48 protein-coding genes (2 of these 48 cut by a window edge) are annotated in these 57,671 nt (G+C 67.6%); 24 read left to right on the top strand and 24 right to left on the bottom strand.

Annotated features, from left to right (window positions below; genetic code table 11):
* The 13 genes from EDC22_RS13430 to EDC22_RS13370 form a co-directional block, all read left to right on the top strand.
* Positions 1-601, top strand: partial view of a branched-chain amino acid ABC transporter permease gene (locus EDC22_RS13430; protein ID WP_132807188.1) — the 3' portion only. It extends 443 nt beyond the left edge of the window; 601 of the gene's 1,044 nt are visible here — the last part of the coding sequence; its start codon lies beyond the left edge, outside the window; the stop codon is at positions 599-601.
* A gap of 35 nt (positions 602-636) precedes the next feature.
* Positions 637-1,818 (top strand): ABC transporter substrate-binding protein, encoded by a 1,182-nt coding sequence (locus EDC22_RS13425; RefSeq protein WP_132807187.1) that lies wholly within the window; start codon positions 637-639, stop codon positions 1,816-1,818.
* Between the two features lie 4 nt (positions 1,819-1,822).
* Entirely contained in the window at positions 1,823-2,632 is an 810-nt protein-coding gene (locus tag EDC22_RS13420) for an ABC transporter ATP-binding protein (RefSeq protein ID WP_132807186.1), read from the top strand.
* An 11-nt stretch (positions 2,633-2,643) separates the two neighbouring features.
* Positions 2,644-4,458 (top strand): AMP-dependent synthetase/ligase, encoded by a 1,815-nt coding sequence (locus tag EDC22_RS13415; protein WP_132807185.1) that lies wholly within the window; start codon positions 2,644-2,646, stop codon positions 4,456-4,458.
* A gap of 40 nt (positions 4,459-4,498) precedes the next feature.
* Entirely contained in the window at positions 4,499-5,452 is a 954-nt protein-coding gene (locus EDC22_RS13410) for an NAD(P)H-dependent flavin oxidoreductase (RefSeq protein WP_132807184.1), read from the top strand.
* A 264-nt stretch (positions 5,453-5,716) separates the two neighbouring features.
* The gene (locus EDC22_RS13405) at positions 5,717-6,490 is read left to right on the top strand and encodes a FadR/GntR family transcriptional regulator (protein ID WP_132807183.1); all 774 of its coding nucleotides are present in this window, start codon (positions 5,717-5,719) and stop codon (positions 6,488-6,490) included.
* Positions 6,487-7,512 (top strand): phosphotransferase family protein, encoded by a 1,026-nt coding sequence (locus tag EDC22_RS13400; protein ID WP_132807182.1) that lies wholly within the window; start codon positions 6,487-6,489, stop codon positions 7,510-7,512. The genes EDC22_RS13405 and EDC22_RS13400 overlap by 4 nt, the downstream gene beginning before the upstream one ends.
* Positions 7,513-7,528: 16 nt before the next feature.
* On the top strand, positions 7,529-8,779 hold the full coding sequence (locus EDC22_RS13395; RefSeq protein ID WP_132807181.1) for an acyl-CoA dehydrogenase family protein: 1,251 nt from the start codon (positions 7,529-7,531) through the stop codon (positions 8,777-8,779).
* A gap of 8 nt (positions 8,780-8,787) precedes the next feature.
* Entirely contained in the window at positions 8,788-10,386 is a 1,599-nt protein-coding gene (locus EDC22_RS13390; RefSeq protein WP_132807180.1) for a class I adenylate-forming enzyme family protein, read from the top strand.
* Between the two features lie 76 nt (positions 10,387-10,462).
* Positions 10,463-11,563: a type 2 periplasmic-binding domain-containing protein gene (locus tag EDC22_RS13385; RefSeq protein ID WP_132807179.1), complete on the top strand. Its 1,101-nt coding sequence runs from the start codon at positions 10,463-10,465 to the stop codon at positions 11,561-11,563.
* Positions 11,564-11,759: 196 nt separating this feature from the next.
* On the top strand, positions 11,760-13,055 hold the full coding sequence (locus tag EDC22_RS13380; RefSeq protein WP_132807178.1) for a TRAP transporter large permease: 1,296 nt from the start codon (positions 11,760-11,762) through the stop codon (positions 13,053-13,055).
* Position 13,056: 1 nt separating this feature from the next.
* Complete coding sequence (locus EDC22_RS13375; protein WP_132807177.1) at positions 13,057-13,563, top strand: TRAP transporter small permease; 507 nt, start codon at positions 13,057-13,059, stop codon at positions 13,561-13,563.
* Positions 13,564-13,576: 13 nt separating this feature from the next.
* Positions 13,577-13,969, top strand: a complete 393-nt coding sequence (locus EDC22_RS13370) for an enoyl-CoA hydratase/isomerase family protein (protein WP_132807176.1) — start codon at positions 13,577-13,579, stop codon at positions 13,967-13,969.
* A gap of 1 nt (position 13,970) precedes the next feature.
* On the opposite strand, the gene EDC22_RS13365 is transcribed toward EDC22_RS13370, so the two are convergent.
* The 13 genes from EDC22_RS13365 to EDC22_RS13305 all read right to left on the bottom strand — a co-directional run bounded on the left by EDC22_RS13365 (position 13,971) and on the right by EDC22_RS13305 (position 29,199).
* On the bottom strand, positions 13,971-15,410 hold the full coding sequence (locus EDC22_RS13365) for an aldehyde dehydrogenase family protein (RefSeq protein WP_132807175.1): 1,440 nt from the start codon (positions 15,408-15,410) through the stop codon (positions 13,971-13,973).
* A gap of 90 nt (positions 15,411-15,500) precedes the next feature.
* Complete coding sequence (locus EDC22_RS13360; RefSeq protein ID WP_132807174.1) at positions 15,501-16,268, bottom strand: enoyl-CoA hydratase/isomerase family protein; 768 nt, start codon at positions 16,266-16,268, stop codon at positions 15,501-15,503.
* 76 nt (positions 16,269-16,344) lie between these two features.
* Positions 16,345-17,502 (bottom strand): extracellular solute-binding protein, encoded by a 1,158-nt coding sequence (locus tag EDC22_RS13355; RefSeq protein ID WP_132807173.1) that lies wholly within the window; start codon positions 17,500-17,502, stop codon positions 16,345-16,347.
* On the bottom strand, positions 17,499-18,692 hold the full coding sequence (locus tag EDC22_RS13350) for a CaiB/BaiF CoA transferase family protein (protein ID WP_132807172.1): 1,194 nt from the start codon (positions 18,690-18,692) through the stop codon (positions 17,499-17,501). The genes EDC22_RS13355 and EDC22_RS13350 overlap by 4 nt, the downstream gene beginning before the upstream one ends.
* A gap of 276 nt (positions 18,693-18,968) precedes the next feature.
* Positions 18,969-19,766, bottom strand: a complete 798-nt coding sequence (locus EDC22_RS13345; RefSeq protein ID WP_207903781.1) for an SDR family NAD(P)-dependent oxidoreductase — start codon at positions 19,764-19,766, stop codon at positions 18,969-18,971.
* The gene (locus tag EDC22_RS13340; RefSeq protein ID WP_132807171.1) at positions 19,763-20,950 is read right to left on the bottom strand and encodes an aldose 1-epimerase family protein; all 1,188 of its coding nucleotides are present in this window, start codon (positions 20,948-20,950) and stop codon (positions 19,763-19,765) included. The genes EDC22_RS13345 and EDC22_RS13340 overlap by 4 nt, the downstream gene beginning before the upstream one ends.
* 269 nt (positions 20,951-21,219) lie before the next feature.
* Positions 21,220-22,134: a sugar phosphate isomerase/epimerase family protein gene (locus EDC22_RS13335; protein WP_132807170.1), complete on the bottom strand. Its 915-nt coding sequence runs from the start codon at positions 22,132-22,134 to the stop codon at positions 21,220-21,222.
* Between the two features lie 51 nt (positions 22,135-22,185).
* Positions 22,186-23,274: a Gfo/Idh/MocA family protein gene (locus EDC22_RS13330; RefSeq protein ID WP_132807169.1), complete on the bottom strand. Its 1,089-nt coding sequence runs from the start codon at positions 23,272-23,274 to the stop codon at positions 22,186-22,188.
* Positions 23,275-23,446: 172 nt separating this feature from the next.
* Entirely contained in the window at positions 23,447-24,529 is a 1,083-nt protein-coding gene (locus tag EDC22_RS13325; protein WP_132807168.1) for an ABC transporter ATP-binding protein, read from the bottom strand.
* Between the two features lie 5 nt (positions 24,530-24,534).
* Positions 24,535-25,614, bottom strand: a complete 1,080-nt coding sequence (locus EDC22_RS13320) for an ABC transporter ATP-binding protein (RefSeq protein WP_132807167.1) — start codon at positions 25,612-25,614, stop codon at positions 24,535-24,537.
* 3 nt (positions 25,615-25,617) lie between these two features.
* On the bottom strand, positions 25,618-26,523 hold the full coding sequence (locus EDC22_RS13315) for a carbohydrate ABC transporter permease (protein ID WP_132807246.1): 906 nt from the start codon (positions 26,521-26,523) through the stop codon (positions 25,618-25,620).
* Positions 26,524-26,582: 59 nt separating this feature from the next.
* The gene (locus EDC22_RS13310) at positions 26,583-27,443 is read right to left on the bottom strand and encodes a carbohydrate ABC transporter permease (protein ID WP_132807166.1); all 861 of its coding nucleotides are present in this window, start codon (positions 27,441-27,443) and stop codon (positions 26,583-26,585) included.
* A gap of 136 nt (positions 27,444-27,579) precedes the next feature.
* A complete protein-coding gene (locus EDC22_RS13305) occupies positions 27,580-29,199 on the bottom strand; it encodes an extracellular solute-binding protein (RefSeq protein ID WP_132807165.1) in 1,620 nt (539 codons plus the stop codon).
* A 506-nt stretch (positions 29,200-29,705) separates the two neighbouring features.
* Here EDC22_RS13305 and EDC22_RS13300 point away from each other — a divergent pair.
* Positions 29,706-30,734, top strand: coding sequence for a LacI family DNA-binding transcriptional regulator (locus EDC22_RS13300; protein ID WP_132807164.1), 1,029 nt, complete (start codon positions 29,706-29,708; stop codon positions 30,732-30,734).
* A gap of 96 nt (positions 30,735-30,830) precedes the next feature.
* The gene (locus EDC22_RS13295; protein WP_132807163.1) at positions 30,831-32,006 is read left to right on the top strand and encodes a fumarylacetoacetate hydrolase family protein; all 1,176 of its coding nucleotides are present in this window, start codon (positions 30,831-30,833) and stop codon (positions 32,004-32,006) included.
* 83 nt (positions 32,007-32,089) lie between these two features.
* Here the strand turns inward: EDC22_RS13295 and EDC22_RS13290 are convergent, their stop codons facing one another.
* Genes EDC22_RS13290 through otsB form a run of 3 tightly spaced genes read right to left on the bottom strand, consistent with a single transcriptional unit; the run spans position 32,090 to position 36,011 of the window.
* Positions 32,090-33,460 carry an alpha,alpha-trehalose-phosphate synthase (UDP-forming) gene (locus EDC22_RS13290; protein ID WP_132807162.1) on the bottom strand — a complete coding sequence of 457 codons (1,371 nt, stop codon included), beginning with the start codon at positions 33,458-33,460 and terminating at the stop codon, positions 32,090-32,092.
* Entirely contained in the window at positions 33,457-35,244 is a 1,788-nt protein-coding gene (locus EDC22_RS13285) for a glycoside hydrolase family 15 protein (protein ID WP_132807161.1), read from the bottom strand. Before EDC22_RS13285 ends, EDC22_RS13290 begins: the two co-directional genes overlap by 4 nt.
* Positions 35,241-36,011, bottom strand: a complete 771-nt coding sequence (gene otsB / locus EDC22_RS13280) for a trehalose-phosphatase (RefSeq protein ID WP_132807160.1) — start codon at positions 36,009-36,011, stop codon at positions 35,241-35,243. Before otsB ends, EDC22_RS13285 begins: the two co-directional genes overlap by 4 nt.
* 263 nt (positions 36,012-36,274) lie before the next feature.
* Between otsB and EDC22_RS13275 the strand changes: the two genes are divergently transcribed.
* Positions 36,275-36,847 (top strand): L,D-transpeptidase, encoded by a 573-nt coding sequence (locus EDC22_RS13275; RefSeq protein ID WP_132807159.1) that lies wholly within the window; start codon positions 36,275-36,277, stop codon positions 36,845-36,847.
* An 89-nt stretch (positions 36,848-36,936) separates the two neighbouring features.
* Here EDC22_RS13275 and EDC22_RS13270 read toward each other — a convergent pair whose 3' ends face one another.
* Positions 36,937-37,302 (bottom strand): gamma-butyrobetaine hydroxylase family protein, encoded by a 366-nt coding sequence (locus tag EDC22_RS13270; protein WP_132807158.1) that lies wholly within the window; start codon positions 37,300-37,302, stop codon positions 36,937-36,939.
* A 191-nt stretch (positions 37,303-37,493) separates the two neighbouring features.
* On the opposite strand from EDC22_RS13270, the gene moaA reads away from it, so the two are divergent.
* From moaA to EDC22_RS13245, 5 genes are all read left to right on the top strand, one after another.
* Positions 37,494-38,552, top strand: a complete 1,059-nt coding sequence (moaA, locus tag EDC22_RS13265; protein WP_132807157.1) for a GTP 3',8-cyclase MoaA — start codon at positions 37,494-37,496, stop codon at positions 38,550-38,552.
* A 199-nt stretch (positions 38,553-38,751) separates the two neighbouring features.
* Positions 38,752-39,684 (top strand): DMT family transporter, encoded by a 933-nt coding sequence (locus EDC22_RS13260; protein WP_132807156.1) that lies wholly within the window; start codon positions 38,752-38,754, stop codon positions 39,682-39,684.
* Complete coding sequence (locus EDC22_RS13255) at positions 39,681-40,916, top strand: multidrug effflux MFS transporter (RefSeq protein ID WP_132807155.1); 1,236 nt, start codon at positions 39,681-39,683, stop codon at positions 40,914-40,916. Before EDC22_RS13260 ends, EDC22_RS13255 begins: the two co-directional genes overlap by 4 nt.
* 42 nt (positions 40,917-40,958) lie before the next feature.
* Entirely contained in the window at positions 40,959-42,521 is a 1,563-nt protein-coding gene (locus EDC22_RS13250) for an MBOAT family O-acyltransferase (RefSeq protein ID WP_132807154.1), read from the top strand.
* Positions 42,493-43,899 carry a hypothetical protein gene (locus EDC22_RS13245; protein ID WP_132807153.1) on the top strand — a complete coding sequence of 469 codons (1,407 nt, stop codon included), beginning with the start codon at positions 42,493-42,495 and terminating at the stop codon, positions 43,897-43,899. Before EDC22_RS13250 ends, EDC22_RS13245 begins: the two co-directional genes overlap by 29 nt.
* Positions 43,900-43,985: 86 nt before the next feature.
* On the opposite strand, the gene EDC22_RS13240 is transcribed toward EDC22_RS13245, so the two are convergent.
* The 4 genes from EDC22_RS13240 to EDC22_RS13225 form a co-directional block, all read right to left on the bottom strand.
* Positions 43,986-45,287, bottom strand: a complete 1,302-nt coding sequence (locus EDC22_RS13240; RefSeq protein ID WP_132807152.1) for an NAD(P)/FAD-dependent oxidoreductase — start codon at positions 45,285-45,287, stop codon at positions 43,986-43,988.
* A 257-nt stretch (positions 45,288-45,544) separates the two neighbouring features.
* Entirely contained in the window at positions 45,545-46,654 is a 1,110-nt protein-coding gene (locus EDC22_RS13235) for a mandelate racemase/muconate lactonizing enzyme family protein (protein ID WP_132807151.1), read from the bottom strand.
* Positions 46,651-47,814: an iron-containing alcohol dehydrogenase gene (locus tag EDC22_RS13230; RefSeq protein WP_132807150.1), complete on the bottom strand. Its 1,164-nt coding sequence runs from the start codon at positions 47,812-47,814 to the stop codon at positions 46,651-46,653. The genes EDC22_RS13235 and EDC22_RS13230 overlap by 4 nt, the downstream gene beginning before the upstream one ends.
* A 118-nt stretch (positions 47,815-47,932) precedes the next feature.
* The gene (locus EDC22_RS13225; RefSeq protein ID WP_132807149.1) at positions 47,933-48,634 is read right to left on the bottom strand and encodes a corrinoid protein; all 702 of its coding nucleotides are present in this window, start codon (positions 48,632-48,634) and stop codon (positions 47,933-47,935) included.
* A 381-nt stretch (positions 48,635-49,015) separates the two neighbouring features.
* On the opposite strand from EDC22_RS13225, the gene EDC22_RS13220 reads away from it, so the two are divergent.
* Together EDC22_RS13220 and EDC22_RS13215 are read left to right on the top strand one after the other, a co-directional pair.
* On the top strand, positions 49,016-50,566 hold the full coding sequence (locus EDC22_RS13220; protein ID WP_132807148.1) for a trimethylamine methyltransferase family protein: 1,551 nt from the start codon (positions 49,016-49,018) through the stop codon (positions 50,564-50,566).
* Between the two features lie 83 nt (positions 50,567-50,649).
* Positions 50,650-51,327: a hypothetical protein gene (locus tag EDC22_RS13215; RefSeq protein ID WP_132807147.1), complete on the top strand. Its 678-nt coding sequence runs from the start codon at positions 50,650-50,652 to the stop codon at positions 51,325-51,327.
* A gap of 157 nt (positions 51,328-51,484) precedes the next feature.
* On the opposite strand, the gene bmt is transcribed toward EDC22_RS13215, so the two are convergent.
* The 3 genes from bmt to EDC22_RS13200 form a co-directional block, all read right to left on the bottom strand.
* The gene (gene bmt / locus EDC22_RS13210; protein WP_245499758.1) at positions 51,485-52,483 is read right to left on the bottom strand and encodes a betaine--homocysteine S-methyltransferase; all 999 of its coding nucleotides are present in this window, start codon (positions 52,481-52,483) and stop codon (positions 51,485-51,487) included.
* A 127-nt stretch (positions 52,484-52,610) separates the two neighbouring features.
* Positions 52,611-55,055: a GcvT family protein gene (locus tag EDC22_RS13205; protein ID WP_132807146.1), complete on the bottom strand. Its 2,445-nt coding sequence runs from the start codon at positions 55,053-55,055 to the stop codon at positions 52,611-52,613.
* Positions 55,056-55,093: 38 nt separating this feature from the next.
* Positions 55,094-56,659 carry a trimethylamine methyltransferase family protein gene (locus EDC22_RS13200; RefSeq protein ID WP_132807145.1) on the bottom strand — a complete coding sequence of 522 codons (1,566 nt, stop codon included), beginning with the start codon at positions 56,657-56,659 and terminating at the stop codon, positions 55,094-55,096.
* Between the two features lie 361 nt (positions 56,660-57,020).
* Between EDC22_RS13200 and EDC22_RS13195 the strand changes: the two genes are divergently transcribed.
* On the top strand, positions 57,021-57,671 hold the 5' portion of the coding sequence (locus EDC22_RS13195) for an ABC transporter substrate-binding protein (RefSeq protein ID WP_132807144.1). The gene runs 1,038 nt beyond the window's last position; the window shows 651 of its 1,689 coding nt (coding positions 1-651); its start codon is at positions 57,021-57,023; its stop codon lies beyond the right edge, outside the window.

Below are 57,671 nucleotides of genomic sequence, written 5' to 3'. Positions count from 1 at the left end.
GACCAACGGCAACAGCGGCCTCAGCCTGCCGCCGGCCTCGTTCATGGGCACGCCTTTGACCAGCTACTTCCAGCTCTACTGGGTATTCGTGCCGATCACAGCGCTGATGGTGCTGGGCGCCGCCAACCTGTTCCGCACGCGCGTCGGGCGCGCCTTCATCGCGATCCGCGACCGCGACATCTCGGCTGAGGTGCTGGGCATCTCGCTGCTGCATTACAAGCTGACCAGCTTCGCCGTGTCGTCCTTCTATGCGGGCGTCGCCGGCGGCATGTGGGCCTACTTCTTCCGCGTCGTCACGCCGGAGAGCTTCCCGTTCATCTATTCGATCTTCTTCCTGGCCGCGATCATCGTCGGCGGGATGGGTACCATCCTTGGCGGCATCCTCGGCGCCGTCTTCATGACGATGGTACCGGAACTGCTCCGTTTCGTGGTGGACTGGCTGGCCCCGGTCATCCCGAACGCGGCGACGCTTCTGTCGCCGGTACGCACCATCGTCTTCGGGGCGCTGATCATCGGCTTCCTGCTGTTCGAGCCGAAGGGGCTCGCCGAGATCGTCCACCGCATACGCCGCTTCTTCCACCTCTGGCCGTTCCGCAAGTGAGCGGACCAACCGCAAGCACCTGGGAGGACAACACCATGCTTGGCCTGAAAACCGGACTGACGAGACGAACGCTGGTCGCCATGTCGGCGGCAGGACTGCTGACGGCGGCACTGCCTGTTCAGGCCAGTGACGACATCGTCATCGGCGGCTCGATCCCGCTCACCGGCGTCTTCGCCTTCGCCGGGGTCGGCATCGAGGCGGGAATCCAGGACTATCTGAAGATCCTCAACGAGGCCGGCGGCATCGACGGCCGCAAGGTGCGGCTCGAGTTCGAGGACACCGGCTACAAGGTGGACGCCTCGGTCGCCGCCTTCAACAAGATCACCAGCCAGCACGACGTCCACCTCTACTACGGGGACTCGACGGGCTTTGCGAAGACCATCAATCCCGAGCTCAACCGGATGGGCACGATCCTGATGGCGGGTGCCTCGTTTGCCACCGAGCTCAACAATCCCGATGCCTTCCCCAACCAGTTCATGGCGGGGCCGGACTATTCGGAGATGATCGCGATCCTGCTCGAATACATCGCCCAGGAGAAGCCGGGGGCGAAGATCGTGCTGGTCAATTCCGACACCGAGTTCGGCCGCGATCCGATCCCGGCCACCCGCGAGAAGGCCAAGGCGCTGGGGCTCGAGATCGTCGAGGAGATCATCACGCCGCCGACCGCCGTCGACGTCTCGACCGAGGTGCTGAAACTGCGCCGGGCGCGTCCCGATTACACGATCTTCCACGGCTATATCCTGGCGCCACTGCCTGAGTTCATGACGCAGGCCAAGCAGCTCGGCCTGGAGACGAAGTTCATGGGCACGTTCTGGTCGATGGACTCCTCGATCTGGGCACAGGTCGGCGAGGCGGCGGACGGCTTCATGGGCGTGATGCCCTACCGGTACTACTATGACGATGCCGCCGACGCGCCGATGCTGGCGAAGATCCGCGAGATGCGTCCAGAGTACCAGCCGACGCCCTACATCCAGGGCTTCCTTACCGCGATGCTGTTCACCGAGGCGGCGAAGCGGACGCTCGAGGCCGGCAAGGAGCTGAACGGGCCGAACCTCAAGGCGGCGCTGAACTCGATCGAGAATTTCGATACCGGCGGCATCATCGGCACGCCGATCTCGATCCCCGGCAACTCGATCCCGGTCGGCCGCATCTATCGCTACGACGCAACCGCCAAGCAGATGGTGCCGGCGTCCGACTGGATCAATCTCAAGGAATGACGCGATGGCTGCGGAGCGCATCCTCGAGATCAACAACATCGAGGTCGTCTACAACAAGACGGTCCAGGTGCTCCGCGGCCTCTCGCTCGCCGTCGAGCGCGGCAAGATCGTCACGCTGCTCGGCTCGAACGGGGCCGGCAAATCGACGACGCTGAAGGCGGTCTCGAACCTGCTGTTCCTGGAAAACGGTGCCGTCACCGCCGGTTCGATCCGCTTCGACGGCGCTAACATCACCTCGACCACGCCGGACGGCCTCGTCCGGCGCGGCCTGTTCCACGTCATGGAGGGCCGCCGCATCTTCGAGGACCTGACGGTGGAGGAAAACCTGACGGCGGCGACCTTCGCGCTGTCGGGGCGCGGGCTCAAACCCACCCCGTTCGACCTCGTCTATCAGTATTTCCCGAGGCTCTACGAACGCCGGCAGGGACGCGCGGGATACCTGTCGGGCGGCGAGCAGCAGATGCTGGCGATCGGTCGCGCGCTGATCGCGCAGCCCTCGCTGATCCTGCTCGACGAACCCTCGCTGGGATTGTCGCCGATCCTGGTCGAGGAAATCTTCACGATCATCGCCTCGATCAACCGAGACACTGGCGTCTCGATGCTGCTGGTCGAGCAGAACGCCGCCGTCGCCTTCGCGGTGGCGCATTACGGCTACATCATGGAGACCGGCAAGATCGTCCTCGACGGGCCGACCGAGCGGCTGGTCAGGGATCAGGACGTGCGGGAATTCTATCTCGGCATGGCCGGCGGCGAGGGCCATCGCAGCTACCGGGACGTCAAGCACTACAAGCGTCGCAAGCGCTGGCTGTCGTGAGGGACGCGATTATGGCGCACCACTTCCCCGAGCTGACCCTGCCGCAGATGCTGCGCCAGCACGCGCGCGCAACGCCGGGACGGATCGCGATCCTGCAGAAGGATTTCGGCATCTGGAACCCGGTCAGCTGGCGCGACTACTACGAGCGGGCCTGCGATAGCGGGCACGGCTTCGTCGCGCTCGGTCTGGGGCCGAAGGGCCATGTGGCGGTGCTTTCCGAGAACCGCGTCGAATGGGTGCTGGCGCAGCTCGGCGCCGGCATCGTCGGGGCGGTGACGATCGGCGTCTATCCGACCAGCCCGGCCAACGAGGTCGCCTATGTGCTTGAACATTCCGACAGCGAGATCGTCGTCTGCGAGGACCAGGAGCAGCTCGACAAGGTGATCGAGGTGCGCGAGCGGCTGCCGAAGCTCAGACGCATCGTCGTGATCGAAACCAAGGGCCTGCGCAAATACCCGGCCGATCTGGTGATTTCCTATCAGGGGCTGGAGGAGCTCGGCCGCGCACACCGGCGCGAGCATCCGGGCCTTGCGGAGGAGCGCCTCGCCGCCCAGACGCTCGCCGACATCGCGCTGATGATCTACACCTCCGGCTCCACCGGAAAGCCGAAGGGGGCGATGCTGAGCTACGGCAACATCCGCGCCCAGGCGATCGCCTTCGCCGACCGGCTCGGCCTCGATGCCGCGACGACGCATCTGTCCTACCTGCCGCTCTGCCATGTCGCGGAGCAGATGACGACAACGATGGGGCCGATCTATCTCGGCTCGCAGATCGCCTTCGGGGAGTCGATCAGCACCGTGCAGGAGGACCTGCGCGAGGTGGCGCCCAGCATGTTCCTCGGCGTGCCGCGCATCTGGGAGAAGCTGCACTCCTCGATCTACATCCGGATGCTGGAGGCCGGCGGCTGGCGGCGCGGCCTGTTCGACTGGGCGTGCCGGGTCTGCGAGCCGTTCGCCGAGACGCCGCGGGCGAAGCGGACGATCGGCCAGCGGCTGACCTTCGGTCTGTGCTACCTTCTCGTCTTCCGCGCGCTGCAGAATTATGTCGGCCTGCGCCGGGCCCGCATCGCCATGACCGGGGCGGCGCCGATCTCGCCAAAGATCGTCCGCTTCTTCCGCACCATCGGCATTCCGCTCATCGAGGTCTACGGTGCGACCGAGTCGAGCGGCATTGCGCTCGGCCAGACGCGCGAACGCCTGGTTCCCGGCTCGGTCGGCTCACCGGTAAAGGGGGTCGAGGCACGAATCGGCGACCAGGGCGAGCTGTTGCTCAGGGGCGATACGGTATTCGCGGGCTACTACAAGAACGCCGAGGCGACGGCCGCGGCGCTGCGCGAGGGCTGGCTGCATACCGGCGATGTGGTGGAGATGGACGAGGTCGGCGAGTTCCGCATCGTCGACCGGCTGAAGGACATCATGATCACCGCCGGCGGCAAGAATCTGAGCCCTTCGGAGATCGAGAACACCGTCAAGAGCAGTCCCTACATCAAGGAGTGCATCGTCATCGGCGAGGGCCGGAAATATGTCTCGGCGCTGATCCAGATCGACTTCGAGACCGTCGCCAAATGGGCGGAGGAGCATGGCATCGCCTATACCAACTTCCGGAATCTCGCCGAGAACCCGGCTGTCCGTGACCTCATCGACGCCGAGATCCGGACGGCGAACGGACAGCTCGCCAAGGTCGCCAACATCCGCCGCTTCCACCTCCTCACCAAGGAACTCGATCACGACGACGACGAGGTGACGGCGACGATGAAGGTCCGGCGCGCGAACATCCACCAGAAGTATGCGGCCGAGATCGAAGAGCTCTACGCGCCGGCGCGCTAGGCTGTCCCGAAGGCTGCTTGAGACGAGAGGAAATCCGACCATGGCCCTGCCTGCGACCCTGGCAAACCGGCTGCGCCTGCCCGCAATCGCCGCGCCGATGTTCCTCGTCTCCGGCCCGGATCTGGTGGTCGAGACGTGCCGGGCCGGCGTGCTGGGGACCTTTCCCGCGCTCAATCAGCGCACCAGCGACGGCTTCCGCAGCTGGCTCGACGAGATCCGCGCGAGGCTCGCCGACACGCCAGACGCCGCGCCCTACGGGGTCAACCTGGTCGTTCACCGAACCAATCCACGGCTCGCCGCCGATCTCGAGATCGCGGTCGCCGAGAAGGTGCCATTGATCATCACCTCTCTCGGCGCGGTGCGCGACGTGGTTGACGCGGTGCATTCCTATGGCGGACTGGTGTTCCACGATGTCATCAACCGCCGACACGCCGAGAAGGCAGCGGAAGCGGGCGTCGATGGCATCATCGCGGTCAGCGCCGGTGCAGGAGGGCATGCGGGCACGCTGAGCCCCTTCGCGCTGATCGGCGAGATCGCGTCCTTCTTCTCCGGAACGATCATCCTGTCCGGCGCGATGAGCAACGGCGCGCAGATCGCCGCGGCCCGGATGATGGGCGCCGACCTCGCCTATCTCGGCACACGCTTCATCGCCACGCGGGAATCGCTTGCTCCCGAGGGTTTCAAGCAGATGATCGTCGACTGCACGGCAGCGGACATCGTCTACACCCCGAACATCTCCGGCGTGCACGCCAACTTCATGCGCCCGAGCCTCGTTGCCGCCGGCCTCGATCCCGACAACATTCCCAGCCACGGCGCGCTTGACATGCACAACGAGGCGAAGGCCTGGCGCGACTTCTGGTCGGCTGGCCAGGGGGTCGGCACGATCCACGACGTTCCGGCGGCAGCCGAGCTGTGCCACCGGCTGATCGGAGAATACCGGGCGGCCATGGCCGCAGCAGCGCACGACCCCTTCGCGCAAAAGGCCCCCGCCTGACGCCGGCCTGAGTCCGGCCCAAGTCCGGTCCGACCGACGGCCGCACGGCCGAAGGTCGGCTCGCCTGCCACGCGCGCCCGCTTCACCGTTCGGCGCGGACGATCCTTCCCTTCTCATGCCTTCTCGGGCGGTCGGCTCCCGGCGCCGCCGCATGGCCAACACCGCGCCATTGACAGCGCAGATACGATACCCTTTAGTGTCCGACAAACCGACACTAAATGGCCACTCGACGGCCGTGCGGCGCGAGCGGCGACGATGGCCGCGATGCCAGGGAGGACTGCGGCGGTGGCGCTCAGGCGCAAGCAACTGCATGTAGAGCACGCCTATCGACAGGTCTCGGCCGAGCTGGAGGCCCAGATCCTCGACGGGACGCTGCGACCGGGCGACCAGCTGCCCGGCGAGGTCGAGATGGCAGCCATGTTCGGCGTGAACCGTTCGACCGTGCGGGAGGGTATCCGCCGGCTCGAGAGCGAGGGGCTGGTACGCCGCGTCTCGCCGCGCAGACTGGAGGTCAGTCTGCCGCGCGCCAAGGATCTGGCCTCGCGTCACACCCGTGCGCTCAGGCTGATGGAAATCACCTTCCTGGAACTGTGGAACGTCGCCATCGCCACCGAGCCGCTCGCAGCCGAGCTCGCCGCACGCGCGGCGTCGGAGGCAAACATCGCCGCACTTCTGGAGAACCAGCAGCGGATGATCGCGGTCGTCGACGCCGGCGCCAGCCCGGTCGAACTCGACACCGCCTTCCATACCCTGGTCGCCGACTGCACCGGCAACCGGGCGCTGACGCTGGCGCGCGAGCCGATTGCCGTGCTGCTGTTCTCCGGTCTGGAGGTGCTTGTTCCACACCTGCCGCAGGCGCCGCACCGCCAGATCGTCGCGCATCAGAAGGTGATCGACGCCATCCGGGCCGGCGATCCCGACACCGCGCGCGACTGGATGCGTCGGCATCTGGAGGATTTCCGGCGGGGCTTCGAGCTGGCGAAGCTGCCGCTCGATGCGCCGATCATGCCGCTCGCGCAGAGGCAGGTCGAGCAATGAGCCGCTATCGGGACAAGGTCGGGCACACGATCGACTTCGATCCGCAGCGCCTCGCCGCACGCCTCGGCGGCGGCGAGATCGCGGTCTGCCGCATCGCGGGGGGCCAGTCGAATCCGACCTACTTCGTCGAACACGGCGGCCGCCGGATGGTGCTGCGCAAGCCGCCGTCGGGGGACACCCTGCCGTCCGCCCATGCGGTCGATCGGGAATACCGGATCATGGCAGCGCTCAGGCCGACCGGGTTTCCGGTGCCCGAGATGATCCTTCTCGAACAGGACCCCGAGCCGATCGGCACACCGTTCTATCTGATGGAACGGCTCGAGGGCCGGGTGTTCCATGACAGCGCCCTGCCCGGCCTCTCTGCCGCCGATCGTCGCGCCATGTGGCGCACCACCGCCCGCACGCTAGCCCGGCTGCATACGACCGACTGGCAGGCCATCGGTCTCGGCGACTTCGGACGCACCGGCGGCTATTTCGCGCGCCAGGTCGCGCGCTGGACCAGGCAATGGCAGCTGTCCCAGACACGCGAGGACGCCAACATCGAGGCCCTGAGCGCGTGGCTCGCCGCCAACATTCCGCCGGACGAGCACACGAGCATCGTCCACGGTGATTTCCGCATCGGCAACATCATGTTCGCCCCCGATACCGCGGAGATCGCCGGCGTCCTCGACTGGGAGCTGTCGACGCTCGGCCATCCGCTCGCCGACGTCGCCCATCTCGGCACGTTCTGGGATTTCGCGCCGGACGAGCTCGGCGGCATTGCCGGCCTCGATCACGCGGCCATGGGGCTGCCCGAGCGCGAGGCGTTCTTCGACGACTATCGGGCCGCCGGCGGCTTCGAGGCGCCGGTCACGGCGTTCCACCGCGCCTTCGCACTGTTCCGCTTCGCGGTGATCTTCGAGGGCATCGCCGCGCGCCACCGGTCCGGCATCGCGGCGAGCCCCGATGCGATGCGCGTCGGCCGGCTGTCGGCAGCCTGCGCGGCGCGGGCAATCGGCATCCTGTCGCGCGACGGGATCTGAACCGGAGACAACGGCCATGGACTTCGACTACAGCCCCAGGACGCGCGAGATGATCGACCGGCTGGACGGCTTCATGCGCACGCACGTCCTGCCCGCCAACCAGGCGTTTCACGAGACGGCTGCGCGTGGCGAATATCCGCTGGCGATCCTGGAACCGCTGAAGGCGAAGGCCTATGCGGAGGGCCTGTGGAACCTGTTCCTGCCGGATCTCGAGGAGACCGATCCCGGCACGCGTCTGTCAAATCTCGAATACGCCCCGCTTGCCGAGATCATGGGCCGGGTGCCGTGGTCGTCGGAGGTGTTCAACTGTTCGGCGCCGGACACCGGCAACATGGAGATCCTGAAGCGCTTCGCCACGCCGGAGCAGAAGCAGAAGTGGCTCGATCCGCTGCTGCGCGGCGAAATCCGCTCGGTCGTCGGCCTGACCGAGCCGGACACCGCGTCCTCGGATCTGACCAATCTGACCACCACCATCCGCCGCGACGGTGATCACTACGTCATCAACGGGCGCAAGTGGTTCTCGACCGGGGCCAGGCATCCCAACGCGAAGATCTGCCTGCTGTTCGGCGTTTCGGACCCAAGTCCCGACGCCCCCCGCCACCGCAGGCATTCCTTCGTCATCGTGCCGCTGGACGCGCCCGGCGTCGAAGTGGTGCGCGATGTGCCGATCATGCATCACCACGCGCCAGAGGGACATTGTGAGGTGGTCTATCGCAATGTCCGTGTGCCGGTGGAGAACCTCCTCGGCAAGGAGGGCGATGGGTTCCTGCTCGCCCAGGAACGGCTCGGCCCCGGGCGAATCCACCACTGCATGCGCACCATCGGCCAGTGCGAGCTGGCGCTGGAGTTGATGTGCGACCGGGCGCTGCAGCGCTCGACCTTCGGAAAGACGCTGGCCGAACGGTCCAACATCCAGGACTGGATCGCCCAGTCCCGCTTCGAGATCGACCAGGCGCGGCTGCTGGTGCTGCGCACCGCCTGGAAGATGGACCGCGAGGGCACCAAGGCCGCACGTGTCGACGTGTCGGCGATCAAGGTCGTGGCCGCCCGTCTGCAGACCAATGTCGTCGACCGGGCGATGCAGGTGTTCGGCGCCGCCGGCATCACGCCCGACACCCCGCTCAGCTACCTGTGGAGCTGGGGCCGGGCGTTGCGCTACATCGACGGGCCGGACGAGGTGCACCTGATGGTGATCGCGCGCGAGGAACTCGCCAAGGCAAAGGCAGCGACCGGCCGCAACGCTGCGCACTTCGTGCGGCCGCATTGAGGTCGGACATGGCGCACCCGACGGACTTGCGGCGCGAACTGCATTTCGGCGACCGGGTCATCCTGTGCGCCGTCGACCGGCCGGCGAACGTCCATGCGATGTTCGCCGCGGCTGTGGCCTCGCGGCCGCAGGGCGAGGCGCTGATCTGCGGCAGCCGGCGAATGCGCTATGCCGACCTCGACGCGGAGGTGGCGCGCATTGCCGGCGGCCTCGCGGCGCACGGGATCGGGCGCGGCGACCGGGTGGCGCTGCTGATGGGCAATGGCATCGCGTTTGTCGTCCTCACCTATGCGGTCGCCCGGCTGGGTGCGATCCTCGTACCGCTGTCGATCCGCGACCAGATGCCAGGCATCCGCCATGCGCTTACCGATTCCGGCGCCAGGATGATCGTCGCCGAGGCGGGTGTCGCCGGGATCGTGCCGCCGGCGGCGGAGACGCCGGATCTCGTGCACCGTGTCGCCATCGGTGCCGCCGATGGCTTCGCCGACTACGAGTCGCTGCGCGCCCATCCGCCGGTCGGCGAGGCCGTTGACCTTGGCGAGGAGGAGATCGCCGCAATCCTCTACACGTCCGGCACCACCGGCCGCCCCAAGGGCGCCATGCTGACCGGCCTCGGCATCGTCCATTCGGCCTCGAATTACTGCACTGCGATGGCGCTGGGGCCGGAAGATCGCACAATCATCGTCGTGCCGATGAGCCATGTGACCGGTCTGGTCGCCGGCATTCACGCTGCGGTACGGGCCGGAGGCACGATCATCGTCGAACGCGAGTTCGACGCGGTGCGCTTCCTCGAGCTGGCGGCGCGCGAGCGGATGAGTTTCACCGTCTTGGTTCCCGCGATGTACAATCTCTGCCTGCACCGGGCCAACCTCGCCGCCTACGATCTGTCGGCCTGGCGGGTCGGCGGCTATGGCGGCGCGCCGATGCCGGAACCGACCATTGCGCGGCTGGCCAGGGAGTTGCCCGGGCTCGGGCTGATGAACTGCTACGGCGCGACCGAGACGACATCGCCGGTCACCATCATGCCGGCCGCCCACACTGCCACCCACCGGCTCAGCGTCGGCCTGCCGGTCCCCGGCGCCGAAATCCTGGTGATGGACGAGGACGGACGCGAACTACCCCCCGGCCAGCCGGGCGAATTGTGGCACCGAGGGCCGATGGTCGTTCCCGGCTACTGGCGCAACGCGGAGGCGACCGCACGCGAGTTCGTCTGCGGCTTCTGGCGATCCGGCGACATCGGTTCGAAGGATGCCGACGGCTTCGTCTACGTCCACGACCGCAAGAAGGACATGATCAACCGCGGCGGCTACAAGATCTTCACCGCGCAGGTGGAGAGTGTGCTGCTGGCGGCGCCCGGCGTGCGCGAGGCCGCCGTCATTGCCAAACCCTGTCCGATCCTCGGCGAGCGCGTGCACGCAGTGGTGACGCTCGCCGGCGACGTGACGCCCGACGAGGCAGCGCTGGCCGCCCACTGCGCGGCCGAACTCGCCGACTACCAGTGTCCCGAGAGCTTCACCTTCCGGGTCGATCCGCTGCCGCGCAATGCCAACGGCAAGGTGATGAAGCGACTGCTGCGCAGCGAACTCGGATTCGTCAGCGATGGCTGACCAACAACGACCCGGCGCCGAACCGGCGCGGGGCCTGAACGTCGTCAAACGAAACAACCAAAGGGAGACCACGCCTATGACCGCCACCACCCGAAAGGGACTCGCCGCCCTCGCTGCCATAGCGACCCTCGCCACCAGCACCGTCGCTCCCGGAGCTTCCGCCGTGGAGCTGACGATCTCCTCCTCGCTGCCGCAGGTGCACTTCTGGACGGGCCAGTTCCTCGATCCGTTCGCCGATGCGATGGAGGCCGAGACGGACGTCACCTTCACCCGCTTCTATGCCGGCGAGCTGGTCGGCATCGGCCGCGACCTCGATGCGCTGCAGGGGGGAACGGTGGACGTCGCCTCGCCGCTGCTGGCGCCCTATCATCCGGGCATATTCCCGCTGTCGGACATCACCCAGCTGCCGGTCTACAACACCGACTCTCCGGCAGTCACCCGGGCCTTCCAGAACCTGCTCGACAGTGACGTTGAACTGAAGGACGGCAAGACGTTCTATGACTACGAGATCGGCGACAAGGGCATCGTCGCCTGGGCACTGGGTGCGACCGGGGCCTATGCGATCTCGACCTCGGGCAAGGAGATCCGGACGCCGGCCGACTTCCAGGGTCTGCCGATGCGGGCCGGCGCCGCGCTGCAGACGATGACGCTGGAGCGGCTCGGCGTCACCCCGGTGACGATGCCGGCTGCGCAGGCCTACGAGGCGCTGTCGCGCAAGACCATCGAGGGCATCCTGCTGTCGGTCGCCGACTGGAAGTCCTACTCGCTCACCGACACGCTGAAGTTCACCATCGACGGCGTGGCGCTCGGCCACTGGGAATCCTACCACGCGATCTCGCAGCAGGCCTGGGACCGGCTGACCGACGCGCAGAAGCAGGCCTTCGACCGCATCGCCCGCGAGACCGCGCTAAAGAATGCCGAGTTCATCGAGGCGCAGGCCGACGAGGTGCGGGCCGAGGCAGAGGGCAAGGGCGCGGTGTTCCTGATGGTGGAAGACCTGTCGCCCGAGCTCCAGGCGCACATCGCCACCGCCGCGCGCGACACCTGGGCGCAGTGGATCGAGCAGACCGAGGCCAATGGCCATCCCGCTCGCGCCGCCGCGAAGCTCTGGGCGGAGCTGATCCAGGCCGAGGGCGGTGTCCTGCCCGAAGGCGTCAAGGAACTGCTGGCCGACTGACGGCAAGGCCCACCATCGCAGTGATCCCGGACGCCGCGTCCGCAGCGGTCCGGGATCGCGGCGCTATCGCTTCCGAGGGATGGCCGCACCGATCCCCGTCTCAAAACGCTGCCGCGCCCGGCCGGCATGAGCGAGGATGGGTCGGCCATGGTACGCGCGGGTGGCAACGCCCCCGCCGGATTTGGAGAGGTCCTGCATGCCGACGCACGAGGCCCTGCTGTTCGCGACCGCCTGGTTCGGTGTGTTCCTGGTGCTCGGTCAGAATGTCGCGACCGTACTGCTCGGCACCGGCATCCTCGGCATGTGGCTGATGCGCGGAACGCGGCTGTTCGACGGGCTGCTTGCGCCCGACATCATCGCGACCGCCTCCTCGTACTCGCTGTCGATCATTCCGCTCTATCTGCTGATGGCGCAGTTCCTGCTGCGCGGGCGGGTGGTGGAGGACCTGTTCCGGGTGGGCTACCGCCTCGCCGGCCGACGGCGCTTCCCGCTCGGCGCGGCCACCATCATCTCGGGCGGGCTGCTCGGCGCGGTGTCGGGGTCCGGCGCCGCCACTGCGGCGGCGCTCGCCACCATGGCGGCGCCGCAGCTGCAGGCGGTCGGCTACACGCGACGGTTCTCGATCGCGCTATCCGCCGTCGCCGGCTCGCTGTCGGCGATCATCCCGCCCTCGATCATCATGATCCTCTACGGCTCGCTGACGCTGGTGCCGGTCGGACACCTGTTCATCGGGGCGATGCTGCCCGGCGTGCTGTGCATCCTCGTCTATATCGCCTGCCTCTATCTGTTCGGCGAAACCGACCGTGATGCCTCGCCGACGATGGAGGCGACCGCCGTCTCGCCGCAAAGCCTCGCCGCCTTCGTGTTCGTGCTGGCGCTGATGACGGTGGTGTTCGGCGGCATCTATGGCGGGATCATCACCGCGGCCGAAGCCGGCGCGGTCGGCGCCTTCGTCGCCCTGATCGGCATGCTGGCGATGCGTCGGATCGGCCTGCGCGACATCGCCGCTGCGTTGGTCGATTCGGTGAAGGTCACGTCGATGCTGATGATCATCGTCATCGGCGCCCAGATCTTCGGGCGGTTCCTGTCGCTCTCGCGGGCGCCGCGCGAGCTGCTCGCACTGTTGGAGCCTCTGCTGGCAAGCCCGAGCCTGCTGGTGACGCTCCTGCTCCTCGCCTTCTTCGTGTTCGGGCTGTTCCTGGAATCGGCGGCTGTCATGGTGCTGCTGATCCCGATCATCATGCCGGTGCTGGCCGCAGCCCAGGTCGACCTGCTGTGGTTCGGCGTCATGGCCTGCTTCATGATCTCGCTCGGCCTGCTCACGCCCCCGGTCGGCCTGTCCACCTATGCCGCCTGCGCCGCCGCACGTCATCCGGTGGCGCCGATCTTCAACCGAACCGGGCTGTTCGCCCTGGTCGCGGCGATCGTCGTGTCGGCCGTGATGATCGAGTTCCCGGCCGTGGTGACCTGGCTGCCGAGCAGGATCCAGTAAGATGCGGGGACTGTTGCGCGCCTTCGAGCACATCCAGTGGTCGCTCGCCGCCATCGGCGGCGGTCTGTGCCTGTTCGCCATCCTGATCCTGACGGTCGTCACCGTCTATGGCCGCTACGTGCTCGGTGCCGATCTCGTGCCCGGCGGCTACAACATGATCGAGGCGGCGTTGTTTCCGCTGATGGTGTTCTGGGGCCTGCCGCTGGCGCACCGCGAGGGCGCCTTTCCGCGTCTCGAGGTGCTGTCGAGCCTGGCGCCGGGACCGCTCGGCAAGGCGATCTCGGCCTTCGTGCTCCTTGTCGAGGCGGCCGTCTATGCGATCGTGCTCTGGTATGCGGGCAAGTTCACGCTGGTGGCGATCGACAGCGGCCGGCAGTTGCAGATCGGCACCGGCTACTGGCCGGCCTGGCCGGTGGTGATGATGGCGCCGATTTCGTTCGGGCTGATGCTGATCGAGATCGTGCGGCTGATGCTGCGCGAGCTGCGCTCGGTCCTGGCCGCCGACTGAGAGGACATCACCGGTGACACGACCCGATCCGCGTGGCGATGCGGTGTTCGAGCGCGCCACCGACCGCATGGCCATGCTGCGCCACGACCGCCCGCAACGGCTGACCGCGATGACCCGGGCCGGGATGCGGCATCTCGCGACGCTGTTGCAGGAAATCGGCGAGGATCCGACCGTCGGCGTGGCGATCCTCTCCGGCTCGGGTCGCGGCGTCTGCGCCGGGCTCGACATCTCCGGCGGCGAGCTCGATGTGCAGGGGGCGGCGCGGGACATCGCGGAATGCTCCGCCCTGCAGGAGACCTGCGCCGGCGCGATCCCCATCCGCACGAGGCCCCGGCGCGATGACGCCGATGATGATACCGGCCGTGCGGACCGGGCCGGTCTACCCGGCCCGATCCAGCCGGCCTGATCTACCCGGCCAGCGTGTAGGCGGTCTTGACCGTGGTGTAGAACTCGCGCGCATAGGCGCCCTGTTCGCGCGGTCCGTGCGAGGAGCCTTTCCGGCCGCCGAAGGGAACATGATAGTCGACGCCCGCCGTCGGCAGATTGACCATGACCATGCCGGCCTCTGCGTTGCGCTTGAAGTGCGAGGCGTATTTCAGCGAGGTGGTGCAGATGCCCGCGGACAGCCCGAAGTCGGTATCGTTCGCGACCGCGAGGGCCTCGTCGTAATCACCGACCTTGATGACGCTGGCGACGGGGCCGAAGATCTCCTCGCGGCTGGTGCGCATCCGGTTGTTGGCGCCGACCAGGAGCGCGGGCGCAAGATAGTAGCCTTCGGTCTCGCGGTTGAGCCGCTCGCCGCCGATCACCTCGCAGCCCTCCTCACGGGCCAGCGCGATGTAGCGCAGATCCTGCTCGAGCTGCTTCTCGTCGACGACCGGTCCGATGTCCGTGCCCTGCTTGAGCGCGTTGTCGATCCTCAGGGTCTTGAGCTTCGCCGTCATCGCCTCGACGAAGCGGTCGTGAATCTTCTCGGTGACGATCAGCCGCGAGGAGGCGGTGCAACGCTGGCCGGTGGAGAAGAAGGCACCGTTGACGGCAGCGCCGACCGCGACATCGAGGTCGGCGTCGTCGAGGACGACCAGCGGGTTCTTGCCGCCCATCTCCATCTGCAGCTTCTTGCCGCTCTCGGCGCAGGCAAGCGCAATGCGCTTGCCGGTCTGGACGGAGCCAGTGAAGCTGATCGCGTTGACGTCGGGCGAGCCGATGATCGCCTCGCCGACGACCGATCCACGCCCCATCACCAGATTGAGCACGCCGGCAGGCAGGCCGGCATCGACCAGGATCTCCACCAGCGCATGGGCCGATCCGGGTACGAGGTCGGCCGGCTTCAGCACCACCGTGTTGCCCCAGGCAAGCGCCGGCGCGATCTTCCAGGCGGGGATGGCGATCGGGAAGTTCCAGGGCGTGATCAGGCCGACCACGCCAACTGCCTCGCGGGTGATCTCGATGCCGACACCGGGCCTGACGGAGGTGATCGCCTCGCCGCCCGAGCGCAGCGCCTCGCCGGCGAAGAACTTGAAGATCTGACCGGCACGGGCCGCCTCTCCGATACCTTCGGCCAGGGTCTTGCCCTCCTCGCGCGACAGCAGCCGGCCGAGCCGCTCCTTCTCGGCGAGGATGCGGGTGCCGGCGGCGTCGAGCAGGTCGAAGCGCTGCTGCGGGGTGGAGCGCGACCAGGCGTGCAGCGCATCCTTCGCCGCCGCGATCGCGGCATGGGTGTCAGCAGCAGTGGCGCGCGCGTACTCGCCGACGATGTCGCTCAGGTCGGACGGATTGACATTCGGCGCGTATTCGCTGCCCTGAACCCACTTGCCACCGATCAGGTTGTCGTGTCTCGCCGTCACTTCGGTCTCCTTGGTGATGGAATGCGGCGGTCGCCGATGCGCGGCGACCGTTCCGTTCGCGCGGCAAGAGACCGCGCGAGGGCGCTTTCGTCAACGCCTGCGGAATACCGGCGGTCGCTTTTCCTTGAAGGCACGCCGGCCCTCGGCCGCGTCCTCGGTGGCGAAGCACACGGTCTGAAGGTCGCGCTCGTACTGGATGGCGTTTTCGAGCGGCATGGCGAAGGCGGCCTTGAGGTTGAGCTTGGCAGTCTCCGCCGCGATCGGGGCGCGGCTGGCGATGGTGGCGGCAATCTCGCGGGCCCGTCCGATCAGCATGTCGGGCTCGACGATCTCGCTGATGAGCCCCCAGGACAGAGCCCGCTCGGCAGCGATCGGATCGCCGGTCATCACCATCAGTGCGGCATTCGACGGACCGATCGAATGGGCGAGCAGCGCGGTCATGCCGCCGCCGCCGATCCAACCGAGCTTGATCTCGGGAGCAGCGAAGCGGGCATTGGCCGAGGCGATGCGGATGTCGCAGGACAGCGCCATCTCCAGCCCGCCGCCGAACGCGTAGCCATTGACCGCGGCGATCGACGGCTTGGTCAGGCTGCGCACCGCATCGCAATAGTCCGGCCGGCCGCGGAACGACCAGGCCGTCGGATAGGCATCGAGTTCGCGAATGTCGCTGCCGGCGCAGAACGCCTTCTGCCCCGCTCCGGTCAGCACCACCGCGCGGACGTCATCGTCACCGTTGACCGCCGCGACATGTCGGCGCAGGGCGTCGGTCATCTCCGGCGTCATGGCGTTGAGCTTGTCGGCCCGATTCAGGGTGATGACGGCGACATGGCCGTCGACGTCGAGGGTTACGGTGTCCATGTGTCTGTCTCCTGCATCAGCGCCAAGATGCCGTCACAGGCTGGCGCCGGGACGAGGAAAGCCGTGGTCGTGCTCCTCATATTTCCGCTCCGTCCGGTCGGGCGGCGGCATAGGCGTCCTGAAGCCTTGCCAGCGTCGCAGCTGCGGGTGTGCGAGCGCTCAGCGCCTCGCGCAGGATGGCCGAGGCCCGCGTCTGGAACGGGATGTATCCGTGGAAGCGCGGCCGCACCCAGGCCGCCTCCAGCGTCGCGGCGGTGTCGCGGTAGAACCCGCCCCAGCGGGCGTTGACCGCGGCGTCGGCCCAGGCGTCGCGCCGGCTCGGCTGGCCGTCATGGGCAGGGATGAACGCCGTCTGGGTCTCGCTCGACATCAGCCAGCGCAGATGGTCGAGCAGCGCCGGCGTTACCTCGGCCCGGCGGCTGACGGCGATGCCGGTACCGCCGAGCGTCGAGCCGGGTCGCCCGACCCCCGCGACCACCGGGGCGTCGGCGAAGCGGACGGCAAGACGGGCGGGATCGGCCGGCGCAGCATAGTTGACATAGCCGTAGACCAGCGGCACGAGCGCCAGATCCGCGTCCTGTGCCATGGCCTCGAGCAGACCGATCGGGTTGAGCGGCTTCGTCCAGTCCGGCGTCGTCGCGGCGAGGGCTGCCATGATCTCGAGGGCGGCCGTGCCCGTTTCCGCCGACACGAAGCGTCCCGGATCACGGCTCGCCGGCGGCTCGCCCAGCGCCACGCACAGGCTCATGAACGAGAGGATCGCATGGGGCCCCGCGAGCGACAGGGCGACCGGTCTGCGCCTGGCGACGGTGACCACCTCGTCCCAGGTCCGCGGCAAGGCTTCGTCAAGCCGCTCAGGCCGGCAGGCCATGACCTGTGTCGCGGCATCGAGCGGCAGCGCCCAGTGGCGTCCGGCATAGCGGTAGCTCAACAGGCAGGGGCCGATGGTGGCGGTGGACCAGCCGGCGATCTCCGCCGCTGCGAACAGATCCTCGAGCGCGAAGAAGCAGTCCTTGGCGACTGCCTCGCCGACATGGGGGTGATCGATCACCACGATGTCGAATCGGGCCGCGAGATCATCGATGGGGTGGGATTCGAAACCCTCGAGCGGCTGCCTCGACCAGGCGATGGACAGTCCGTCGCGAACCGGATCGAGGGCCGCCGCGGCGGCGGCCAGCGCGTTGTAGCCGCGCGGATGATCCCAGGTCAGTCCGAGATAGTGCGGCGCGCTCACGGTCTTTCCTCGGCGACGACCGTCTCGGCCAACAGCGAGTCGATGCGGGCCTCGTCGTAACCGATCTCCCGCAGGATCTGCCGCGTATCCTCGCCGACGACCGGCGCACCGCGATAGACGCGGGCGGGCGTCTTCGACATGCGGAACGGGAAGCCCGGCATCTTCACCCGGCCCTCTGTCGGGTGATCGTACTCGACGAAGGTGCCGTTGTGGCGGATCTGCGGGTCGTCGACCAGCTCGGCATAGCCATAGACCGGGCCCGCCCAGATGTCGGCCTCGGCGAACAGCTTCAGCCAGTCCGCGCTGGAGCGCTCCTTCAGCTTCTCGCGGGTCTTGGCAAAAATCTCGTCGCGCCGCGTCCAGCCGTCGGTCTCGTCATTCATCGTCAGGAAGGATGGCTCGCCGATCACCTCGCCGAGTTTCCGCAACGGCGGGAAGGCGACGATGATGTAGCCGTCGCTGGTGGCGAAGGCGCCATAGGGCGCGCGGATATAGACGTGGGCGTGCGGCTCGGCCGAACGGGTCTGCGGCTTGCCGGCGATGGTGAACACCGACAGTTCCTGCATCTGCAGGGTGGTGATGGCATCGAGCATGTTGACATCGACGCGCTGCCCTTCTCCGGTGCGCTCGCGGTGCAACAGCGCGGCGAGCGCCGCCTCGAAGGCCGTATAGGCGGTAACGGCATCGACCAGGAACTGCCCGGCCGGCGTCGGTGGCTCCCCCTCGCGGCCCGCCGACAGCATCGCGCCGCTCATGCCCTGCAGGATCAGGTCCTGACCCGGCCTGTCGCGGTAGGGTCCATCCTCACCATAGCCCGACATGGATACGTAGACGAGGCGCGGATTGATCGCCGACAGCGTCCCGTAGTCGACGCCGAGGCGCTCGGCGACGCCGGGACGGTAATTCTGCAGGAAGACGTCGGCGGTCTTCACCAGGTCGAGCAGGATCTGCCTGCCTTCCGGACGCTTGAGGTCAACCGCGAGGCTGCGCTTGTTTCGGTTCAGCGACAGGAACGAGACGTTGATGCGATTGCCGCGCGCGCCGCCCGCCGCCGTGTGGCGCTGCCACTCGCCGGTGACGGGCTCGACCTTGATGACGTCAGCGCCCAGATCGCCCATGCGCTGCGCCGCGAACGGACCGGCCATGGCGATCGAGCAGTCCAGAACCCGGTAGCCGGAAAGTACGCCCATTTCATTCATCCTCGAAACCTGACGTGACGAGCGGCGAGGCGCCCCAAACTTGCTGTCGTACGGCTCGCGGCCGCTCACGCCGACCGTTCGGGCCAACCCCCTCCTGCAGGGGGAGAGGGTATCGTGCGAGCCCGGACACGGTGCCGCGTCTTCCCATGGGGGTCGGGTTGCATGGCCGGTGCATCGCCACGGATACCCTCTCCCCTCGCGGGAACCGGTGGCCCGTGCCGCGCGCGGGTCGGGCATGGAGCCATCCGACCGGCACTCCGCCCCATGTCACTTCATCACCCAGCCGCCGTCGACATTGAGGGTCTGGCCGGTGATGAAGGCCGAGTAGTCGGAGGCGAGGAACATCATCGTGCCGGCGATGTCGCGCGGCGACCCGCGGCGCTTCAGCGACTGATGCTCCAGCACGAAGCGGGCATATCCCTCGGGATCGGGGTGGATCTTCTCCGCGTCGGTGGGGAAGGCGCCCGGCGCGATCGCATTGACAGTGATGCCGAAGGGGCCGAGTTCGCGCGCCCAGGCGCGGGTCAGTCCCACCAGCGCCCCCTTCGAGGCGACATAGGGGAACAGCTTGTCCCAGCCGCCATAGAAGGTGATCGAGGCGACATTGATGATGCGCCCCCAGCCGCGCGCCCGCATGCCTGGCGCCAGCGACAGCATGCACTGCACATGGGCATCGACATTGACCGCCTGGACGGCGCGGTAGTCCTCGACCGTGTACTCATCGAACGGCCTCGCCGGATAGATCGCGGCGTTGTTGATCAGGATGTCGACCGGGCCATGCGCCGAGACAATGCGGTCGAGTTCGCCCGGCAGCGCGTCGAGCTGCGAGAGATCGACATGCTCGTAGAGCACCTCGCCGGTCGTGCCGACGGCGCGGGAGAGGAGATCGGCGCCGCGATCGTCGCGGATGTCGAGGGCAATCACCCTCGCGCCCGCATCGGCAAAGGCAAGCGCGATGTCGATGCCGAGCCCGCCGGCGCCGCCGGTCAGAAGGACGGTCCTGCCCGAAAAATCCATGCTCGCCTCCCAGACCGGAGCATCGCCGGTCACCGCGTTGACGTTCATCGGCCGATTGCCTCCCATTCGCCGGTCGGCACCGGGTAATCCTCGTCGGGCTGACCGGCTATGGCTCGGATCCGCGCCTCGGCGGCAGCGATCTCGTCCGCGCCGTCGAGCACGGCGAAGCGGGTCGTGTAGCGCCGCTCCTCGCCGTGGGAGAGACGGATCAGCTCGCCGCGCTCGCGTGCGAACGGCTTGCCGAGCACATGGTTGGTGGAGGGTTCGATGCCGAGGGCATACTGCCCCTCCTGAAGGTTCTGCCACTCGAAATGGGCCGGGAACTCGGCCTTGGCGGTCTCGACAAGGAAGCCGAGGCCGCGGCCGCCGTCGAAGCTGTCGTTGACCAGCGCGACAGGCACCTTGCCGTCGGCGTCCGCGGACATCTCGTGCTCCCAGACCTGCTCGTGGAAATTCGACCGGGGGGCGGGCAGCGTCCGATAGCCGACGCCCTGCCGGCGGTAGTTGTCGCCGGCATGGGCCGCCCACACGGTCTTGCGGATCGGCGCCAGATATCGGCTGCCTTCCGCCAGCACCGGATGGCCGACATTGATGTGGTAGAGGAACATGTGCGGGGTGTCGTAGAAGCCGTGATTGACCACCCGGTCCTTCAGGACGAACTCGTTCGCCCCGACCTTCGCCTCGATCCGGCGGATCAGGTGCAGGTCCTCGCCGAACACGGTGGATTGCTGGACGATGCCCTCGCACCAGAGCGTGCAGTCATCGCCGTCCCAGCTCTCGCCATAGCCGGTGAGCCGGCCCGGGATCGTGCCGATCCGTCCGTGCAGGGAACTGTCGACGCTCTTGCGCGGGCCGTAGACGTAATGGTCGGCCGGATCGGAATCCATGAACAGCGTGTGATCGAGCCCGCAGGTGACCATCAGCCCGGAGAACGACCGCAACCAGGCAAGGCCGCCCTCGCCCTCGTACTCGTGCAGGGCGGGATGGCGGAATCCCGCCGGCGAATGCCAGCCGATCGCCGCCCCCCGAAACTCGCAGTCGGCAACGTCGAGCGCCCGGTCGACCAGCACCGTGAACCGCAAGCCGGTACCGGTCCGGAATTCCAGCATGCGGATGCCGCGCTCCACGCCGTCGCCCAGCGTCATCAGACGGACGCCTGCAAACTGGGACAGCATTCCTGCGTGGCGGGCGACGTCGCGCCGCGACATCGCACGCCCATAAAGCTTCACCATGTCGACGTCTCCAGTACTCGTTACGCCTCGCCGCGGCCCCCCTCGCCCTCGACAATCCCGGCAGCTGTCACGTCCTCAGCGGCCCCGCGGACCGAGGCCGGGGCTGACGGGTCGCGGGACGCCAGCGCCGCGAACGCGAAACCTGCGTCATCCCGGCCGCAACGAGGCGAGGAGCCATGCTCGGGATTGCGCGCCCTGTCGGGCATCCCGCTCCCGGATCGGCCTGCGGCCGCCCGGGATGACGCGCGGATCGATCTGCCCGTTGGTCCTCAAAGCCCGTTCGCCCTCAGCTTGCCGTCGAGGAACTTCTTGGCGCGCGGCACGTCGGCCTCGTCGAGATGCTCGATGATCACGGAGATGTTCGGATGCTTCTCGGAGAGGCGCTTCAGGTAGAGGTCGTAGTTGAGCGAACCGAGACCCGGTGCCGGCAGCTCGATCTCGCCGACGCCGCGGAAGGTGTGCGACTCGAGTGCATCGTCGTCGCCGATGTCGGCGTGCTTCTCCGACTTGTCGTCGCCCGAGCGCTTGACGTCCTTGGCATGGGCGATCTTGATCTTGTCGGACAGCGTGTCGAAGACCTGGTTCAGGACCTTGTCCATGTTGTCGATGTTGTGGGTCTCGAAGTAGTTGGTCGGATCCATCAGCAGGCCGAGACCGGGATGATCGACCTGCGCGAACATCCGCACCGTCTCCTCGACGGATCCGACGACGTTGTTGACATAGGTCTCGAGCAGGAACACCGCGCCGTGGTCATAGGCGTGCTGGGCGAGATCGGCGATGACCTTGCGGCACTCCTCGAACCCTTCCTCGGTCTTGTTCTTCGGGTGGTGAACCCAGTCGCTCTCGGTGTTGAAGGTGCCCGTCTCGGAAATGACATAGGGCGTGCCGAGCAGGCGGGCGTGGCGGATGATCTCCTTCAGATAGCCGACCCGCTTCTCGCGCTCCGCCTTGTCCGGGTGGACGATGTTCGTGTAGCCGGAGATGCAGCAGATCGGCAGGTCGTGATCACGGAAGGTCTCGCGGATCCGCACGCACTTTTCCTTGGTGATCTGTCCGGCCGAGACGTCGATATCCTTGAAATGCATGTCGAGCTGGACGGTGTTGAAGCCGAGCGCGCGGATCCGCTTCGCGGTCTCCTCGAGGCCGTAGGGGAAGTATCCGGTGAAAATGCCCACCTGCATCATGGCGTCAGGTCTCCCTTGGTGTGTCGGTGTGTTCGGTGTGAGTGGTCCGATTCAGACCGGGATCTCGGAAAGCTTCACTGGCCGGTTCTCGGCCATCGAGCGGTAGCCGGCCTCGATCAGCGCCACGGTCTTGACGTTGTCCGCGACGGTGAGGGCCGGCGGCGTCCCGGTCTTCACGGCGTGCTGAAGCTGCTCCATCACGCCGATGAAGGCGTGCGGGAACCACATGGTGTCCCAGCTCGGCGTCACCCATTCGCCGCCGGTCGTCCTGGTCGAGGCATAGGTGAGCGTCGAGGCGGTACCGGTCGGCCAGCCGATCGTACCCTTGGCGACGCCGTCGGTACCCTCGACACGCCAGCCGATGTACTGGTCGTCGCGGTAGCCCTCCTGGCGAGGGCCGGACCAGACATCCTCGAGCGACAGCGCCAACAGGCCGGAGGGAAACTTCAGCGTCGAGAGGGTGATGCCGTCGGTATGCTCGAAGCGGGTGCGCGGATCCTTGCGGGTGGTCGTGAAGATCTCGTCGGGATCACCGAACAGGAAACGCAGCACATCGAGGTGGTGGACGCTCATGTTGGCGAGCGTCAGCCGGTCGTAGCCCTCGAGGAAGGTCTGCCAGTGCGGGATGGCATGCATGTCGATCTGCGCGAAGACCGGGGTTCCGAGGTCGCCCCGGTCGAGGATCTCCTTGAGCACGCGCATCGATTGGTCGTAGCGCATGTTCTGGTTGACGGAGAGGACCTTGCCGGCCGCCTTCGCCTCGTCCCTGAGCGCGATCGCCTCGGCGAGCGTCAGCGACAGCGGCTTCTGGGCGAGGATACCCTTGATGTGCGGCTGCTTCAGCGCGTGCCGGATCAGATCCGGCTGCTGATCCGGCGGAAAGGCGATGTCGAGGATCTCGATCGCCGGATCCTCGATCAGCGCCTGCGGCGTGTCGTGGACCTTGCCGATGCCCCAGCGCTCGGCGACCTTCGCGGCATTGGCCCTGGTGCGCGAGGCGATGGCGGCGACCGGAAAGCCGGCCTGCCTGTAGGCGGCCAGATGACACTCCGCCATGATCATGCCGGCGCCGATGCAGCCGATCGCCAGATCGCGCGTGCGCACCTCGGGGTCCGGATGAAAGCCCATGCTGTCGGCCATGTTGTCGTTACTCCCTGGGCTGGTTCTTGTCCTGGCTTGCTCTGTCGTCATCGCGGACGGCCGCAGGCCGATCCGGGATCGTGATGGATCATCCGCCGGCAGCGTCGCGATCCCGGCTCCTGGGCGACGCCCGGGCCGCGATGATGCCGACAGGATCGTGTGTCCCAGCTCCTCATCCCCGCGCCTCCCGGAACAGGGCGGCGCCCGTGTCGCGGGCGAACAGATGCACCCGCTCGGGCCGGATGGTGAGGCCAACCGGCTCCTTCGGCTTCAGCCGCGGCTGGCCGCGGACCATGGCGCGCAGCACCTGGCCCGAGAACTCGACGTCGACGACGGTGAAGCCGCCGAGCGGCTCGACCTCGTAGACGGCCGCCGTCGCCGCGCCGTCGGTCTCGGGCGCCAAGATCTCGACATCCTCGGGCCGGACGCCGAGATCGACCGGCGCGGCATGATCGATCGGGCCACGGCCGAGCGGCAGCGTGAGCCTGCCGTCCTCGCTCTCGAAACGGCCCTCGCGCACGCGGCCCGGCAACAGGTTGATCGGCGGCGAGCCGACCAGACGGGCGACATAGCGGCTTGCCGGACGGTCATAGATCGCCTCGGGTCGGTCGATCTGGCGGACCTTGCCCTGTTCCAGGATCGCCATGCGGTCGGCGACCGACATTGCCTCCTCCTGGTCGTGGGTGACATAGATGAGCGTCTGGCCGAGTTCGCGCTGGATGCGTTTCAGCTCCACCCGCGTCTCTTCGCGCAGCCGCGCGTCGAGAGCGGAGATCGGATCGTCCATCAGATAGGCCACCGGCTCGCGCACCAGCGCGCGGGCGATGGCGACACGCTGGCGCTCGCCGCCTGACAGCTGGGCCGGCATCTTGTGGAGGATGTGCGCGATATGCAGCTTGGCCGCGACCGCCTCGACACGGGCGGCGATCGCCGCCGCCGAGACCTTCCGCTCCACGAGCGGGAAGCGGACATTGTCGCCCGCGCTCATGTGCGGAAACAGCGCCAGGTTCTGGAACACCATGGCGATGTTGCGCCGCGCGGGGCCCTCGCCGAGCACCGAGCGACCGTCGATCAGGATGTCGCCCGAATCCGGCGTCTCGAGCCCGAGCAGCAGCCTCAGGATGGTGGACTTGCCGCTCGTCGGCGGACCGAAGATGCAGAAGAACTCGTTGTCGGCCACCTCGAAGGAAATGTCGTCGACGGCGACCGTCTCGCCGAAGCGCTTGGTGACATTGACGAACGCGATGCGTGCCATGCGCCCTACTCCGCGCTCAGCGCCAGCCCGCTCGCCCGGTCGAACAGGCGGACGCGCGCCGGATCGGGACGAATGGCAAGACGCTCGCCGATGCTCACGGGATAGCCGTTGCCCTCCACCGCCTTGAGCTGATGGCCGGCAGCGGCCAGATGCAGGATCGTCCGGGGACCGATGCGTTCGACGAACACCACCTCCATTGGCAGCGCTCCGGGAGCATCGACGGGAACGATCGCGACATCCTCGGGGCGGATGCCGAACAGCACGTCGGCGGAGGTCGCCGCAACGCGCGGCGCCGGCAGCGCGCCGAGACCGTCCAGCTCGACGACGACGGCATCGCCCGTGCCGGTGAGCCGCCCCGGCACGAGGTTCATGCTGGGCGCCCCGAGGAAGCGGGCGACGAAGGTGTTGATCGGATTGTTGTAGACTTCGATCGGCGAGCCGACCTGCTGCAACACGCCGTGGTCCATCACCGCGATGCGGTCGGCCATGGTCATCGCCTCGAGCTGGTCGTGGGTGACGTAGACCATGGTCTGGCCGAACTCGCGCTGAAGGTGCTTCAGCTCGGTGCGCATCACCGCGCGGAACGCCGCATCGACATTGGACAGCGGCTCGTCGAGCAGGAAGATCTGCGGATTGATGGCAGCGGAGCGGCCGATGGCAAGCCGTTGCAGGATGTTGACGGAGAGGCCGGCCGACTTCTGCTTGAGAAAGGGCACCAGACCGAGAAGTTCCGCGACCTGCCGCACCCGCGCGTCGATCTCGGCCTGCGGCAGCCTGCGGACCTTGAGGCCGTAGGCAAGGTTGTCGAAGACCGTCATGTGGGTGAAGATCGCGTAGTTCTGGAAGACGAAGCCGACGCCGCGCTCGCCCATCGGAACGCCCGTCATGTCGCGGTCGTCGAAGCGGACGCTACCGGCGGTCGGCGTCTCCATGCCGGCGATGATATTCATCGTGGTCGACTTGCCGCAGCCAGACGGCCCGAGCAGGGCAACGAACTCCTTGTCGCCGATGGTCAGGTCGAGCGACTTTAGCGCCGTGAACGTGCCGAACTGCTTGGTCAGGCCGGAGAGCGTGATCGCCGCCATCGCTCACCTCCGCTCCATCAGCTTCAGGCCGAAGGCGGTGATCACGCTGAGCGAGACCAGGATGATCAGGGCGATCGTCGCCACATAGGACCATTCCAGGTTCTGCAGCGTCACCTTGTAGATGTAGACGGAGATGGTCTCGGTGGCGACGCCCGGCCCGCCGCCGGTCATGATGTAGAGATTGTCGAAGATCTTGAAGATCTCGACCGTGCGGATCACCAGCGCGATGACGATCACCGTGCGGATCCGCGGCAGCATGATCGTGGTGAAACGCTGCCACCACGAGGCGCCGAGCAGGGTCGCCGCCTTGAGCTGGTCTTCCGGCACGCCGATCAGCCCGGCAAGCAGGATCAGGAACATCAGCGGTGTCCACTGCCAGATGTCGGCGATCATCACCGCGATCAGCGCAAGCGTCGGATCGGACAGCCAGGCGGTGCTGACCCGTGTTCCGGTGAGCGCCGACAGGATGTCGTTGATCGGGCCGCCCGACTGGAACAGCATGAAGAACATGTAGCCGGCGACGGCGGGCACGACCATCATCGGGATCAGCAGGATCGAGTAGAACAGCCTCTTTCCCCGGAACTCGTCGACGAACAGGATGGCCAGACCCAGGCCGAGCAGGAACTGGGCAGGGACGCAGACGAGGATGACGAGCAGCGTGCGCCAGAGCGCCGACCAGAACCGGCTGTCCGACATCACGTCAACGTAGTTGGCGAAGCCGTTCCATGATCGCCAGGCGTCGATCCAGCTCTCGCCATAGAGCGGCGACCAGTCGGTCATCGAGATGTAGAGCTGCATCAGCAGCGGAAACACCACGATGAAGACGAGCAGGATCTGCGTCGGCAGCGCCATCCACGTCCCCAGCCGACGGCCTTCCGCGTCGAGCGGCGACTCCGGTGCCGCGGCCATCCGGCCCCCGCGCAGGGACGCCGGTTCGCTCCCCGGTTCGCGCATGGCAATCTCCATGGTCATTGCTTCAGCGCCCCGAAGGTCAGGCCGCGGACGAGGTAGCGCTGGATGGCGATTCCGAGGATGACCGGCGGCAGCGCCGCGATCAGCCCAAGCGCAGCCTTGGCGCCGTAGAGCTGGCCGGTCATCGAGGAGGACAGGCTCGCCATGTAGACCGGGATCGTCACCCAGTCCTTGGTGGTGAGCAGCAGCGCGATCAGATAGTCGGACCAGTTGAGAATGAAGACGAACAGGGCAGAGCTCGCGAATGGCGCCAGCATCATCGGAAAGGTGATCTTCAGGAAGACCCGAAGCCTGGAGCACCCCTCGACCAGCGCCGCCTCCTCAATCTCGCGCGGCATCTCGTCGAAGAAGGTCTTCATCAGCCAGAACGAGAACGGCAGCGTGACGATGCCGTAGATCAGCGCCAGCCCCCACCAGGTGTCGGTGAGATCGAGAAACGTCCACATGATCATCACCGGGATCAGCACCGCCATCGGGGGGAAGATCCTGAGCTGGATCAGCGACAGCGGCAGATTGCCACCGACCCGGAAGCGCGACACGGCATAGGCGGCGGCAGTGCCGCACAGCATTGCGATGATCGTGCCGAAGGTCGCCGACAGCAGGCTGGCCAGGATCGGCCGCCACGCGGTCTTCTCCAGGGCGACCAGGAGTTCGGAACTCGACGTGCCGAAGATGAACCGGAAATTGTCGAGCGTCGGCTCCTTCGGCCACCAGGTCAGCGCCTCGCCGCTCGCAGTCCATTCGCTGATCGGCTTGAAGGCCATCGAGACCATCCACAGCGTCGGGACCAGCGTGATCGCCAGTGCGGCAAAGATCAGGACATAACGGCCGATCTCGGGCCAGAGGCGCGCGGTCATCGCACAGGGCTCCGGTGTAACAGGCTGCGGTCTGATGCATGCACGCTCATCAACACATCTCGCCATTTCGGAGGGGGCGGCACGGACTGGCCGCGCCGCCCGCCTCCAGGCTGCCTCGGGAGGGAGGTTCGCCAGTTCAGGCGTCGACCGGATCGAGAACCGTCGGCCAGGCCTCGGCATTGGTCCGGATCGCGTCGGTGAGCTTGTCCTCGCCGATCCGCCGGACGATCCGCTTCCACTCGCGCTCGGTATCCTCCATCGCCTGCTCGGGGGTCTTGGCGCCGGTGCAGGCGGCCACCAGGTTCTCGTCGAGCGCGTTATGGAAGGCCGTGGCGCCCGGATAGTTGATCGTCGGGACGCTGCGCTCCGCCGTCGCCCGGATCGTGTCCACCTGATACTTGTGGTAGGTTTCCTGAACCAGCGGATCGTCGAAATTGGCGAGCTGGAACGGATCGAAATAGCCCGCCGGGTTCGCCGTCATCCACGAGTAGATGCGGCTCGAGCCGAGCCACTGCAGCAGCAGATAGCAAGCCTCCGGATGCTTCGACTGGGAGGAGACGCTGGCCGAGAGGTTGAGCCACAGTACGCTGCGGCGCACCAGATGGCCATCGAGCTCGCGACCAGGCGGCAGCATCGAATCCATCCTGCCGGTGACCTTGGATCCGGCATTGGCCGGGTTGTCGAGGAATTTCGGCATGTTGGAGAAGGCGCAGGTCATCGCCGCGCCGCCTTCCGCCATGTTGCCGTACTGCTCCGGCCAGCCCCAGGAGATCGCGTCGGGCGAATGGTAGCTGAGACTCTTGACGTATTCGGTCGCGGCCTGGACGCCTTCCGGTGAATTGATCAGCGGATTGGCCTCGAGGTCGAACAGCATCCGGTTCGGCGTGCCGAGCGAGACATAGCGCTGATACCAGTTGGTGTAGCCCCAGCCCTGGTTCCTGAGGTCGGTGCAACCGAACAGGCCCTTGTCCGGGCGATGGAAGAAGGTGGCGATCTGGTCGAGCTCGGCGAAGGTGCGCGGATAACGCAGCGGATAGCCATATTCGGCCTCGAAGGCCTTCTGCTCGGCCGGATCCTCGAACAGATCCTTGCGGACGATCCAGGTCTGGAAGTCGCCGTCGACCGACACGCCGTAGATCGATCCGCGATACTTGTTGAGCAGGCTGACGCCCTTGGCGCCATTCATGTAACCGCGTTCCGGATCGTCCCATTCGGGCCGGTACTGCTCGGCGAACTCGTCGAGATTGGCAAGACCGCCGGTCTCGGCCAGGTCGCCCAGCCGGTTCCACTCGACGGCGTAGATGTCGAGCCCGCCGGCCTTGGTGGCGATGTCCTGCATCGTCTTGGTGAATTCCTGACCGGACGGAACACCGACGATCTCGATGGTGATGCCGGTCTCCTTCTCGAAGACCTCCTTAACCGTCGGTCCTTCGGCCGGATAGGCCTTGGTGAGATGCCCGACGGAGCCCTCGGACAGCATCATGACGATCTTGTCGGGAGCCTTGCCGGCCCCCTTCAGCGCCTTCAGGCCCTCGATCGCACGCCCCTCCGGCGTGTCGGGACCATACTGGTAGCGCTCGGCACCCGGAAAACCCCAGGGGCCGCCCACCATGCCGGGCGCCAGCGTGCCCTCGGCATAGGCGTGACCGAGACCGAGAAACCGCGGCGCAATGCCGACCGCAGCCGTCGCTGCCAGAGCGGCACCGGACTTCAACAGCCTGCGACGCGACGCGTCGAACTTACCCCGACCAGACATGGCCAGCCTCCCTAGGACCGTTGCTCCCGAACATCGTCGTGATGTTTTATGATCGGTTATGATGCATAATGATGCCGCCGTGTCAACAGACACATCAAATTGGCCTGCATATCGCGTCAGACAACAGACGGGTTACGGCATCAGAGGCGGGCGCATCGACCAGCCGAACCAATCGCATGCGGCGTCGGCTGACCGTCCAGCGAACCGGAATCATCTGCTCAATCAGCGAGTTCCGAGGCAGCGGTGGCGAACGACGCCCCGCCCGGCCGCATCCGGCCGGATCCTTCCGCGCTGCAGCCCCCCCTGCCGCCAGCGGCGGAGGATCGCCCCATACCGCCCCGCCCGGAGTGCAGGCGCCACGGCCTGCGCGGCAGACGCTCGGCACGCCTCACCATCGACGCGGCGATGGTTTTGATGTCTTTTGCATCATTTTACATCATGATCGTTGACGGCGCCCCGGTGGCAGCCCACAATGATCGGCAAGGAAGTCGGCGAGTCGACGGGTCATGCGGGCGACGATTTCGGATATTGCGCGGGAAGCGGGCGTCAGCACCGCCACCGTCGACCGGGTGCTGAACAATCGCTCGGGCGTCCATTCGCGCACCCGCGACCGGGTTCTGACCACGGCCGAAAGGCTTGGCTACCTGCCCGGATCAATGGTTGCCGAGACGGGCTACCGGCCGGCGAACGCGACCCGCATCGACTTCCTGCTGCCCGGCGGCACCAACACCTTCATGAACACGCTCGCCGCCCAGATCGCCGCGATGGCCGAATGGCGCGGGCCTCAGGCCGATGTCAGGGTTCGGCTGATCGAAGGCTTCAATCCGGACGCGCTCGCCCGCACGCTGCTCGAGATCCGCGGCGAGACCTCCGGCGTCGGCGTGATCGCGCTCGACCATCCGACCGTGCGCGAGGCGATCCGCGAGGTCAGCGCGGCGGGAATCCCGGTGCTGACGATGGTTTCCGATATCGCCAACGTGCCGCGCATCGGCTATGTCGGCATCGACAACCGCGCTGCCGGACGGCTGGCCGGCCACCTGCTCGGCCGCTTCGTGGGCGCCCGCGCCGGCAATGTCGCGCTGTTTGCGGGCTCGCTCAGCTATCGCGGCCACGAGGAGCGCGAGATGGGCTTCCGCCACATCCTCGCCGAGGAGTTCCCCGGCCTGCGGATCGTCGAGCTGCGCGAGGTCAAGGACGACACCGAACGCAGCTACCGCGAGGCCTGCGCCCTGCTCGATGCGCATGCCGATCTCGCCGGCATCTACAACATCGGCGCCGGCAACCGCGGCATTGCCCGGGCGCTCGAGGAGCGCGGCCGGGCGCGCGACATCGTCTTCGTCGGCCACGAGCTGACCGAGCACACGCGCCGCTACCTGCTGTCGGGCACGATGGATGCGGTGATCGACCAGAACCCGCGGGTCGAGGCGCGCGATGCCATCGACCGGCTGCTGGCGGCCGCCCGCGGCGAGCCCGCCCCGAACCTGCCCGCCATCCGCATCCAGGCGATCTTCCGCGAGAACATCCCGGAAGCGTGAACCGCGCGATTGGTCTATGGTGTCGCGCCGCACCCCTCCGCACGGCATTTCCCAGACGCCGACAGGTCCCAGACGACGACAGACGAGGAAACGCAGATGAGCTTCGATACCACCGCTGGCTTCGCGCTGCCCGAGGATGCCGCAGACGCCGTGCTGGTCGGTCGTGTCTGGCGGCCGGACGTCGGCGGACCCGCCGTCGTCACGGTGCGTGGCGACGATCTCGTCGACATCTCCGAGATTGCCCCGACGGTGCGCGACTTGTGCGAGAGCGATCGACCGGTGGAGATCGCGCGGGCGGCCGAGGGCAGGCGGATCGGCCGGCTCGACGACATCCTCGCCAACACCCCGCGTGCCGACCGTGACCCGGCCCGGCCCTGGCTGCTCGCTCCCATCGACCTGCAGGCGGTGAAGGCAGCCGGCGTCACCTTCGCCATCTCGATGCTCGAGCGCGTCATCGAGGAGCAGGCGCGCGGCGAGGCCGACCGGGCGGCGGCGATCCGCGCCGAGATCACCGCGCTGATCGGCGACGACCTGTCGAAGCTCAAGCCCGGTTCCGAGCAGGCGATGGCGCTGAAGGCGATGCTGGTCGAGAAGAAGGCCTGGTCGCAGTATCTCGAGGTCGGCATCGGGCCGGACGCGGAGGTGTTCACCAAGGCGCAGCCGATGGCCGCCGTCGGCCATCTCGCCGAGGTCGGCATCCACCCGATGTCGACCTGGAACAATCCGGAGCCCGAAATCGTGCTGGTCGTGACCAGCGCCGGACAGATCATCGGCGCGACACTTGGCAACGATGTCAATCTGCGCGATGTCGAGGGTCGCTCGGCCCTCCTGCTCGGCAAAGCAAAGGACAACAACGCCAGCGCCGCGCTCGGGCCGTTCCTCAGGCTGTTCGACGGCGGTTTCGGCCTCGATGACCTGCGCTCAGCCAGCGTCGGCCTCGAAATCGTCGGCGAGGACGGGTTCCGGCTCGAGGGCAGGAGCGACATGAGCCGGATCAGCCGCGACCCGGCCGATATCGTCGCCCAGACGATCGGCAAGCATCACCAGTATCCGGACGGCTTCGTGCTCTATCTGGGCACGATGTTCGCGCCCATCGAGGATCGCGACCACCCGGGCGAGGGCTTCACCCACAAGCCCGGCGATATCGTCACCATCGCCTCGCCGCGCCTCGGGCGACTGTCGAACCGGGTACTGCGCTGCCCGGATGTCGAGCCCTGGACGTTCGGTGTCGGCGCGCTGATGCGCAACCTCGCGCAGCGCGGGCTGATCTAGTCGGTCGATCCCACGGACCTCGAGGGTCGATTGCGGGGAGGGTCCTGCGGCCGATCCGTCCTCGTCCGGAAGCGGCTGGCAGGCTACCGGGACGCCCGCAGTGCGGTCATGTAACTCGTCCACCAGTTCTCGGCGCTGTCGCGCTCGATGACCTCGAACATCCGCCGCCAGCGATCCCGGCGCTCCTCCAGCGGCATGGTCACCGCGCGCTGCAGCATCTCGGCCGTGCCGTCGGTATCGTAGGGATTGACCAGCAGCGCACCGTCGAGCGCCTCGGCCGCGCCCGCAAAGCGCGACAGCACCAGCACACCGGGATCGGCATCGTCCTGGGCGGCGACATACTCCTTGGCGACGAGGTTCATGCCGTCGCGCAGCGGCGTCACCAGGCCGACGCGGCTCGCCCGGAAGATGCCCGCCAGCGCGCGGCGCTGGAAAGCGCGGACAATCAGGCGGATCGGCGTCCAGTCGATGTCCGCGTAGAGCCCGTTCAGGTGGCCTGCGAACCGCTCCAGCCCCTCGCGGATGTCGGCATAGGCCTCGACATCCGAGCGCGACGGCGGCGCGACCTGGAGCAGCGTCACCCGGTTGAGGTTCTCGGGATACTGTTCGAGAAGGCGCCCGAATGCCTCGAACCGCTGCACGATTCCCTTGGAGTAGTCCAGCCGGTCGACGCCGATCAGCTGGAGCCTGTCGCCGAGCACCTGGCGCATGCGCTGCTCCTGCCGCTCGGCCTCCGGAGAGGCGGCAAAACGCCGGAACGCCTGCGGGTCGATGCCGACCGGGAAGACGCCGACGCGGACACGGCGGCCGTTGACCTCCAGCCACTCGCCGTCGAAGCTGCCACCCTCCTCCTCGAGGAAGTAGCGGACGAAGGCCTGCCTGTCGCGCTCGGTCTGGAAGCCGATCAGGTCGTAGGCCAGCATCGCCCGCATCAGGTCGTGCCAGCGCGGCAGGCTCGCCAATACCTCCGGCACCGGGAAGGGAATGTGCAGGAAGAAGCCGATCGGGTGTTTCGCCCCCATCGCCCTGAGCTTCGCGGCGAGCGGCATGAAATGGTAGTCGTGCACCCACACCGTGTCGTCGGGGCCCAGCAACGGGAACAGCCGGGCCGCGAACCGCTCGTTCACCGACCAGTAGCCGCGCAGCAGGTCACGGTCGAATCTGGCGAGGTCGAGGCGATAGTGGAACACCGGCCACAGCGTCCGGTTGGCATAACCCGCGTAGAAGGTCTCGTAGTCCGACTGGTCGATGTCGATGGTGGCGAGGCTGATGCGGCCGGCCTCCTCCGTCTTCAGCCGCCCATGCGTCCCCTCCTCCGTGACCTGGCCCGACCAGCCGAACCAAAGGCCGCCGCGGCGCTTCAGGGCATCTACGATCGCGACCGCGAGACCGCCGGCGCGGGCGCTGTCCCGGATCGGTCCGACCCGGTTGGAGACGACGACGAGCCGGCTCATACGACGGAATCCCAGCGGCGGCTGAGGCGCATCGCGCCGTTGATGAGTCCGACCATCGAATAGGTCTGCGGGTAGTTGCCCCACCGCTCGCCGGTGCGCGGATCGACGTCCTCGGACATGAGGCCGAGCGGATTGCGTGTCGCCAGGACCGACTCGAACATCTCGCGCGCCTCCTCACGCCGCCCGATCCGGGCGAGCGCGTCGATGTACCAGAAGGTGCAGATGTTGAAGGCGGTCGCCGGCGTTCCGAAATCGTCGGCGGCGGCATAGCGGTGCACGTGGTTGCCGTGCCGGAGCTCGCGGCCGATACGGTCGACGGTGGCGACGAAGCGCGCGTCACAGGGATCGAGAAAGCCGACCTCCGCCATCAGCAACAGCCCCGCGTCGATGTCGCTGCCCCCGAAACTCTCGACGAAACTTCCCCGTTCGGGCGACCAGGCATTGTCGATGATCGCCTTGTGGATCGTCGCGGCCTGCGCGGACCAGTAGCGCGCGCGATCGGCCAAGCCGAAATTCGCCGCAATCCTGGCCAGCCGGTCGCATGCTGCCCAGCACATCAGGCTCGACGAGGTATGAACGCGGGCCCGGGTGCGCAGTTCCCACATGCCTGCGTCCGGCACGGCATGCAGCGCGAAGGCGCGCTCGCCGATGCGTTCGAGATCGCGGAAGTCGTCGAGCGTGGGGCGCCGGAACAGGCGCTGGTCGAAGAAGGACTGGCTCGCTGCCAGTACGATGTTGCCGTAGACGTCGTGCTGGAGGTGCTCATGCGCCTGGTTGCCGACCCGTACCGGTCCCATGCCGCGATAGCCGGGCAGGCTGTCGGCAACCGTCTCGACCAGGTGGCGCTCGCGGGCGATGCCGTAGACGGGCTGGACGTGACCGTCGCAGTCGCGGACGATGTTGTAGAGATAGCGGAGATAGGTCTCCATGGTCTCGACCTCGGCCAGGCTGTTCAGCGCCCGCACCACGAAGAAGGCATCGCGCAGCCAGCAGTAGCGGTAATCCCAGGTGCGCTGCGTCCCCGGCGCCTCGGGGATCGAGGTCGTCATCGCCGCGACGATCGCCCCGGTCTCCTCGAAGGTGCACAGCTTCAGGGTTATCGCGGCACGGATCACCGCATCCTGCCATTCGAGCGGCACGGCGAGCCGACGCGACCAGCCGCGCCAGTGGCTCGCGGTCTCCTCCTCGAATTCGCGCGCCAGCGGGGCGATGCCCTCGCTGACGGTCTCGTCCGGACCGAGCAGGAAATCCATCGGCCCGTCGAGTACGAACGGCACCTCGCCGGCGAGGTAGGTCACCGGCGCGTTGGTCGTCAGCCGCAGCACCAGATCGGCGCCGACATAGCGCACATGGTTGCTGCCCATCGTGATCGCCGGCGCCTCCCGCCCCCAGGCGAAGCGCGGGCGCACGCGCACGGTGATGCGCGGCCGCCCGGTGAGCGGACGCAGCCTGCGGACGAGCTGAGCAGGCCGGAACATGCGGCCGCGGCTGGCAAAGCGCGGACAGAAATCGGTGATCTCGATGCCGTCGCCGGCGCTGCTCCACAGCCGTGTCCTGAGGATGGCGGTGTTCGGATCGTAGGCCTGCTCGGACCGCATGTGGTCGTCGAGATCGACGGTGAAGGCGCCCGCATGGCGGTCGGCCTGGGGCGGTGCGCCGAGCAGTGCATGGAACACCGGATCCCCGTCGAAGCGCGGCAGACAGCACCAGACGATCCGCCCGACACTGTCCACCAGCGCGCTCACCGCGCAGTTGCCGACAAGTCCGAGATCCAGTCCGCTCACCCCTCGACTCCCTTACCGGCTCCGTTGGCGAGACACGACACAGCCCGTTCCAGCCAGGCCCGCAACTCGGGTACGGAGTCTGCCCTGTAGCGCGCCAGCGTCGGTCCCGCGCCGACCTTTACGCCGAAGCCCCCCAGTTCGTTCACCGCCCGGAATCCGTCCTCGTCGGTGATGTCGTCGCCGACGAAGACCGGAACACGTCCGCGGAACGGTGCATGCTGCATGAACGCCCGCACCGCCCGGCCCTTGTCGCCGCCCGCCGGCTTGACCTCGAGCACCATCTTGCCATCGAGCACATGCAGATCCGGGAGGTCGCGCACGGCCTCGCGCACGACAGAACGGCAGAGATCCGCAAGATCGGGCCGGTTCCGGTAGTGGAGCGCCATTGCCGGGCCCTTGTGCTCGAGCAGGAGACCGGCGCGGCCGGCGAAATCCTCAAGCCGCGCGACCACCTGCTGCGGGATCGCGCCGGCGCGCCGGCTGCGGCCCGGACGGTCCGGGCGTGGTCGGAGCTCGAGACCATGCAGACCCGCAGCAGGAAGCCTGGCCGGCGACAGGTGCCGATCGATCTCGGCCAGCGGCCGACCGCTGACGATCGCCACTGCACCGCCGAGCAGGCCCGACAGACGTCCGAGCGTTCCGGCAAGTCGCCGCTCGACGCGGATCGCATCCGGCCGTTCGGCGATCTCGACCAGGGTTCCGTCGAAATCGAGGAACAGCGCCCAGCCGCTATTGGGAGCGGGCAATCCGATGTCGTGGCCGCTCATGCCGCGTGCTCCGCCGGATTGCCCCCTGGGGCGGACGCCTGTGCCCCTGTCGCAACAGCCAGCGCCATCGCCCCCTCCTCCGTACCGTCAGGTGTCGTTGCGCCGACGCAACAGGTGAAGCATTCCCGCATCAAACAGCCGTGACCGAGACTCGGGTTCGCTTGATTTTTGCAAGGGCCTAACCGACAAGGGTTTTCGTTGGCCTGGCTGCGGCGATTCCCCGATCGGCCAGGAGGATTGGCGGTTTTTCGAAGGACACTGGAATGAACCGGCGATTGATTGCACTGACCGGTCTGGCGGTTGCAGTCCTGTTCGGCACGTTGGCGGAAAGTCGTGCGGAAATCGATCCGCTTACCGGGCGCCCGCTGCAGAGCGGCGGCGTGTGGGCCTACACGCCGATTCCGCGCAAGGTCGTCGATTACAACGGTCCGTATCCACCGGGAACCATTGTCGTCAACACGCCCGAACGGCGCCTGTATCTGGTGATGGAGGATGGCAAGGCGCTGCGCTACGGGATCGGCGTCGGGCGCGAAGGCTTCCAGTTCTCGGGCAATTTCACGGTCAGCCGCAAGGCGGAATGGCCGGATTGGCGTCCGCCGGCGGAAATGCGCAAGCGCCAGCCGGATCTGCCGGAATTCATGCCGGGTGGGCCGCAGAATCCGATGGGCGCGCGCGCGCTGTATATCGGCTCGACGCTGTACCGGATTCACGGCACCAACACCAACTGGAGTATCGGCCGCGACCTGTCGTCGGGCTGCATCCGGATGCTGAACGAGGATGTCATCGACCTGTACAACCGGGTGAATGTCGGCACCAAGATCGTCGTGCTGCAATAGATCGGGCCCCGAGGCAACGTGGGTGTCGATGGGCCGGAGCGCCATGCTCCGGCCCTTTGCATTTGCGGCAATGGCAGGCGCCGCATCGATCAGCGGGAGAGTCCCTTGCGAGCGAGCTCGGCCAGGTAGTCCGCCCAGAGCGAGTCGTGCTCGCGACCGAGCCAGTGCAGATAGTCCCAGCTGTAGATGCCAGTCGAATGCAGGTCGTCGAACACCAGACGGACCGCGTAATTGCCGATCGGGATGATCTCGAGGATCCTGACGTGACGCTTGCCGGAGACTGTCTGGCGCTGACCGGGGCCATGCCCCCTGACTTCCGCGCTGGGGCTGAGGACGCGCAGGAATTCCGCTAAGAACACATGGCGCGACCCGTCGTCGAAGGCGACCGTCAGGTCTGTTCCCTGCCGCGAAAGGCGCAGTTCGGTCGGCCATGGACGCTGTGGGGTTTCGGTCACTGTCGGTTTCGCCCGGTCGGATGCCGGCCGGCGGTCCGGGACGCGCCCCGCCGCCGCCCGACCGGCAATCTAGTCGCGATGCCCGGGCAGGCAAGTCCGCAGCGCAACACCGCCGGTGCGTCCGGCACCCGATTGTGCTATCCACTTCGCAAAGGCTCCCGGCAGTCGCGCAGTTGAAGGGGTTCGCCTGCATGACACGGCAAGATCTGGTGACGGCAAGTTCGACCGCGCCTGCAACAGGTACCTCGCATCGCCCGCCGCTGATCGACCCGTTCGCGCGCGCCGTCACCTATCTGCGCATCTCGGTCACCGACCGGTGCGACTTCCGCTGCAACTACTGCATGGCCGAGCACATGACGTTCCTGCCGAAGCAGGAACTCCTGTCGTTCGAGGAGATCGACCGCATCGCCTCGGCCTTCATTGCGCGCGGGGTGCGCAAGCTGCGTCTGACCGGCGGCGAGCCGCTGGTCAGACGCAACATCATGGCGCTGATCCGCACCCTGTCACGGCATCTCGACGGCGGCGGACTTCAGGAGCTGACACTGACCACCAACGGCTCGCAGCTCGCCCGCTTCGCCGACGAACTGGCCGCCTGCGGAGTCCGGCGCATCAACGTCTCGCTCGATACGCTCGATCCGGTGAAGTTCCGCGCGATCACCCGGTGGGGCGACCTCGGCAAGGTCATGGCCGGCATCGATGCGGCGCAGGCGGCCGGCCTCAAGGTCAAGATCAATGCGGTGGCGCTGAAGGGCGTCAACGAGGACGAGATCGATGACCTGCTCGTCTGGTCGCACGGCCGCGGCATGGATCTGACGCTGATCGAGACCATGCCGATGGGCGAGATCGAGGCCGACCGGACCGACCAGTATCTGCCGCTGAGCCTGGTGCGGGCGCGGCTTGCGGCGCGCTGGACGCTCGAGGACATCGACTACCGGACCGGAGGCCCGGCCCGCTACGTGCAGGTCGCCGAGACCGGCGGCCGGCTCGGCTTCATCACGCCGCTGACGCACAATTTCTGCGAATCCTGCAACCGCGTGCGGCTGACCTGTACCGGGACGCTGTTCATGTGCCTCGGCCAGGAGGACGCCGCCGATCTGCGTACACCGGTTCGTGCCTCGGAGGGCGATGAGCTGCTGCATCAGGCGATCGACGAGGCGATCGGCCGCAAGCCGAAGGGCCATGACTTCGTCATCGACCGCCGCACCCGCCGTCCCGGTGTCGGCCGCCACATGAGCGTCACCGGCGGATAGGTCGCGACCGGTTGCGCCAGCCCAGCAGGGCGCGCATGGGCGCCACGCATCCGCGCCGGTGGTCGGCCATCGCGCTTCGTGATAACAGCCGTGGTCGAGGGGTAAGGCCCCTGCGGCCAGTCCCGAACAACGCCCCCGCTCCGGAAGCGCCCGTGCCAGGTTCCGCGCATCGGCGGCAATCGACCGTCGGATCAGACTCGTGAGTACGCTGTCCGGGCCCGCGGCCGGCACGACCGCGCAGGAGAACCTGCGCGGCATCCTGTCGATGCTGGCGGCGATGCTGCTGTTCATCACCAACGACATGCTGGTCAAGCTCGCCAGCGAGCAGCTTCCGACCATGCAGATCATCTTCCTGCGCGGATCAATGGCGCTGGTGCTTGTCGTCGCCGCCGCCTACGCGACGGGCGCGCTCGACCGGATCCCGCGTTCCGGCGGCAGGATGCTCGGCCTGCGTACCATCGGCGAGATCGGTAGCACGCTGTTCTATCTCACCGCGCTGTTTCACATGCCGATTGCCAACGCCACCGCAATCCTGCAGGCCATGCCGATCGTCATGACGCTCGTCTCGGCCCTGTTCCTCGGCGAGATCGTGCGCTGGCGGCGCTGGGTGGCGGTGGTCGTCGGCTTCCTGGGCATGCTGCTGGTGGTGCAGCCCGGCACGGACGGATTCGACATCTACGCCGTGCTGGCCATCATCAGCCTCGGCTTCGCGGTGCTGCGCGATTTCTGCAGCCGCTACCTGCCGGCGGAGATGCCGTCGCTGTTCGTCTCCATGGTCGCGATGGCCGCCGTCACCACGGTGGGCGGCGCGCTGATGCTTATGGAGCCTTGGCAGCCGGTCAGCCTCGAGGCGTGGATCTATCTCGCCGCCGCGGCCGTCTTCCTCAGCGGCGCGTTCTTCTTCATCATCGAGGCGATGCGGCACGGCGAGGTGTCGGTCGTCACCCCGTTCCGCTATTCGATCCTGCTGATCGCGATCGCCTATGGCTACCTGATCTGGGGCAACCTGCCCGACCTGCTCGCAACAGTCGGCATCGTGCTGATCGTCGGCAGTGGCCTCTACGTGTTCTACCGCGAGCGGCAGGTTCACCGGGCCGCCCGCCGCCAGCCGGACGCGGACGGAAGGCCGTGAGCGAGGCGGCAGCACAGGGGCCGGACCTCAGGGTCGGACGGCTGCTCGCGATCCTGGTGGTCGCCAGCGGCCTCGGGCCGCTGGCGATGAACATCGTGCTACCCTCGCTGCCGGGTATGGTCGGCGAGTTCGGGGCGGGATATGGCTATGTGCAGCTGGTGCTCACCCTCTATCTCGTCTCGCTCGCCGCCGCGCAGCTTGCCTATGGTTCGCTGTCGGACGGTTACGGGCGCCGCCCGGTGATGATCGCCGGTCTCCTGATCTTCCTTGCCGGCAGCCTGATCTGCGCGCTGGCCTGGAACCTGCCGGTGCTGCTTGCCGGGCGCATCATCCAGGGCGCCGGCGGCAGCGTCGGCATCGTTCTCGGCCGAGCCATCCTGCGCGACCTGTTCGGCCGTGACCAGGCGGCGAGCCTGCTCGGCTACGTGACCATGTCAATGGTGCTGGCGCCGCTCCTCGGCCCGGCGATCGGCGGCCTGTTCGAGGAGACGCTCGGCTGGCGGGCAGGCCAGGCCGCCCTCGCGGTGTTCGCCGCGTTGACGCTGGCCGCGACATGGGCGCAGATGCCGGAGACCAACCGCGAGCGCGGCATCGCCGCCGGTCTCGGGCCGCTCCTCCGCGCCTTCGGCTTCCTTGCCCGAATACCAGTCTTCCTGCTCTATACCGGCATCCTCGCCTTCACCGCCGCGACCTTCTACGCCTTCCTCGGCGGGGCACCCTACATCGTCATAGAGCTGATGGGGCGCAGTCCCGGCGAGTTCGGGCTGTGGGCCATGTCGATCGCCGGCGGCTACATGATCGGCAACTTCGTGACCGGCCGCTATGCGGTCCGGGTCGGCACCCGCCGGATGATCCGGATCGGCGTACTTGTCGGCGTCGCCGGGGGGTTCGCCATGATGGCAGCCGTCGCGCTCGGGCTCGATCATCCGTTCTGGCTGTTCGCAACGATCATGGTCATATCGTTCTCGAATGGGCTGGTGATCGCCAGCGCCGTGACCAGTGCCGTCAGCATCCGCACCGATCTTGCCGGCGCCGCCGCCGGACTGAGCGGCTTCGTGCAGATCGGCTTCGGAGCGCTGGTCACGGTGATCGTCGGGATCATCCAGGGCGACAGCGCCATGCCGATGGCGACCGTCATCACGCTGGCAGCCATTGCCGCGGCCGTCTGCTACCTGCTCGCGGCGCGCCATCCCGACCCGGCGGACCTATCCGCCGCAAACCCCAGCGGCTAGACTGCGCGACCCGCCGAAGCCGCCCGCCCGACCAGACGCCCCATGCTGTTTCACGCCGTCGAGTTCGTCCTGGTCTTCCTGCCGGCGACATTCGCGCTGTTCCTGATCCTCGAGCGGACGGGGAACGCGCGCTTCACGGTGCATCTGCTCACCATTGCTTCGCTGATCTTCTACGGCTGGTGGGACTGGCGTTTCCTCGTGCTGCTGGTCGGCTCCGTGGCGGTGAACTACGCGATCGGCGCGGCCCTCGCCCGCCAGCCGGACGGGGGGCGCGGGCGCGCGTTGCTGATGCTCGGCATCGCCATCGATCTCGGGCTGATCGGGGTGTTCAAGTATGCCGACTTCGCCCTGGGTACCTTCACCGCCATCGCCGGATGGGAATACCACCCGCTCGGCATCGTGCTGCCGCTCGGCATCTCGTTCTTCACCTTCCAGCAGATCGCCTGGCTGGTCGACATCCGCAGCGGACGCGACCGGCAGGTGCCGCCGTTTCTCGACTACGCGCTGTTCGTCACCTTCTTCCCGCAGCTGATCGCCGGGCCGATCGTCCATTGGAGCGAGGTCGGCGGCCAGTACCGCCGCATGGCGCAGAGGAAGCGCGGTACCGACCGAGCATGGCTCGACGTCGCGGTCGGCCTGTCGATCTTCGCGGTGGGTGTCTTCAAGAAGATTGTCATCGCCGATGGCTGCGCCGCCATCGCCTCGCCCATCTTCGACCGGGCGGATGCCGGCCATGTGGTGCCGCCGCTTGCCGCCTGGGGCGCGGTCAGCGCCTACACGATGCAGATCTATTTCGACTTCTCCGGCTATTCCGACATGGCGATCGGACTTGCCCGGATGTTCGGCATCCGGCTGCCGGTGAATTTCTTCTCGCCCTACAAGCAGGCGAGCATCATCGGCTTCTGGCGCACCTGGCACATCACCCTGTCGCGATTCCTGCGCGACTATGTCTACATCCCGCTCGGCGGCAATCGGCAGGGACGGGCGCGCCGCCACGTCAACATGCTCGCCACCATGCTGATCGGTGGGCTGTGGCACGGGGCGTCGTGGAACTTCGTGCTGTGGGGCGGGCTGCACGGCATCCTGCTGGCCGTGAACCATGCCTGGCGGGAGTTCAGGCTGCGGCGCGGGATCGCTGCAACGGGCCTCGCCGGGAACCTGTGGCGCTGGGCCGGCTGGGCACTGACGCTCGCCTGCGTGATGCACGCCTGGATCCTGTTCCGCGCCGAGACACTTGCCGGCGCCCGCAACGTCGCCGCGGCGATGTACGGGCTCGGCGGACTGGTACCCGGCCGCTTCCACAACGCCCGCGTCACCGACATCGAGTGGGCAATGATCGGCGTCGCGCTGGCGATCGCGGTGCTCGCGCCGAACACCGCCGAGATCTTCCGCAAGTACAATCCGGCGGTCGGGCTCGCGGCGCTGAGACTGCGCCTTGCCGACGAGCCGATGGTGCGGCTGTACTACCTGCCGGCGACGTGGCGCCTGCCACCGTGGCGACCGCGGCTGGGCTGGGCGCTCGCCATCGGCGCGCTGCTCGTCGCCTATGTCTATACCGCCAGCCGGTACGAGGCCTATGTCGAGTTCATCTATTTCCGCTTCTGAAGGCCGCGCCCCGCGCCCGCGCATCGCCCGGCACATCGCCGGCTACCTGGCGGCGATCGGCACGCTGGTGGTGCTGGCGGTGCCGGCCTTTCTCGGGCTGGTGGCGCTCGGCCACGGGCTGACGCTCGACATGGCCTATGACAAGGTGGCGCTCCGGCTGACGGAGAAGATGGCGCTCGCCGAAACCCGCGAGGGCCGCCGCATCCTGGTGTTCTCCGGCTCGAGCGGCTTCTTCGACTTCCGTGCCGCCGACGTCGAGGCGGCGACCGGGCTCGCCACCGTCAATCTCGCCACCCACTCGGGCAACGGTCTCGCCTTCCTGCTCTGGCAGGCGGAAACCGTCGCACGGCCGGGCGACATCGTCATCCTGCCGCTCGAGGACGGCTACTACAGCGAGCCGGGCGTCACCTATTACGGGGCCAATGTCTCGCTGGCGATGGGCGCCGGCTTCTTCGACGATCTGCCCTTGCAGGACAAGCTGGTCTATCTGCGCAACATCCACATCCGCCGGCTCCTGAAGGTTGCCGTCGCGCGCCTGGGGATCGGCACCTACGAGCTGGAACCCGGCTGGACGCTGCCGATCAACGCCAATGGCGACATGGAGGCGCAGACCCCGGACCCCGCGGCCCTCGCCGCGCTGATCGCCGAGGTCTCGGGCCAGCGCGCGAACGGCTTCACCTTCGTGCCGCCGGCCTTCGAGCGGATCCGGGACTTCGTGGCGCGGATGCGGCAGCGCAACGTCGCGGTGGTCTTCACCCTGCCCGGCATCATGGAGACTGCCGCACCGACCGAGGCGCAGATCGCAGCGCTCGCGTACCGCATCGATCAGACCGGCGCCACGTTCCTGCCGCTGCGGCAGAACGGCGCGATTCCCGCCGAGATGATGTTCGACACGATCTATCATGCGGCCGTGCCCGGCGCGCGGGTCTATACCGCCCAGGTGATCCTGGCGCTGTGCGAACGGGGCGATGAACTCGGCTTTGCCTGCAGCAGCGAGGCGATCAACGCCGCCGAGACGCTACTGGTCCGAGCTGCCGAGCGGGGTTACCTGATCGCAGCGGATGCGGAGCTGGCGGCGATCGGGCCGCTGGGGGAGAAGCTGTTCGCGGCGCTGGAGGCCGGACGCACCTATCGGTTCAGCCTGGCGCGGCTGCGCGGCTGCCGCGACGAGCTGGTGATCCGGGCCGACGGGACGGGAACCCTCGACATCGCCATCGCCGGCAAGCCGGTCGCGCCGCTGATCGCGCCTGGACCGCTCGCCGAGGTGCGGCGGCAGCTCACCGGCGCGCCGGGCCTGGTGACGGTGCAGATCACCGTGCGGGAAGATGCGCAGCTCCATCTCGCCACCGTGCTGCGCGAGAGCAGCTGCAAGGGCTGAGTCCGGACGGCCCGATCCCGGCTGTTCGGCCGGGATGACGGGCGATCGTGTGACGACGTGCGGTGGCGGCGTGCCGGCCGACGCCCTCACCCCAGGACCGAGAAGCTCGATTCCGGGTTGATGGTCCTCAGCCGCGAGTAGAAGCCGACATTCGTGGTCCGGCCGATATGCTTCAGCGGAAAGATCACCGGATCGGCGTCGTGGTCGTGGCCGGCTTCGACCTTCTCGATCAGATGCGCCATCATCGCGCCGGCGACGCCGGCATTCTTGAACTGATTGCCGCTTGATCCGCAGGCCATGTAGAAGCCTGGCACGGCCGACTTGTCGTAGATCGGGATCCAGTCCTCGGTGACGTCGTAGAGTTCGGTGACGCCCTTCATCCGGCTGGTGATCGGCAGGCCGGGGATGCGCTGGGCGGCGCGCAGCGCCTGGACGCGCCACTGCTCGGTGAAATTGCGGTCCCAGTCGTCGGGATCGACCCAGTCGCGCGGATCGCAGGGCGGGTCCTCCGAACCGATCAGGATGAAGCCGCCCTTCTCCGGCCGGGTGTAGCAGGCGATGTCGGAGTCCGACGTCACCATGCCGATCTCGTCGTAGCCTTCGACCGGCATCGGCAGATGCACCACCTCCTGCTTCAGCGCGCGCGTGGTGATCTTCATGTCGGCGGTGGCGCCGGCGAGTTCGTTGACCTTGCTGGAATGCGGCCCGGCGACATTGACCAGGACGCGGGTTGCCAGCCTGGTCCCGTCGTCGAGCGTGACACCGGCGATCCGGCCGGTGACATCCTTGTCGATGCCGACGACACGCCGGTTGAACAGGAATGCGCCGCCAGCCGCCTCGGCCGCCCGCTGCAGATTGTGGGCGGACAGCTGCGGATCGGTGATGTAGCCCGCATAGGGAAAGTAGACCGCACCGGCCAGTTCGCCCCCGGTCGGTTCGCCGAAGCCCTCGTCCTCGGGCCGCTTCGGCGGATGATAGAGGCGGATGTCGAAATAGGGCAGCCGTGCCTTCAACGCCGCCGTGTCGAGATCCTCGTAGGGAATGCCGAGGGCATCCATGTTGGCCTTGACATGGGCGAGATGGCGGTTCGCCTCGGTCTTCATCACGACGCAGCCGGTCTGGCGGAACTCGGCGAGACCGCGCTCGTCGACAACGCCGAGATAATCGGCCCAGTGCTTCCAGTAGAAGTAGCCCTCATAGGCGAGCGCCGAGCCCTCGAGCGTCGAATAGTGGGTGCGGATGATCGCGCAGGACCCTGCCGTCGAGCCGTAGCCGGCGGTGGGCGCCATGTCGACGTTGAGGGTCTTCAGCCCCTTGCGGGCCAATTCCAGCCCCACCGCCGCGCCGATCACCCCGGCGCCGATGACGATCGCATCGTAGGATCTCATGGACTGCCAACCCTCCCCGCAAGAAGCACCTCACCTCCCCGCATCATTCCCGACGGCCGCCGCACAGCCGGGCTTCCCGACCTTGCGTCCCGACCAGGCCGACATCGCCGGCATCCGATGTCCTCGGCCGATCCGGGACCCGAACGCTCCGCGGCGGGTAGTGATCCGGTCCAGGGTCTGCGCACCGCGCCGGCCGGGACGACGGGCGTCGTGACACGGGGGGCGGGCATGACGGTATTCGTTTGCCGGTCATCGCGCTATCCCACCCGCGTCGCGGCGAGACGCGCCTCATCCAGCGCGATGCCGAGGCCCGGTTCATCTGACAGGACCAGATCGCCGTTCTCGTCCACATCCACCGGCGATTCCAGCATGAAGTCGCGCCGCGCGAGCGACCATTCCGGCGGATCGTAGGGAAACTCGATGAAGGGCGCCGCCCCGAGGCCGGCGGTCAGATGGGCATTGGCGAGGATGCCGATGCCGTTGGTCCAGGTGTGCGGCGTGAACAGCACGCCGTGATCCTCGGCGGCGATGACGATCCGGCGCAGGCCGGTGATGCCGCCGGTCAGCGCTGCATCCGGCTGGACGACGTCGACCGCGCGGGCATCGATCAGGTCGCGGAACTCGTAGAGCTCGCGCGTCATCTCGCCGGCGGCGATGCGGATGTCGGTTGCTTCGGTCAGCCGCCTCATGCCCTCGCGGTCACCCCGGTGCAGCGGCTCCTCCATCCAGTACACGCCGAGCTGCTCCAGCTCGCGGGCGACGTCGAGCGCATCCTTGAAGCGCCATGCGGCGGCCGTGTCCCACGGCATCCGCCAGCCCTGATTGCAGTCGACCATCAGCGTGAGGCGGCCGCCGACCCGCTTGCGCACCGTCTCCAGCGCCCGCACGTCCTCGCGCCAGTCGGCGCGGTGGAAGCGCACCTTCATCGCCCGGAAGCCGCGCCCGAGGACGGCTTCGGCGGCATCCGCCAGTTCTGACGGCTCGCGCAGCGTCGCCGACGAGGCGTAGACGGGGATACGGTCCGAGCGGCCGCCAAGCAGCTTCCAGACGGGTTGCCCGACGACCTTGCCGGCCAGATCCCACAGCGCCAGATCGAGCGGCCAGCAGCGGCCGTAGTGGAACGAGATGTTGTCGAGGACGCGGAAATGCCGCTCGAGGTCGAGCGGATCCCTGCCGATGAACAGATGCTCGTGGCCGGCGAAGCCGAGCATCAGATCGCCCGAGGCGAGGCCGGTCAGACCGGCGTCGGTGGCGACACGCACGATGGTGGCGCGGAAGTCGGTGCGCGGCCGCGTGTCCCAGCTCGGCCGGAATGGCGGATCGAAGGGGATGACGTGATGGCTGATCTCGATTCCGGTGATCTTCATGACGCCGGCCCCGTCATGCCGGCGCGTGCAAGCGTGAGCGCCGCCAGCCTCGCCAGATCCTCGTCGCGCACCTCGCGAACGGTCGACGCGCGCATCGCGGCGTTCTCGGGCGCCGCCATGCGCGCGGCGAGCAGCGCAGGGTCGGGCACCTCCGGCAAATGGCGGTCGAGCCCCAGTTCGTCGATGAATGCCGTGAACCGCGCCGGGAGCCCGTCCGGATCCGGCCCGATGCCGAAGGCTTCGGCGACGCGGGCGAACGCGGCCCGATTGCCTTCGATGACGAACGGGAGGCTGGCCTCCATGGCGAGTGCCACGGCCTTGCCGTGGTGCACCGGCATCAGGCTGCCGAGCGCGTGGCCGATATTGTGGGCAAGGGCGGTACCGGCATTGTCGATTGCCGTCCCGGCGAGGCAGGCGGCCGTCAGCATCCCCATGCGGGCGTCAAGATCACCCGGCCGGGCGACGGCAGCCGGCAGATGGCGGATGGCAAGGCGGATCGTCTCCAGGGCGTAGAGGTCGGTGACGTCGGTGCGGTTGCGGTTGGTCGCTGCCTCCATCGCATGCACCAGCGCGTCGAGACCGGTCGCCGCCGTCAGCGCCGGCGGCAGCGCCACGGTCAGTTCGGGATCGAGCACGACCGCATCGGGCTTGAGCGGGCCGCCCCAGTACCAGATCTTGGCGTGCTCCGGCGAGGTGAGCACCGCGACGGCGGTGGTCTCCGAGCCGGTGCCGGCGGTGGTCGGAACGCACAGGAGGCGAGCGGTGCGGGCGGGCAGCGGCGCCGCGGCCAGCCGGAATTCGGCGATCGGCCGGTCGGTGGCAGCGAGGACGGCGATCATCTTTGCGGCATCGAGTGCCGAGCCGCCGCCCAGCGCGACGATGGCATCGGCACGGATGCGGCGGGCGAGCCCGGCGCCGTCGATGACCTGGGTCTCGCGCGGATCGCTGACGACATCCTCGAAGCGGTGAACGGCGTGACCGGCCGCCGACAGGACGGCCTCCGCGCGGCCGGTGATACCCAGACCGGCGAGGGCCGGATCGGCGACGAGCAGCACCGTGGCAGTGCCACCCGTCTGCAACGAGACGTCTGCGCCGAGGCCGTCGATACGGCCGGGACCGGCCGCAATGGCCGGAACCCGGCCGAGAGAATAGCTGGACATGGTTTGCGCATACCGTGGATCGGTTCGCCGACGGTAGCGCCCGGCAGGCTCGAGTGCGACGCCAGGACGACGCCGGATGCCGGATTTTGCGACGGACCGACGCCGAGCAGCCGGTATGTCAGCCGACCGCCACGCGCTGATTGTGCATCCGGCGCATCAGGTCCTTGGCGGTCTCGACCGTGATCGCGGCGTCGCGGCAATAGGCGTCCGCACCGATCGCACGGCCGAACTCCTCGTTGAGCGGCGCACCGCCGACCAGCACGATGTAACGGTCACGCAGGCCCTTTTCCTTGAGCGCGTCGATGACAACTTTCATGTAGGGCATGGTGGTGGTCAGCAGGGCGGACATGCCGAGGATGTCCGGCTGGTGCTCCTCGAGCGCCTCAAGATACTTCTCGACGGGATTGTTGATGCCGATGTCGATCACCTCGAAACCGGCGCCCTCCATCATCATCCCGACGAGATTCTTGCCGATGTCGTGAATGTCGCCCTTCACGGTGCCGATCACCATCTTGCCCATCTTCGGCGCGCCGGTCTCGGCGAGCAGCGGACGCAGGATCGCCATGCCGGCCTTCATGGCATTTGCAGACAGCAGCACCTCCGGCACGAACAGGATGCCGTCGCGGAAATCCTCGCCGACGATCCGCATGCCCTCGACCAGCGCATCGGTGAGCACCGAGTAGGGGGTCCAGCCGCGTTCCAACAGGATGCGGACACCCTCCTCGATCTCCTCCTTCAGACCGTCATAGAGGTCGTCATGCATCTGCCGGACGAGCTCGTCGTCCGAAAGCGAGGAAAGATCGAGATCATCACCCGACATGATGCACTCCGGCAGCGGTATGGCCCGATGAACTGCGTCGGATTATTCGCCAGGCGCCCCGGAATCCTTATGCTGGAACCGACTTGCCGGGTCGCAATTGCGACGGGGACGGGGCCGCCTGCCCGCTTGCGACCGACACGGCTACCGGCCCCTGACCTGTCATCTGCGGGGTGACGCCCGATGCCGGATCGGCCTTGCGGGCGTCGGCGATGCGGGAGGGGTCGTGGGCCGGACGAGGGAAGTGCGGTCGAGCGGCGGTCGGCGGCGCGTCACTGTTCCGGCCGCGCCGGGCGATGACGCAGGCGGGACACGGGCGGGCGGCGAGCCGGGGTAGGGTTCAAGGACTTGCAGGTTGAACGGCGCGCGAGAGGCATCTGTTCCATGAGCGATACCCATGAGGAAACCCGCGGCCGCAGGCGCGGCGGCGGGGCGGAGGCGCGGCGCGAGCGCAGGCGCGGCGGCGGCCAGCAGGCACTGCGCTACATCACCCGCAAGGTGCCGCTCTACGAGGTGCTCGACGAGGAGGGCCTCGCCCTGATCGAGGCCAATGCCGATCTCGTCCTCGAGGAGATCGGCATCGAGTTCCGCGAGGATGCGGAGGCGCTGAAGCTCTGGAAGGAGGCCGGTGCCGACGTCCGGGGCGAGCGGGTGCGATTCCCGAGGGGGCTCTGCCGCAGCCTGATCGCCACCGCGCCGAAGGTCTTCACCCAGCATGCCCGCAATCCAGAACGCTCGGTCCAGATCGGCGGCAACGCCACGGTGTTCGCTCCGGTCTACGGGCCGCCGTTCATCCGCAATCTCGATGAGGGCCGCCGCTACGCGACCATCGAGGACTTCCGCAACTTCGTGAAGCTCGCCTACGTCGCGCCGGCAATCCATCATTCGGGCGGCACGGTCTGCGAGCCGGTCGACCTGCCGGTCAACAAGCGGCATCTCGACATGGTCTACAGCCACATCCGCTATTCCGATAAACCGTTCATGGGCTCCGTCACGCATCCGCAGCGTGCCGAGGACTCTGTGACGATGGCGCGAATGGTGTTCGGCGAGGACTTCGTCGAGCAGAACTGCGTGCTGATCAACCTGATCAACGCCAACTCGCCGATGGTGTTCGATTCGACCATGCTCGGCGCGCTGAAGGTCTATGCGCGGGCGAACCAGGCAACGATCATCACGCCATTCATCCTGGCAGGCGCCATGTCGCCGGTCACCGTCGCCGGCACGCTGACCCAGGTGCTGGCCGAGGTGCTGGCAGGCGCAGCCTTCGCGCAACTCGTCAGGCCCGGCGCGCCGGTGGTGTTCGGCTGCTTCGCCTCGTCGATCTCGATGCAATCCGGCGCGCCGACCTTCGGCACGCCGGAGCCGTCGCTCGTCTCCTACGGCGCCGCCCAGCTTGCCCGCCGCCTCGGCATCCCGTTCCGCACCGGCGGCAGCCTGTGCGCCTCCAAGATCGCCGACGCGCAGGCCGCCTACGAAAGCGCCAACACGCTGAACGGCACGGTACTGGCCGGCACCAATTTCGTGTTGCACGCGGCCGGCTGGCTGGAGGGCGGGCTCGCCTCCGGCTACGAGAAGTTCGTCATGGACTGCGACCAGCTCGCCATGCAGCAGCGCTTCTGCGAGGGCGTCGACCTTTCGGAGAACGGCCAGGCTCTGTCGGCGATTCGCGAGGTCGGGCCCGGCAGCCACTATCTCGGCTGTGCCCACACCCAGGCGAATTTCGAGACCGCGTTCTACCGCTCGACGATCGCCGACAACAATTCCTTCGAGCAATGGCTGGCGGAGGGCGAGAAGCGCGCCGACGAGCGCGCCAACCAGCTTTGGAAGCAGTGGCTCGCCGATTACGAGGCGCCGCCGCTCGATCCCGGCATCGACGAGGCGCTCAACGAGTTCATGGCGAAGAAGAAGGCCTCGATGCCCGACGCCTTCGCGTGAGACACGGGCAAGCGCGTCGGCCAGTTTCCGGGAGGCAATCTCCCGGATTGCCGAGACGAACCCGGCGATGACATCTTCCGGAGGTGCGAATCTATACCGAACTGTCGTCCTCGCTCGCGGTGCACGGCCTCAGACCCCGCGGCGGATTTCATCCACGCGCCGGGGACAATGTGCCTGATGTCGCGGCAGGTGTTCCGACCCGGAGTATCATTCTGGTCGGCAATGCCGGCGCCGAGCTGTGGCCGGCCTTTGCGCCGCATGTCGACGGCGAACGGCACCCGCTCGACCGGTGGACACGGGCGACTGTCGCTGCGATCGCCGATCGCTTCGGCGCCCGCCCGGTCTATCCGTTCGACACGCCTCCCCTCCCCTTCCAGCAATGGGCCATGCGCTGCGAGCCGGTGCACCCCTCCCCGATCGGCATCCTGATGCACCCGGACCACGGGCTGTGGCACGCCTATCGCGCCGCATTGCTGTTTGCCGACATGATCGACCTGCCGGCGATCGAGGACCGGCAGAGCCCCTGCGAAACCTGCGCCGCGCGGCCGTGCCTTGCCGCCTGCCCGGTCGGCGCGTTCAGCGCGGCGGGCTACGATGTCGCCGCCTGCGCCGGCCATCTCGACTCCCCGGCAGGCCGGGAATGCCTCGAGAGGGGTTGCCGCGCCCGCGCCGCCTGTCCGGTGGCGGCGGACCGGGCCTATCCGCCCGGCCAGATCCGCTTCCACATGGCCGCATTCCATCGCGCAGTCGGGCGAAGGTAGTGGATCCCCCACCAAGTCATCCGAGGCGACGCGCAGCTGCGATGCGGGATCGGGACGCCCGACCGGCGGCGATGCAGCCTTCCGCTGCCGACTTGGCCTGGCGGCGGTCCGCGATGACGCGGAAGCTGATGCCTGCAATCGCTACAGGACGGCGAACCTATGCCCGGCGCCGGCCGCGCCGCGGGCGATCGCCATCGGGGCGCCCGGCCGCCTGCTTCAGCAGGATCGGCCCGAGCCGACGGACGATCTCATCGACATCCGGGCGCGCACGCGGCACATGGCTCTCCATCGCCGCGCGCATGGCGGCAAGGTGCCGCGGGGTGGTGCCGCAGCAGCCGCCGACGATGCGCGCGCCGGCATCGAGCGCGAGGCGCGTGTAGTCGGCCATCAACTCGGGGGTGCCGGTGTAATGGACATGGTCGCCGGTCACCTGCGGAATGCCGCAATTGCCCTTGGCGATGACGACGGCGTTCGGGTCGGCGGTGGTGATCTCGAGGATCGCCAACAACAGGTCCGGCGCCCCCACCCCGCAATTGCCACCGATGGCGGCGGGCGCAGGAGTCAGCGCGGCGGCAAGGTTCGGCAGTTCGGCCGGCGCAAGGCCCATCATGGTGCGGCCGGCGGTATCGAAACTGGCGGTGAAGACGTAGGGCAGCCCCGCGGCAGCCACGCCCTCGGCGGCGGCGCGGATCTCGTCCGGCGCCGACATGGTCTCGATCCAGAAGACGTCGGCGCCGCCGGCCTTCAGCCCTTCGGCCTGCTCGGCGAAGGCCTCGACCGCCTGGGCGAAGGTAAGTTCGCCGAGCGGGGCGAACAGATCTCCGGTCGGGCCGATGGACCCGGCCACCACCACCCGTCGGCCGGCCCTGTCCGCCACCTCGCGGGCAATCTCGGCGGCGCGGCGGTTCAGCTCGATCACCCGGTCGTGGGCATCATGCAGCCTCAGACGCCGGGCGTTGGCGCCGAAGGAGTTGGTGAGGATGATGTCGGCGCCGGCCTCGATGAACTCCTGATGCAGCTGGGCGACCCGCTCGGCCGACTGCACGTTCCACAGTTCCGGCGCGTCGCCCGAGGTCAGCCCCCGGTCGAAGTAGTTGGTCCCGGTCGCCCCGTCGGCGAGCAGGCGGCCCTTTTCGGCGAGAAGCTCGAGCAGCAAGATGGATGGTCCTCGGATGTGTCGGCCTCGCGGATAGCAGGCAGGCGGAAGCGGCGATATCCCAGGGGCGGCGCGGCGGTGTCGCAAGCAAGGGGCGCGGGCAGCGCGGTGTCCACAATCCGCCAACCTACCCCCGCATCCTCAGCCCGTCCGGGTCGAACAGCGGCGTTGGCTGGATCCGGGCCGGACGACGCTCGCCGATGATCTCGATCTCGAACGTTCCGTGAGCGCCATCCGCCAGGTGGGCGGGGACATAGCCCTGGGCAAGCGAGGCGTCGACATAGTGGCCGTAGCCACCCGACGTCACCCAGCCGACCACCCTGCCGTCGTGCCAGACCGGCTCGTCGCCGATCACGTCGGCATCGGCGGCATCGACGCGGAAGGTGACGCGCTTCAGCTTCGGCCCGTCGGCGAATTCCCGGGCGGCGGCGTCGCGGCCGATGAAATCGGGCTTGGACAGATCGACGAAACGGCCGACATCGGCCTCGTAGGGCCCGTAGATCGGGCGCAGCTCGCGGTACCAGGTCGGGAAGTTCTTCTCGAGCCGAAGCGACAGGAGCGCACGCATGCCGAAATTGACGATGCCGACGTCGGCACCGGCCTCCATGACCTTCTCGTAGAGCCGACGCTGATACTCCGGCGCTACCCAGATCTCGTAGCCGAGATCGCCGGTATAGCTGATGCGGCCGATCATGGCCGGCACCGCGGCGATGTCCATCGCGCGGAACGACATGAACGGGAAGGCCTTGTCCGACACGTCCTCGTCGGTGAGCCTTGCCAGCACGTGGCGCGCCTTCGGCCCCGCAATCGACAGCCCGACCAGCTTCATCCCCAGCGGTTCGATGGTGACGGATCCGTCCGGCGGCAGATGCCGCTCGAACCAGCGCATGTGATGGACCTGCGCCTGGCTCGACCCGAACATCATGAAGCGGTCGCCGTCGCGACCGGAGGACAGCCGGGCGATCGTGAAGTCGCCGATCAGCTTGCCGTTCTCGTTCAGCATCGGCGTAAGGACGATCCGGCCGGCGCGCGGCATCCGGTTGGTCATCAGCCGCGACAGGAAAGCCTCGGCGCCCGGGCCGCCTATCTCGTACTTGGCGAAATTGGCGATCTCGGTGACGCCGACCCGCTCGCGCACGGCTATGCATTCGGCCTTCACATGCGGGAAGTCGTTGGAGCGGCGGAAGGAAACGATATCCCTCGGCTCGACGCCCTCGGGCGCGAACCAAAGCGGCGTCTCGAGCCCCCAGGAATCGCCCATCACCGCGCCCTGCGCGCGCATCCGGTCGTAGAGCGGGGTGGTCTGCATCGGGCGGGCGGCCGGCAGTTCCTCGTTGGGAAACCGGATCGAGAAGCGGCGCGAATAGTTCTCGCGGACCTTGGCGTTGGTGTAGCCGAGCGTCGCCCAGCTGCCGAAGCGGGCGACATCCATCGCCCAGACGTCGAAGCCCGGATCGCCGTGCACCATCCAGTTCGACAAGGCGAGGCCGACACCGCCGCCCTGGCTGAAACCCGCCATGACGGCGCAGGCGCACCAGAAGTTCCGCAAGCCCCTGACTGGCCCGACCAGCGGGTTTCCGTCGGGGGCGAAGGTGAAGGGGCCGTTGATGACCTGCTTGATGCCGGCCCTTTCGAAGGCGGGGAAATGCGCGAAGCCGACTTCCAGCGACGGGGCGATGCGGTCGAGATCGGGCACCAGCAGTTCCTGGCCGAAGCTCCACGGCGCCTCGCGCGGCGACCAGGGGCGGCAGGCCTTCTCGTAGGTTCCCATCAGCATGCCGCCGCGCTCCTGGCGGATGTAGATCTCGCCCTCGAAGTCGATGGCGTGCACGACCTCCTTGCCCGTCGTCCGGTTGATCTCGGCGACCTCGGGCATGTCCTCGGTGAGCACATACATGTGCTCCATGGCGAGCACCGGCAGCTCCAGCCCGACCATGCGACCGACCTCGCGCGCCCACAGCCCGCCGCAATTGACGACGTGCTCGGCATGGACGGTGCCCTGCTCGGTGACGACCTGCCAGGTGCCGTCCGGGTTCTGGACGAGATCGGTGACGCGGTTCCTCAGCACGATCTCGGCGCCGCCGATGCGCGCCGACCTGGCATAGGCATGTGTGGTACCGGCCGGATCGAGATGCCCCTCGATCGGATCCCACAGCGCCCCGACGAAGTGCCGCTCGTCGATCAGTGGCAGCAGGTCCTTTGCCTCCTTCGGTGAAATGATCTCGAGCTCCATGCCCAGATAGCGGCCGCGCGCCTTGGCCATCTTCAGCCATTCCATCCGCTCGGGCGTGCCGGCCAGCTGCAAACCGCCGGTGAGATGCAGGCCGCAGGACTGGCCGGAGATCGCCTCGATCTCCTTGTAGAGACCGATCGTGTAGGCCTGCAGCTTGGCGACGTTGGGATCGCCGTTCAGCGTGTGGAAGCCGCCTGCGGCATGCCAGGTCGAGCCCGATGTCAGCTCCGAACGCTCGATCAGCATGACATCGCGCCAGCCGGCCTTGGTCAGGTGGTACAGCACGCTGCAGCCAACGACTCCCCCGCCGATCACGACGGCCTGTGCATGGGTCTTCATGGCAGCCTCTTCGTCATGCAAGCTCCGGCATCAGCGGATCAGAAATCCGTGGGCGCGCCGCCTTCGGCAATCCGCCGCTGCACATAGGCGTCGATCTCCTCGGCGATCGCCGGGTCGATGGGCGGTGGCTCGTAGCGCGACAGCACCTCCTGCCAGAGGCGGTTCGCCTTCTCGACGGCAGTCGGCGCGCCTGCCTCCTGCCAGGTCTCGAAGTTGCGCCAGTCGGAGATCAGCGGCGCGTAGAAGGCGTCGCGGTAGCGGGCCTGGGTGTGGGGCGTGCCGAAATAGTGGCCGCCCGGACCGACATCGCGCATCGCCTCGAGCGCCAGGCTGTCCTCGTCCACCGCGAGCGGGGTGAGGAATTCCGCCACCATCTGCAGGGTGTCGACATCGACCATGAACTTCTCGAAGGAGAAGGTCAGCCCGCCCTCCATCCAGCCGGCGGCATGCTTGATGAAGTTGCCGCCGCCCATGATCGCGCCCCACAGCGAGAAGATCGACTCGTAGGCGGCCTGGGCGTCCACCGCATTCGCCGCGCAGGTATTCGAGGTCCGGTAGGGCAGATTGTAGCGTCGGGCGAGCTGGCCGCCGACGAGGCAAGCCTTCATGTATTCCGGCGTGCCGAAGGCGGGCGCCCCGGACCTCATATCGACATTCGAGGTAAAGCCGCCATAGACCACCGGCGCGCCCGGGCGGACGAGCTGGGTGAAGGCGATGCCGGCGAGCGCCTCGGCGTTCTGCTGGACAAGCGCACCCGCCACCGTCACCGGCGCCATCGCGCCGGCCAGCGTGAACGGCGTCATCACGATCACCTGGTTGCGGCTCGACATCTCGATGATGCCCTGCAGCATCGGCGTGTCGAGCCGGAGCGGCGAGGACGAGTTGATGATCGACAGGATCGACGGCTCGCGCTCCAGCTGCTCGGACGTGATGCCGCGGGCGATGCGGGCGATCTCGATGCCGTCGAGATTGCGCTCGCGGCCGAGCGAATAGCAGTGGAACACCTTGTCGGTCAGGATCGCGAAATCGCGCAGACATTCCAGATGCCGGATCGAGGCGTGCAGGTCGACCGGTTCGAGCGGATAGCCACCGGTCAGGTGGATGATGTTGAAGGATTGGGCAAGCTTCACCGCCTTGCGGAAATCGGCCTGGTTGCCGGGTCGGCGGCCGGCATCGAGATCGGAACAGTTGGGTGCGCTCGCCATCTGTGCGAAGGCGACCCAGTTGCCACCGAAGCGCACATTGTGCTCGGGGTTGCGGGCGTGCAGCGTGAACTCCGGCGGACAGGTCTTCAGTGCCTCGCCAATCAGGCCCCGGTCGAGCCGGACCCGCGGCGAGCCCGGCACGACGTCTGCGCCGGCGCGCTTCAGGATTGCCCTGGCTTCCTCGTGCAGGAAATCCATGCCGATCTCTTCCAGCACCGTCAGCGAGGCATCGTGAATGGCCTCGAGTTCGTCGGCGCTGATCGCATCGACGGGCCGATAGGGCAGTCGCGGCTGGCGGAACGGCTTCTGCGGCAGGGCGGGCGACCGCCCCGCCCGGCCCGCACGGCCAGCCCGGCGCCCGGCGGAGTCGGCAGGCAGGCTGGAAGTATCGAGCGTCATGCTGACGCAGCTCCCGATCGTCAATCCGAGCCCCGGCGGATGTCGGAATCCTGGTGGGCAGTCGCCGCCCATGGGGCCTCAATGATGTCACGCTGCCGACAAAAACATCAGATTCCAAGCTGCTTTCGTCGTCATCGGGCGTCGAAGTCGCGGAACCGGCGGGACAGGTCGCAATCGAAGCATTTCTTGTCTTCGCGGTATTGCGGACTTGCGGGGCCTGCATGTTAGGCTGCGTCAGCTCAGTTGGAGAAACGACGCAATCGACCGCCATCTGCATGATGCCTCGCGACCGCCAGAACAGACATGAGGGGAGTGGGTCGCGACGGGTCATGCGATCGCAGCAACGGGAGGTTCAACACCAATGACCAGCAACGACACGCCGCGCCGCATTCATCCCAAGGTGCACGAGGCGCGGGACCTGATGAATCGTGGCCGGATGAGCCGCCGCGAATTCGTGCGCATCGCCGCGCTGCTCGGCCTGTCGGCCGGGGCGGCCTATTCGATGGCGGGACTGACACCGGCCTTCGCCACGCAGCCCGGCCTGCCCTTCCCGCAGGACGACAGCAATGCCAAGGAAGGCGGCATCCTGCGCGTCGGCATGCAGGTCCAGCGGATGGACGATCCGGCCACGTATTCCTGGGTCGAGATGTCCAACCAGACCCGCCACATCCTCGAATATCTGACGTTCACCACGCCGGACAACGTTACCCGGCCGATGCTCGCGGAGAGCTGGGAGGCGTCCGATGACCTGAAGACCTGGACCTTCAGGCTGCGCCAGGGCGTCGTCTGGCACAATGGCGACACCTTCAACGCCGACGACGTGATCTTCAATTTCGAGCGCTGGATGAACGCCGAGACGGCCTCCTCCAATATCGGCCTGTCGACCTTCGCGGCGATGGTCGAGGAGAAGGACGGGGTGAAGTCGATGATCCCCGGTTCGATCGAGCGGCTCGACGACTACACCGTCAGGCTGCACCTGACGAAGCCGGTGCTGTCGGTCGCCGAGGATCTC

The sequence above is a fragment of the Tepidamorphus gemmatus genome, assembly GCF_004346195.1.
GTDB lineage: Bacteria > Pseudomonadota > Alphaproteobacteria > Rhizobiales > Tepidamorphaceae > Tepidamorphus > Tepidamorphus gemmatus.
Note: the sequence above shows the minus strand (reverse complement) of the source record. Positions and strands in the feature narration are given on the sequence as shown.

Coding starts and splice junctions, on each gene's coding strand:
- EDC22_RS13395 (WP_132807181.1), top strand. CDS start 7,529: ATGGACTTCGACTACAGCCCCAGGACGCGCGAGATGATCGACCGGCTG.
- EDC22_RS13225 (WP_132807149.1), bottom strand. CDS start 48,634: ATGTCGGGTGATGATCTCGATCTTTCCTCGCTTTCGGACGACGAGCTC.
- EDC22_RS13245 (WP_132807153.1), top strand. CDS start 42,493: ATGTCGAGTTCATCTATTTCCGCTTCTGAAGGCCGCGCCCCGCGCCCG.
- EDC22_RS13425 (WP_132807187.1), top strand. CDS start 637: ATGCTTGGCCTGAAAACCGGACTGACGAGACGAACGCTGGTCGCCATG.
- EDC22_RS13350 (WP_132807172.1), bottom strand. CDS start 18,692: ATGGGCGTACTTTCCGGCTACCGGGTTCTGGACTGCTCGATCGCCATG.
- EDC22_RS13235 (WP_132807151.1), bottom strand. CDS start 46,654: ATGAAGATCACCGGAATCGAGATCAGCCATCACGTCATCCCCTTCGAT.
- EDC22_RS13315 (WP_132807246.1), bottom strand. CDS start 26,523: ATGGCCGCGGCACCGGAGTCGCCGCTCGACGCGGAAGGCCGTCGGCTG.
- EDC22_RS13240 (WP_132807152.1), bottom strand. CDS start 45,287: ATGAGATCCTACGATGCGATCGTCATCGGCGCCGGGGTGATCGGCGCG.
- EDC22_RS13380 (WP_132807178.1), top strand. CDS start 11,760: ATGCCGACGCACGAGGCCCTGCTGTTCGCGACCGCCTGGTTCGGTGTG.
- EDC22_RS13300 (WP_132807164.1), top strand. CDS start 29,706: ATGCGGGCGACGATTTCGGATATTGCGCGGGAAGCGGGCGTCAGCACC.
- EDC22_RS13325 (WP_132807168.1), bottom strand. CDS start 24,529: ATGGCACGCATCGCGTTCGTCAATGTCACCAAGCGCTTCGGCGAGACG.
- EDC22_RS13310 (WP_132807166.1), bottom strand. CDS start 27,443: ATGACCGCGCGCCTCTGGCCCGAGATCGGCCGTTATGTCCTGATCTTT.
- EDC22_RS13305 (WP_132807165.1), bottom strand. CDS start 29,199: ATGTCTGGTCGGGGTAAGTTCGACGCGTCGCGTCGCAGGCTGTTGAAG.
- EDC22_RS13230 (WP_132807150.1), bottom strand. CDS start 47,814: ATGTCCAGCTATTCTCTCGGCCGGGTTCCGGCCATTGCGGCCGGTCCC.
- EDC22_RS13200 (WP_132807145.1), bottom strand. CDS start 56,659: ATGACGCTCGATACTTCCAGCCTGCCTGCCGACTCCGCCGGGCGCCGG.
- EDC22_RS13290 (WP_132807162.1), bottom strand. CDS start 33,460: ATGAGCCGGCTCGTCGTCGTCTCCAACCGGGTCGGACCGATCCGGGAC.
- EDC22_RS13420 (WP_132807186.1), top strand. CDS start 1,823: ATGGCTGCGGAGCGCATCCTCGAGATCAACAACATCGAGGTCGTCTAC.
- moaA (WP_132807157.1), top strand. CDS start 37,494: ATGACACGGCAAGATCTGGTGACGGCAAGTTCGACCGCGCCTGCAACA.
- EDC22_RS13205 (WP_132807146.1), bottom strand. CDS start 55,055: ATGAAGACCCATGCACAGGCCGTCGTGATCGGCGGGGGAGTCGTTGGC.
- EDC22_RS13220 (WP_132807148.1), top strand. CDS start 49,016: ATGAGCGATACCCATGAGGAAACCCGCGGCCGCAGGCGCGGCGGCGGG.
- EDC22_RS13400 (WP_132807182.1), top strand. CDS start 6,487: ATGAGCCGCTATCGGGACAAGGTCGGGCACACGATCGACTTCGATCCG.
- EDC22_RS13330 (WP_132807169.1), bottom strand. CDS start 23,274: ATGGCCGACAGCATGGGCTTTCATCCGGACCCCGAGGTGCGCACGCGC.
- EDC22_RS13295 (WP_132807163.1), top strand. CDS start 30,831: ATGAGCTTCGATACCACCGCTGGCTTCGCGCTGCCCGAGGATGCCGCA.
- otsB (WP_132807160.1), bottom strand. CDS start 36,011: ATGAGCGGCCACGACATCGGATTGCCCGCTCCCAATAGCGGCTGGGCG.
- EDC22_RS13405 (WP_132807183.1), top strand. CDS start 5,717: ATGCCAGGGAGGACTGCGGCGGTGGCGCTCAGGCGCAAGCAACTGCAT.
- EDC22_RS13340 (WP_132807171.1), bottom strand. CDS start 20,950: ATGGTGAAGCTTTATGGGCGTGCGATGTCGCGGCGCGACGTCGCCCGC.
- EDC22_RS13415 (WP_132807185.1), top strand. CDS start 2,644: ATGGCGCACCACTTCCCCGAGCTGACCCTGCCGCAGATGCTGCGCCAG.
- EDC22_RS13320 (WP_132807167.1), bottom strand. CDS start 25,614: ATGGCGGCGATCACGCTCTCCGGCCTGACCAAGCAGTTCGGCACGTTC.
- EDC22_RS13345 (WP_207903781.1), bottom strand. CDS start 19,766: ATGAACGTCAACGCGGTGACCGGCGATGCTCCGGTCTGGGAGGCGAGC.
- EDC22_RS13250 (WP_132807154.1), top strand. CDS start 40,959: ATGCTGTTTCACGCCGTCGAGTTCGTCCTGGTCTTCCTGCCGGCGACA.
- EDC22_RS13335 (WP_132807170.1), bottom strand. CDS start 22,134: ATGATGCAGGTGGGCATTTTCACCGGATACTTCCCCTACGGCCTCGAG.
- EDC22_RS13410 (WP_132807184.1), top strand. CDS start 4,499: ATGGCCCTGCCTGCGACCCTGGCAAACCGGCTGCGCCTGCCCGCAATC.
- EDC22_RS13390 (WP_132807180.1), top strand. CDS start 8,788: ATGGCGCACCCGACGGACTTGCGGCGCGAACTGCATTTCGGCGACCGG.
- EDC22_RS13375 (WP_132807177.1), top strand. CDS start 13,057: ATGCGGGGACTGTTGCGCGCCTTCGAGCACATCCAGTGGTCGCTCGCC.
- EDC22_RS13385 (WP_132807179.1), top strand. CDS start 10,463: ATGACCGCCACCACCCGAAAGGGACTCGCCGCCCTCGCTGCCATAGCG.
- EDC22_RS13275 (WP_132807159.1), top strand. CDS start 36,275: ATGAACCGGCGATTGATTGCACTGACCGGTCTGGCGGTTGCAGTCCTG.
- EDC22_RS13360 (WP_132807174.1), bottom strand. CDS start 16,268: ATGGACACCGTAACCCTCGACGTCGACGGCCATGTCGCCGTCATCACC.